Raw genomic sequence first — 42,291 nt, forward strand, 5'->3', positions numbered from 1 at the left:
TTCGGCTTGCTCTTGGAATCGATGAGGGAAGCTGTTTGCGTGGCGGATAACGGGTTGATTGTCATGTTATAACACTCCATTTAGAATTAATTTGTGGATGGGGCTATGGTTCCCGAACCGACCATTTGTGTCCGACCGTTTTCATATTGAATGTATCCGGATAAGGAACTGGAATCGGTGGGCGTATAATATGTAATCGTCTCAGAATATCCATTCCCGACATAAATAGGATATGTCGGCCAGTTCTCTCCATTTAATATAAATTATCGTATATACTATCATCATAGCTGATGGTTGTGGCTGTGGCTGTGGCTGGATACACCACGATTGAAGAAACATAAACTTCATTTCGGCTGCTGGATGATATATTGGGCTGAATGGCTTTATTCCCGGAATCTTTTACTTCCGTGCTTATGCTTTTGGATTGAATGCTTGACGTACCGATTTGTAATGCATGTGCCTGAATTCCTGTAAAAGAAAATACCATACCGATGGAGACGACAAGAGCCAACCACGCTTTAAAAACTTGCTTTTTTATTACGATCTCCTTTCAAAATAACAGATTGGAATTATTTATAATTTCATACTATCACAATGACACTTTTTGTCAATCTGTTTTTGCAAAAATAATCGGTTGTTTTTTGGGGGGCCATTTTTCCGCAAACCCTTATAAAAACCTGTATACGTTCAATTAAGATTTCTCCTTATTTTCCTTTTCCGATACAAAGAGGGACTCCGGAAATCCGGAGTCCCTCTTATCTAAATTATAATTAACGGGGATTACCCGTTCCCCAACTCCTTCATCCCCGCGAAATGCGCCGCGACGACGCGGTCGCACCACGCGTCGAATTCCGGGTCCGGCGTTTGCAGCTCCGGGTGGGAACGAAGATACTCCACGCTGCGCCGCACGCCGTCGGCAAACCGGATTTCAGCCTGAAATCCCGGGACCAGGCGCTTGAGCTTTGTGTTGTCGAACACGCCGCAGCACGCCTTGTCGCCCAGCAGCTTGCCGAGCAGCTCCGGGTCGAACGCCGCGAGGAAGTCGGACGGAATGTGAACCAGGTTCGGCTTAACGCCGAGAGCCGCGCCGATCGCCTCGTAGGCGTCGTTCCAGGTGATCGCTTCGTCGCTTGTAATGTGAACCGCTTCGCCGATCGCGTGCGGGTTGCCGAGCAGTCCGCAGAAGCCTTTCGCAAAATCGTCCGCGTGCGTAAACGTCCACAGCGTCAGCCCGTCGCCGTGGACGATGACGGGCTTCCCCGAAAGGATTCTTTGAAGAACCTGCCAGGAACCGTTTTCCCCGTGAACGGCAAGCGGAACGTTTCGCTTACTATAAGTGTGACTGGGGCGTATGATGGTAACAGGGAAGCCCTCGGAGCGGTACGCCGCCGTAAACAGCTCCTCGCAGGCGATTTTGTTTCTGGAATAGCTCCAGAAGGGGTTGCGGAGCGGCGTGCTTTCCGTAATCGGATAACGGACGGGAGGCTTTTGATAAGCGGACGCGGAGCTGATAAAAATGAACTGGCCGGTTTTGCCGGTAAACAGTGAAATGTCCCTTGCTGCCTGCTCCGGCGTCATGACGGTGAAGTCCGCCACCGCGTCGAATGCTGTGCCGGAAAGAAGCTGCCGGACCTTTTCCTCGTCGGCAATATCCGCGCGGATACATTCGGCGCCTTCCGGAACAAACTCCGGGTGCGTGCCGCGCGTCAGCAGGGTGACCGACGCCCCGCGGGAAAGAGCCAGCTTTACCGCGGCGGAGCTGATGGTGCCCGTTCCGCCGATCAATAATACTTTCATCTTGCACACTCCATTCTTCTGTATTATAATAAGATTATCGTATCTTTTGTCGGTTTGTCGCATAATGATTACAATACTCAAAAGTTCGTGGAAAGGAAGTGACCGCAATGCTGAAGAATTTGTCCTTTCTGAACATGCTGGTCTGGAACCTTGTGATCGTCGGATTGTGGCATGTCGTTGTTTTTTTGATCTGCATCAAGTTGCCGAAATCTTCCTTCGATCCAACCAAAGAGCGTTACGCGCCCAAGGAATGGGAGCATGGCGGCCGCTGGTACCGGGATACTTTAAAAATTCAGGTCTGGAAAGACAGAGTTCCGCAGCATATTGGGAAAAACGGTTTTTCCAAAAGGCATCTGACGGAAATGTCGGTAGAATATCTGGATGAATTTATTCTGGAAACCTGCCGCGGCGAGTGGATGCATCTGAAAAACTGCATCTGTGCCGTCGTCGCGCTGATTATAAACCCGCTGCTCGTTGGAATCATCATGTCTTTCCTGATTATGCTGGCCAACGCGCCCTTTGCGGCGGTTCAGAGGTATAATCGGTTCCGCTTGCTGATTTTGCGCAAAAGGCGTTTAAGGGAGAGCCGTGCTTCCGGAGTGGAGCAGAACACCGTCACCGCTTAACCAGAGCACAGTTGATCAGACAGCCTGCCGTTTGCGGTACGGCTGTTTTTGATTGCGGGAAGGGTAATGGGATGGGCAAAAAACTGTATCTTGCAGCCTTCTTTACCTGCTTTTTTTTAATTCGGCTGCTGCCGGCGTCCGCCGTTGCCGCCTCGCCAACTTATTTTTCCTATTCGCTGGACCCCGCTTCCGCTTCCGGGGAAGAACTGGTGCGCCTGAATGTGACGGCGTACAAAACCGAAGAGACCGCCGCCGGCTTTCGGCTCAAAATTCATTATGACGAGGACAAGCTCGACTTTATCAGTACGGAAACCGCGGGGGCCGTCAAAAGCGGAACCATGCAAACCAGCGCGGACTCCGGCCTGATCAGCAGCGTGTATGTCTGCAATACGGAAAACGGCAGCGCGCCCCGGCTTTCCGACACAATTGCCTCTTTCCTGTTTCAGATTGCGGCGGACGCGCCGGCGGGGAACACCGCTCTGACGGTTTCCGCGGACCAGATCTGCGATTATGACGGGGATTCTCTGGATGCGGACAACACGGAAGCAAAGCTGAATCTGAAGATTCAGCGGTCTCAGTCTTCGGAAGCCCGCCTGACCGAACTGATTCCGTCGGCCGGCTTGCTGGAACCGGAATTTTCGCCTTCCGTGCGCAATTATATTTTAAAAGTCGGCAGCGATGTCGGCAGCGTGGATTTCCAGACCGGCGCGGCAGGCGGCGGCAGTATCCGTGTCAGCCGAAAAACACTCAACGGCGCGGGAAAGGAAACACAGATTGCCGTAACCGTTACTTCGGAGGACCGGACGCAAACCGCGCAGTACCTGGTTACGGTTGAGCGTGCGGCGAAAGCTGCGGCGGGGTCTTCCATCACCGAGGGCAAAGCGGCGGGCGGCGGCCCGGACCCTTCGCGGAAAACGGAAAGCGCCGCGCCGAAGGCCTCCGGCGGGAATCGGAGCGGAAGCGGCTCCGGTTCGAAAAGTTCCCCGGGCTTTGCGGCGGGCGGCGCGGGGGAGAGCGATTCCGGTCCCGGAGGAGACTCGCGGCAATCGGAAGCGCCGCAGACGGCCGGCGACAGGACCTTGATTCTGGTCGGCGACCGGATGCCCACCTTTTTAGCCGGAATGCTGTTTGCGATTCTCTGCGCTTTGGTTGGGATTCTTCTCAGCCAGTGGCTGCCCATTCACCGCAAACAGGGTTAAGGCTCATGTCTTTTTTACAAATTCCGTGTGGCAGACCGGACAGGTGATGACGATTTTTCCTTTACCTTTCGGCACGCGGAGCGTATTGTTGCATTTGGGGCACCGGTAGTACCGGTGCGTTTTTTTATCGTTCATGCGGTTCAGGGTTTTGCTTCGCCAGCTTTCAAATCGGGAGGAGCTGGTCCGGAACCACTGAAGAAACCGGTTCCAGAACCGCAGGAACACGGCGTTTTCCTGGTACCGCTTCGAGATGTTTCGGGAAAAAATCCGGTAGAGCCCCCACACCAGAAGCGCGAGCGCCAGATAGGAAAGAAGCGGCAGCCGGAGAAGATTGGCGATAAAGATCAGCAGAAGATAAGCGGCCATCAGGCCGATGCTCAGCTGGTCGGAGCCGTACCGTCCCGCCATCATGCGGTTGTACCAGTAGGTAAAGCGCATCAACCAGTTCAAATTTTCACATCCTTTTGCCTTGCGGCGATTCTGTTGTCATCATAGCATAGAATTTCCCAAAAGAATTGAATAAACTGTAAAAACAAAAATCCCCGCCGTGCGGCGGGGAAAAAATCGGGAATTATTGAACGACTACCGTGGTTCCTTCCGGAATATTGTCGTAAATCCATTTGGCGTTTGCCGTTTCCAGCCGGATGCAGCCGTGGGAGGCCGGAGTACCCAGCTTTGCCGCTTCCTGCGGTTCCATTTTCTGGTTCTCGTCGAACGGCACGCTGTGAAACAGGAAGGTTTTATAAAAACGGGTCCAGTAATAGGCTCCCTCTTTGACCGCGGGGTTATAAAAAGACTCTCCGCGGTCCGTGACGGTAAAGGTACCGGTCGGCGTATCGTTGCCGGCCTCCCCGGAGGAACACACATATTCCTGCACCAGGCGGTCCTTCGCGTCCAGGACAAAAACTTTCTGATCCTTGAGCGAAACATTGATTTTCAGCGGCTTGGCCGCTTCATTCAGCGAAATTTTTTCCGCTTCGGAGGAAGAGGGCTCCTCAGACGTTTGACTTTGCGGGGGTGCGGAAGACGCCGGCGCGGAAGAATCCGGCGCGGACGACACGGCCGCGCCCGACGGCGGCGCGGAGGAGGATTCCTTTTTGGCCGCTTCGGCAATCATGTCAAATTTCATCCAGTCCACGACGGCGGTCACCCCCGCGCGGAACTGTACCGGCCTGAGCGAAGCGTACGTCGCGCCCGCGCCGACAAACAGAATCAGGGCTACGAGCAATATGCGGTTTAACGGTCTTTTTCCGAACTCCTTCATCGGGAATCGGCACGTCCTTTCTATTTTTAACGGACCCCTGTCGCTTCGTGAGGAAAAGGGTCGTTTTCCTTTTTTATTTATTATAAATCAAAGAACGTGTTTTGCAAACCTCTGGGAAAGAATTCACAATAAATTTATAGAATAAGGAAATATTGGATTTCCGTCAGGCGGCGGGGTCCGCGACCACGCCGAGGAACAGGGGCAGATTCGTCGAGGTGTCGACGACGGCGATGACGAACGGCCGGTCGAATACGACCGAACGGGGCCGCTGAGAGGATGAGGATCCCGCGTCCAGGATGACGGCGGTTGCCGCGCCGGCTTTTAAACCTGCCTCGTCAACCTGAAGAAAGGTTTTTTGCAGCACGTTGCCGATATAAAGATTTCCCGCGGGGGAAGAGCCCATTGCGGAAAAATCGGCTTTGCCGCTGTTGAACGCGTCGGTAAGACCGAGCGATTGCAGCGCGTCGTTCAGGCTCAGCGCGCAGCTGAATTTGAATTTCGGCAGAGTCCCAATCGCCGTTCCGTCTCCCCCGGAACGCAGCAGGCTTAAAAACTTCCGTCCGGTCAGCGATTGAACATAGTCGTTGACGGAGGTTCCGCTTTTCGGCAGAATCGCCGCGAATGCGTAACGCGGATCCTTGAGCGGCTTGAGGATTCCCTCCGCTTCGCCGTCGTGCAGGTACGTTTCCGTCGACTCCATCATTTTCACGGTTTTGTCGCCTTCCGGCGCGTGAAACGTGCCGTCCCGGCTGTTGATGTAGGGGGATCTCCATTCCTGTTCCAGATACAGCGCGTTGATCAGGATCATCATTTCTTCCGGTTCGATCCGCCCGACCATCTTTTTGATGGTTCCGCCGGTGTTTTTGTCGACCCAGCTGTTGATTTTTCCCACGGCCGCGGGGTCGCCGAAGTCGAGCCTGTATGCGTCCGCGCCGAAGAAATCGGCGTTGCTTTGCAGAAACGGTTTTTTGACCGAAAGGCCCTGATCCCGGTACCAGATTGAGTTGGCGAGCAGAGTTTTCCCGCTAGTGACGGCTTTCAGTGCGCTCTGCTCGGCGGCAAAGCTTTTGTTCAGCGCGGAAAGATCCATCCCGCCACCCAGCAGGGCTTCAAACTGGGAAAGCGTGCTGCCCTTCGCTCCGTTTGCCGTCATGCCGAGCGCCAGGGCGGCGGAAGTCGGGGAGACAAGCGAGTTTTTGCCCGCGTCGGTTGTTTTTTGAAACAGTTTTACCGCGAAATCCGCCTGTGCAGAAATAAAGTCCTGACTGGGTGCGGCGGGAAGCTGCTGCTTTTGCGCACGGATGTTTTCCATCAGGTTTTCCTTTGCTTCCACGGTGACGGTCGCCGGTTTCAAAAGCGGCGAAAAAACCAGCGCGCAGACCAGAGCGGCGGCAAGCGCGCCGGTAAAGACCCATTTTGCGGCGCGCGGGCGCCGCGGCGGCTGTTCCATTCGGGAAGCGGCCGCATGTTTCCATGTTTCCGAAGCCCGAATCCGTTCGCATTCCTCACGGTATTGATCTTTATGATTCATCGTCAAAACCTCCTGTCAAAGAGTTTTTCAGCGCGGCGCGCGCCCGGAACAGCCAGGAGGACACCGTGTTTTCCCTCCGGCGCAGGATGCGTGAAATCTCCCTGACGCTGTACCCTTCGTAATAATAAAGGTAAATCACGTTCCGGTATAAAACGGGAAGGCACAGCACTGCGTCCAGAACTTCCGTGCTGTGCGGGGAATCGGGGACCGACTCCTCCAGCGCGACGGTTGGTCGGTTCCGCGCCGATTTCAGAAAATCCCGGCACTGATTGACGGTGACGCGGATCATCCAGGCTTTTTCGTGTTCCGGGGAAGCAAACGAACGGCGTGCGGTGACCCGTTTCAGGAAAACCTCCTGCGCAATATCCTCGGCATCCGCTCTGGCCTTCACATTGTGAAGGGCAATTCGAAGCACCATGTCGGAATAGCAGTTTAAAAGCTCTTCCGCTTCTCCGCTGACTTCTGCTGCTTTCATCCATTTCTCCCCTTTCAAATAGAATACGATTGGGACGCTGATTTCCTTGCAGCCGGGTAAAAAAATTTCCGTCGTTTTCCACTCCGGCCAGCATACCGCTTAAATTCTAAAATAATTTTCAGTTCGTTCATATTTGGGCTTGCAACGAGGTATCTCTATGGTATAAAATAAGGGTGTAAAACAGTATGCTACGATTACAATGAATGGGCAACGGAGTCCGACACGCTGTGCCGGGTTTTTTTTGACTTTATTTAAAATCTTACCGCAGGGAGGTTTGCGAAATGGGCCATTACAGCAAAGAGGATATCTACAAACTGATGGATGAAAACGACGTCACGTTCATTCGCCTGCAGTTTACGGATATTACGGGTATGATGAAGAACGTCGCGATCACCAAAAACCAGCTGAAAAAGGCGCTGAACAACCAGTGTGTGTTCGACGGCTCGTCTCTTGACGGTTTCGCGCGCGACGCGGAATCGGACATGTGTTTGCACCCGGACCGGGACACGTTTACCATGCTTCCCTGGCGGCCGACTCACGACGGGGTCGCGCGCTTTATCTGCGATGTCTATTCCCCGGAAGGCGAGCCCTATGACGGCGACCCCCGGCGAATTCTGAAAAAGGAAATGAAAAAGGCCGAGGAACTCGGGATCGAATTCAATGTTGGCCCGGAATGCGAATTTTTTCTGTTCGAAATGGACGATTACGGCAGGCCGACCACGCAGACGCGCGACACCGCGGGCTATTTCGACCTCGGCTCCATTGATATCGGCGGCGATATCCGCCGCGAAATCTGCCTGACGCTGGAAAGCATGGGCTTTGAGGTGGAGGCCTCTCACCACGAAGCGGCGGTCGGGCAGCATGAAATTGACTTTAAATACGATACGGCGCTCAAGACGGCCGATAATATTATGACTTTTAAAATGGCGGTTAAATCAATGGCGAAGGCTTCCGGCGGTTACGCGACCTTTATGCCGAAACCCCGTTCGGACGTGAGCGGCTCCGGAATGCATCTTCACATGTCGCTGATGCGCGACGGAAAAAATCTGTTCGACGGCCCGGACGATCCGTCCGGCAACGGCCTGAGCGAGACGGCCTACCGGTTTATGGCCGGGCTTCTCGCGCATGCCAGGGCGCTGACCGCGGTCTGTAATCCGACCGTCAATTCCTACAAGCGCCTTGCTTCCGGTTACGAGGCGCCCGTTCACATCACGTGGTCCTGCCGCAACCGCAGCCCGCTCATACGCATCCCCTCTTCCCGGGGGAAAGGGGCCCGCATTGAATTCCGTTCTCCGGACCCGTCCGCTAATCCGTACCTGATGCTTGCATGCTGCCTGGCAGCCGGACTGGACGGCGTTGAGAAGAAGATGACGCCGTCGCCCGCGACGGACTGCGACCTGTTCGACCTGCCGGATGAAAAAATCAGTGAAATGGGGATCGAAACGCTTCCGCTCAGCCTGATTGACGCCATGGAAGCGCTGAAAAGCGATCCGGTCATTGCGAATGTGCTGGGCGAGCACGCCCTTCATAATTTCCTGCTGGAAAAAGAGCGGGAATGGGCTCGTTACACCCGCGCGGTGACCGACTGGGAAATTGAAAATTACTTGCAGAAATATTAAGCCGGGCCTGAACGGCCATACCCCGCCGCTGCGGCAGCAACGGCGGGACTTTTTTCGCCCGGCCTTGAATTCGCTTCTGCGGAGAGCTAGAATAGGAACATCATTTAAATACGGAAGGGAATGAAAATGCCGGTGCAAAAAAACATTCTGGCCGTTCACGATATTTCCTGCGTTGGGAAATGCTCGCTGACGGTGGCACTGCCGATTCTCTCCGCGGCGGGCTGCACCGTCAGCGTTCTGCCGACGGCGGTGCTGTCAACGCATACGGGAGGGTTCACGGGGTTTACGTTCCGGGACCTGACCGAGGATATTCCCAAAATCACGGACCACTGGAAATCACTGGGACTGCGGTTCGATGCGTTTTACACCGGATACCTTGGCTCGTTTGATCAGCTCCGGCTGGTTTCCGGGCTGATTGACGAACTGGCCGCGCCGGGGGCGATGGTGTGCGTTGATCCGGTCATGGCGGACAACGGCAGTCTGTACGCTTCTTTTGGCCCTGAATTCCCGCAGGGGATGGCGGCTCTCTGCCGGAAGGCGGACCTGATTTTGCCGAACCGGACGGAGGCTGCGCTGCTGCTGGGGGAGCCGTACCGGGAGGGCTGGCAGGACCGCAGGACTGCGGAGGAAATGCTTCGGCGGCTGTCGGAGCTTGGCCCCCGCCGCGTGGTCTTGACGGGCGTTTCTTTCAGCGCGGAACAAACCGGATGCGCCGCGTACGACCGCGAGACGGGTGAATTCAGCTTCGCGTTCGCTCCGAAAATCGAAGGGAATTACCACGGCACGGGCGACGTGTTTGCCAGTGCCCTGATCGGCGCGCTGATGAACGGCTTCTCCCTCGGCGAGGCCGCTCGCGAAGCCGTCGATTTTACGCAGCGTGCCATTGCCCGGACTCATCTGGCGGGGACGGACGTACGCTACGGCGTGAATTTTGAAGAGGGCATCCCTTCCTTTGCGCAAAGACTGGCTTCGGACCCGGAGACTCTGTAACGGAGCCGCTAAAAGGGGTAAATCATGTCTGCCGGAAATTTTCCGGCTCGTATTCAATAGAGAAAGGCGACTGGAATGAAACATAAAATCCGTACGGAAGCATTTGACCTGATGCAGTATTTTTATACTTCGGCGCACAATCCGCTGATCCGCGCGATAATCCGCTTTTCGGGGCGTCTGGACCCGGATGTGCTCAAACGCGCGGTTGAGCTTTCGGTTTCCGCGGTTCCCGTTTTCCGGTGCGTCTTTTCACCGGAAACGCACGGCTGGGAAGACAAGGGATTCGGGGCGGACCGGATCGTGAGCGTGTCGGAAAACACGGAGGGCGCCGCGGCGGAAGAGCGCTTGCTGCTGGATACAATCAAGCTGGATTCGGAGCCGCAGCTGAAAATCCATTTGGTGCGCGGGCCGGAATCCGACACCCTCTGCGTGATTATCAGCCATCTTGTGGCGGACGGGGCCGGGTTTAAGGAGTACCTTTACCTGCTGGCGTCCCTTTATCGCCGCTGCTCGGAAAATTCCGGCTATATTGTACCACCTGAGCCGCTGGACCGAGACGTCGGGCAGGTTTTCCGGGGGATGGGCGCAGCGGAGCGAATCAGGGTTCTGCGTTCCCCTGTTAAAATTGAACAACAGGAGCCGGAAATGTTCCTGCCGATGGAGAAAGAGGAGGGGGAGCCGGTTACCGTTCTGCGCCGCGTCGAAAGCGAGCTTCTCACGGAGCTGAAGCGGTACGCAAAAAAGAGGGGAGCAACCTTCAATGACCTCCTGCTGACGGCATACGGGCGCGCGCACCATGCGATCACGGGGTGCGCGGAGTTCGCGATTCCCTGTCCGGTTGACCTGCGCAAGTACCTTTCCGAGAGCGAAAAGTGCGGAATTTGCAACCTGACGAGCAATTACATTTGCCGCTTTTCGATGAAAAAAAACGAGCCGTTCGGAGAGACCCTTGGGAAAACTGCCGCCCAGATGTCCTCACAGAAGGAAAACCGGAACTGCCTGAAAGGTCCGCTTGTTCTGGATTTCCTGTTTGCTGTTCTGCCCTATGCCGCTGCGAAAAAGCTTTTTGACAAAAACTTTAAAATCCCCGTTGTTTCCTTTACGAATCTTGGGGTTCTGGATTGGCGCAGGCTCGATTTCGGCAACGGAAAAGTCAACGACGCCTATCTTGCGACGGCGGTCAAGCACCCGCCCAGCTTTCAGGTCTCGGTTTCCACGTTCGGCGGCCGCTGCGCGCTTTGCAGCAGCCTGTATGCAACGGAGAAAAACCGGCGCGTCGCCGAACGGTTCCTGGACGGAATGATACTGGAACTGGAACGCGCGGTTTCGCCTTCTTCGCATAAAGCTCCGGCGAAAAGCCAAAATAATGCCGGAGGTGGTTCCAATGCCCAAAGACAGCCAGCCGGACAACAAAAAGGACCGGATTCGAAAGGCGAACGGGCAGACGCCCGTGACAAGGGAAAATCAAAATCAAAACCGAAACGCAAAAAAACAGTCCATCAAAAATAACGATGTATAAAAGGGGGTGCCTCAATGGCGAAAGCGGGAATGCGGCGCCCCGATTCCGGAGAGCCGACGCAAAGCAGTAAAAAAGCGCATATGCCGAGGAACACGCGCCCGGTGCCGGAGCTGCAGGGCAAGGCAAAACACGGGGAAAAACGCGCGCGGCCGACGTAACGGGCAAGGGAAAAAGCGGTTTCTCGCTTTTTCCCTTGCACCTTTTCCCCGCCGTGCGGCGGGGCGTGCGCGCGGGCGTAGCCTGCTCAGGGGCGGATATAGGAGTATCCCTCGTCCTGCCGCAGCGCCAGTTCCACGACTCCGGAGGGAACGGTTGTGACAAACGGCAGCAAATCGCCCGGCGTGAGATTCAGGTTTCCCATCGCGACGCGGCATCCCGCAAAGCAGACGCCCTCCCGACTCAACTCTTCCATTTGGCGGTCTAAGCCGGAGGAGTCTTTTTCTGTAAGCTGCCGGACTGCCTGCGAGTTTGCCAGAATTTCCACCTCGAACGAAACGTGTTCCTCCCGGCCGTACCGAACCATGTTCCTGGCGTTTGCCAGAACCAACGGCCAGCGGGCGGACTCGTCCACATGAAAAACCACCTTTGGCATTTTACTTCATCCTTTCCTGTCCTAAACAAATCCATATCATCACTATAATACCAAATTCCGGACTTTGTAAGACCTTTTTGCAAAATTCGGGTCGAAGGCATCGCAGGGGCAAAGACAGATTTGCGCGGGCATGCTATACTATTACAAAATGACTGATCGGGGGAGCTGCCGTAATGGGCGAAATCATCACCATCTATAAAATCAACTGCTATTCCGCGCCGGAACCGGAACAGGAGGGGGAAAGCTGCTCCCTGCTTCCGTGGAGGAATCAGCCGGGCATAACCGGCCGTGACGACGGCGGAAGGGACTATGTTCTGCCGGAGGAGTACGGCGCGGGCATCGCGCCGGGCGGCGACCCCGCCGTGTTCAGCGCGGAGGGCGGCCTTTGCGGGCTGATGCTGCACAACGGCAGCCCGCTTTTGATCGACGAAAAAAAGCGGCGGGCTTATCTTTTGGAGCCGGTCAAAAAAATCGCGTCATACCGGCAGGCAACCGGCATGACACTCGCGGAGCTTGCCGAACGGCTTTCCGTTACGCCTCAGCTGCTGTATCAGTGGGAAAACCTCGAGCGTGAGCCGGATGAGGAAATTCTGTTTCAAATCGCGTCGATTCTGGGCTGTAAACCGTCGGATTTGCGATAAAAAATTTCTTCCGCGGCTTGCAAAGTAGACTGTTTCCGTCTATAATATAAATGCACATCAATTTGGTATACATTAAGGGCAAATGCCCGTTTCATTGTAAAAAGTCGGAGAGGTGGAAAAGTCAGTGCAACTTTTGGAAATCAGGGATCTTGCGGTCAGCGTGGAGGGCAATCAGATTCTCCGCGGGCTGAACCTTACCGTGGGAAAAGGAGAAGTCCATGTTCTGATGGGCCCGAACGGCGCGGGAAAATCCACGCTGGTCAACACCGTGATGGGACATCCTCAGTACCATGTGGACGGCGGCTCGATCCTGTTTGAAGGACAAGACATTACAAACGCGCCGGCGAATGAACGAGCGAAAGCCGGGCTGTTTCTTTCATTCCAGAATCCGGAGGAAGTGCCGGGAATTTCGCTGGAAAATTTCATGCGCACGTCGCGCTATGCCGTAACGGGGAAGCCGGTAAAGCTGTTTGCCTATAAAAAAGAGCTGGCGCAGAAGATGGAGGAGCTCCACATGGATGAGGAGTATGCCTCCCGCTATTTAAACGTCGGGTTTTCCGGCGGGGAAAAGAAAAAGTCGGAAATTTTGCAGATGCTGATGCTGAACCCGAAGCTCGCGATTCTGGATGAAACGGATTCCGGCCTGGACGTGGACGCGGTCAAAATCGTCTCGCAGGGCGTCGAAAAATTCAGAAACGGAGAGAATTCCCTGCTGATTATTACGCACAATACGAAGATACTTGATTTCCTGCCGGTGGACGCCGTGCATATCCTGATGGACGGCAGAATCCAACAAACGGGCGACAGAACTTTGATCGACAGGATCAACGAATCGGGATTTCAGGGGCTTGAGGCCGTCTGAGAACGCGGAGGGAAATAAGAGTTGAACGCTTTGCATAAAAGAAAAACACAGGTGGAGGACATCGACCGCACGGTTTACGACATACGAGACCGTGTTAACGCCTCCTATCAGGTCGGACAGGGCCTGACGGCGAAAATTGTCAATGAGATTTCCGCCGCGAAAAACGATCCGGAGTGGATGCGCCTGTTTCGGCTTAAATCGCTTCAGGTTTACAACCGCCTGCAGCTGCCGGGCTGGGGGCCGCCGCTCGACGAACTGAATATGGATGAGATCGTCACCTACATCCGTCCGAACACCCAAATGAAGGCCAAATGGAACGAGGTGCCGGACGACATTAAGAATACGTTTGAGCGCCTGGGAATTCCGGAAGCGGAACGCAAGTCCCTCGCGGGCGTCGGGGCGCAGTACGACTCCGAGGTCGTTTACCACAACGTGCGCGAGGAAGTCCGCCGCCAGGGCGTTGTCTATACCGACATGGAAAGCGCGGTCCGGGACCCGGAATACGGCCCGATGGTCAAAGAGCATTTCATGAAGCTGGTCCCGCCGGAGGACCATAAATTCGTCGCCCTGCACGGGGCGGTCTGGTCGGGCGGTTCGTTTGTTTATGTTCCGCCGGGCGTCAATGTGGAAATTCCGCTTCAGTCCTATTTCCGGCTGAACGCGCCGGGCGCGGGCCAGTTCGAGCACACGCTGATTATCGTCGGCGAGGGCGCGAATCTTCACTTTATCGAGGGCTGCTCCGCGCCGAAATACAATGTTGCGAACCTGCACGCCGGGTGCGTTGAGCTGTATGTGGGCAAAAACGCGCGCCTGCGTTACTCCACCATTGAAAACTGGTCGAAGAACATGTTCAACCTGAACACCAAGCGCGCAGTGGTGGAAGAGGGCGGGACCATCGAATGGGTGTCCGGCTCGTTCGGCTCCCATATTTCGAATTTGTACCCGATGAGCATTTTAAAGGGCGAAGGCTCCCGCATGGAGTTTACCGGCATCACCTTTGCCGGCCACGGCCAGTCGCTCGACACGGGCGCGAAGGTGGTTCACGCGGCGCCGCATACCTATTCAAGCATCAACACCAAGTCGATTTCGAAAGACGGCGGCTGGTGCACCTACCGCAGCTCAGTCAGCATCCTGCCGCAGGCATACGGCTGCAAATCGTCCGTTTCGTGCGAATCCCTGATGCTGGACGACCGTTCCCGCTCCGACACGATTCCGGTTATGGATATCCGCAACGACGACGTGGATGTCGGACACGAAGCAAAGATCGGCCGCATCAGCGACGACGCGATTTTTTATCTGATGAGCCGCGGCATTTCCGAAGAGGACGCCAAGGCGATGATCGTGACCGGCTTTGCGGAGCCGATTGCCAAGGAACTCCCGGTGGAATACGCCGTGGAGATGAACAACCTGATTAAGCTGGAAATGGAGGGCTCCATCGGTTAAAGACCGGTGAAAGGGATTAAAATGAATCTGGAACTGGAACATGTCAATTCCCTGCCGGCGCCCACCTGGTTCCGGCTGGGAATCAACGAAATCAAAATCGGGGAAACAATTCCCGAAATTCATCCGTACGACGGGCGATATCTTTCCACAGAATTGCCGCGGAATGTTGAAATCTCTGCGGAGCCGCTTCCCGCGCCGGAGCTTTCGACCGGCATGGGGGACGCGGTCAGGGATTTTACGGAGGACAACCGGACCTGCGGCGTCACGGTTCACGTGCCGGACGGCGTGAAGGCGGAGCAGCCGGTGTATCTGACGTACCGCGTGGACGAAAAGAATCCGTCCGTGCTGGACGTCACAACGGTTGTCGCCGGGGAAAACAGCGAAGTGACCGTCGTCATGAGCTACACGTCGGCGGCGGATTTTCCCGGCTTCCACGGGGGGCTGACAAAGCTTTACGCGGGCAAAAACGCGGTGATCCGGCTGATTCAGGTGCAGATGCTCGGCGACAAATGCCTGCATTACGACGATGTGGGCGCGCAGTGCGCCGAAAATGGGGAAGTCAGCGTGATTCAGGCGGAGCTTGGCGGGAAAAGCGCGGCGGCCGGCCTGAAAGCCGCCCTGAAGGGCCGGAAAAGCCTGCTGAATCTGGATACCATCTATTTCGGCGACCGCAGCCGTTCCATCGATATTAACTATTTGGCGGAGCATACCGGCCGCGCCACACACAGTGAAATTCACGCGAGCGGCGCGCTGATGGATGAAAGCCGCAAAACGTTCCGCGGAACCATCGATTTTGTTCGCGGCTCCAAACGCGCGGTCGGGCATGAAAGCGAGTACAGCCTGCTGTTCAGCCCGAAAGTCGTGAACCGCTCTGCACCGTTGATTCTGTGCGCGGAGGAGGATGTGGAGGGCCAGCACGCGGCCTCCGCCGGCAAGATAGACAGCAACCGCCTGTTTTACCTCATGTCCCGCGGATTAAGCGAGCTGGAAGCGAGAAAACTGCTGATTGAGGCGCAGTTCCGTCCGGTGACCGACCGAATCCCGGATCCGGCGCTGCGGGACGCGGTTTCCGAGTATGTGAAAGAGAGGCTGGAAGGCATTGAATCCGTATCTTAACGATTTTCCGATTCTGAAAGAAGAACGCAACGGCAAACGCCTTGTTTATCTGGACAACGCTGCCACAACGCAGAAGCCGCTTTCCGTCATCCGGGCCGTGGACGAATACTACCGCAGCTCCAACGCGAATCCGCACCGCGGTCTTTATGAGCTGAGCATTCGCGCCACACAGATGTACGAGGACTCCCGCGCCGCGGTTCGTGAATTCATTCACGCGGAGAAGGACTGCGAAGTCCTGTTTACCCGCAACGCGTCCGAATCCCTGAACCTTGTGGCGTACAGTTACGGGATGAACTTCATGAAAGAAGGGGACGAAATCGCCCTGCCGGTTTCCGAACACCACAGCAATGTTCTGCCGTGGCAGATGGTGGCAAGGGCGAAGGGCGCAAAGCTGGTCTTCCTGTATCCGGACAAAAGCGGACGCCTGCCGCAGGCGGAGCTGGACAAAATCGGCCCTAAAACGAAGCTGGTCGCGGTCGCCCACGTTTCCAATGTTTTGGGCACGGTGTACCCGGTGGAGGAAATCGTCCGCAGGGCGCACAAAGCCGGCGCGGTGGTCGTGCTGGACTGCGCGCAGAGCATTCCGCATTACCCGGTCGATGTCAAAAAGCTGGATGTGGATTTCGCCGCGTTTTCCGGTCATAAGATGCTGGCGCCGATGGGCATCGGCGTGTTGTACGGAAAAGAAGAGCTGCTGAATCAGATGCCGCCGTTTTTAACCGGCGGCGAGATGATTGAATCTGTCAGCGAGCAGGACGCAACGTTCGCGCCGCTGCCGCAGAAGTTTGAAGCCGGGACGCAGAACGTCGGGGGAGCGGTTGGTTTGGCCGCCGCAATCGACTACCTGAAAAAGGTCGGCTACGACACAATCATTAAAACGGAAGAGGAACTGCTTTCCTATGCGCTGGACGGCATCGCGAAGATTCCGCATGTGACGGTGTACGGCGATACCAGAGTGGGCGAGCAGCGCTGCGGCGTGATCTCGTTTAACGTGGACGGAGTCCATCCGCACGACGTTTCCTCCATCCTGGATTCCGACGGGGTGGCGATCCGCGCCGGGCATCACTGCGCGCAGCCGCTCATGCAGTACCTCGGCGTGAACGCAACCTGCCGGGCAAGCCTGTATTTTTACAATACGAAGGAAGATATTGATATTTTTCTTGCAAGCCTAGGAAAAGTCAGGGGGTGGCTCGGCCTTGGGGATTGAAAACATCTACACGCAGATTCTGACGGAGCACAACAATTCCAGCCGCAATAAGCACCATATTGAGAATCCTACCGCGGTCCTCAAGGGCGTCAACCCGAGCTGCGGCGATGAAATTGAGCTGGAGCTGCGCGAAAAGGACGGCGTGATTGAGGACGCCGGCTTTACCGGCATTGGCTGCGCGATTTCACAGGCTTCGGCCTCTATTATGATCGACCTGATCAAGGGGCAGACCAAAGAGGAAGCGCTTCGTTTGGCGAATCTGTTTTTCGGCATGATCAAGAACGAAGTAACGGATGAATCGCAGCTGGAAGACCTTGACGAAGCGATTGCGCTCAAGGACATTTCTCACATGCCCGCTCGCGTCAAATGCGCCGTGCTGGGGTGGCACACGCTGGAAAACGCGATTCACGGGGAGCAGAACCCCGAAAAATCGTAAGGAAGCGGTTTTGATGAAAACGGTTACCTTTTCTCCAGACCCGAACAGCGCTGCCCGCGCGGCAGGCTTTTTGCACGAACCGAACGGTGAAATGCCCAACCGCGCGAAGCGGCCCTGCGTCGTAATCTGCCCGGGCGGCGGCTACGCCATGTTGTCGGAGCGGGAAACTGCCCCGCCTGCGGCTGCTTTTTTCGCAAAGGGATATCAGGTTTTTGTTCTGTATTACTCCATTCGGGAAAACGCGAAAAATTTGCAGCCTCTCATAGAACTGTCAAATACCGTTCTGACGATTCGGGAAAACAGCGCCGAATGGGGAATCGTTCCCAACAAAATCGCGGTTTGCGGTTTTTCCGCCGGCGGGCATGTGGCGGCTTGCCTCGGCACCTTATGGGACAGCCCGGAGTTGAAGGCGAAAACAGACACAAAAGAAGGCGGCAACAGGCCGGATGCCATGATTTTGTGCTATCCGGTTCTCACCGCAGGGGAATTTACTCACAGCGAGTCCGCGGCCTTTGTGTGCGGCGGGGAACCGACGGCGGAGCAGGTCGGGCTTTTCTCTCTGGAAAATCAGGTGAGCATGAAAACGCCGCCTGCTTTTTTGTGGCATACGTTTGAGGACGACTGTGTTCCGCTGGAAAATACGCTGTTTTTCGCCGCGGCTCTTCGGCGATGCCGGATTCCGTTTGAATACCACGTTTTTCAAAAAGGCGGGCACGGCCTTTCCATGTGCAGCGAAGAGGTCGGAACGCCAAATCCGCACTGCGCGGAATGGTTCCCGCTCTGCACGCAATGGCTGGGCGACCTGTTTGAGTTTAAGGAATAAAGCAAAACAGAAGCGGGAGGAATCCTGCTTCTGTTTTTCAGCTCTATTTGATTTTGTATCGCTCCGGCAAAACGGAGAGAAGAATCCCAATCAGCCGCCAGCGCTTTGAAATGTAGATTTTCTTTTTGTGCTTTTCAATCGCGTCGTAGATTTGCTCAGCTGCTTTTTCAGCGGTTGTGGCCCAAAATACTTTGGAGAGGTCGGCATGCTGAGTCATTTCGGTTTTGACCCATCCCGGAAGGACTTCTGTAACATGATATTCGCCTTTTGATTTGCGAAAGAGCTGCCGCAGGCCTTTTAGATAGGAAGAAACAAACGCTTTGGAAGCGCAGTATGCGTTGGTCCGGTCGCTGTACACCAGAGCCGACAAGGATGAGATTCCAACCAGATGCCCGTGCCCCTGAGAGCGGAAGCAGCTTACCGCCGCGTCGGCAATCGCCGCAAACCCGACTACGTCGGTTTGAATGGTATCTCGATCTTTTTCCCAATCGGCTTCCAAATTCGGCCGGACGATTCCCGCACAGATCACGATGATGTCGGCACCGTCCATTTCACAGATCATTTGCTGAAAAAGGGATACGGCGGAATCCGGGGAGGAAACATCAATCTGTTTCAGAAACGATTTTGAAGAAAGCTCCTTTTGAAGAGCTTCAAGCCGTTCCATACGTCTACCGGCAATTCCAACCGCATAGCCTTTGGCGGAAAGGAGCTTTGCGGTTTCTCGGCCCATTCCGGAAGTTGCGCCAATGATGATAGCTTTTTTCATACGAATTACCTCTTTACAATGTGAGTTGATACTCATATTATAAGAGGGAAGAACCCTGAAATCAATATTAATATGAGCAAAAACTCATATTTGTAAAAAGCAAATTGAATTTATGCTTCGGGAGAGTGGATTTTGTGGAAAATGAGAAGCAAGTAAGAAAGCCCAAGCAGTCACGAAGCCGGGAGACAAAAGAAAAGATACTTTCCGCTGCCTTTTGCCTATTTCGGGAAAAAGGCTATTATGAAGTGACTACAAACGAAATTGCTAAGGAGGCCGGCGTCTCCATCGGCAGTCTGTACTCTTATTATAAAGACAAAGATTCCGTCTTTTTGGATGTTCTGGAAGAGTATCACCGGGCGTTTTCTGAAACTTATCGCAGCATAGAACGCGAAATCGAAGAATATTTAGACAGACCGAAGGAATGGGTTTCACGGTTTCTGAAAGCGATGGTTCGGGTACACCGAGAGTTCCGGCAGCTGAATCTGGAGCTTAAGGCACTGCGGGATGTGAATCCGCAAATCGCCGCCCGGGTGGAAAAGGAGGAAACGACCGCGCAGGCGGAGATGCTGTTCTATTTTAAGAAATATCCGATGACGGTCAAAACGGAGGATCCGGAGGCCGCCGTTGCCGTTACCTTCCATATGATCGACGCGATTGTTGATTTGGTGGTGTTTGATTCCAGTATGGATGAAGAACGTATTTTGCGTGCGGGTACAGAGGCGGTTTATAAATTTTTAATGACCTGAAAAGGAAACAGGGTTAAATGAGTGCAAACTCATTTAACCCTGTTTTTTTAAGATTTTAATCGAACGGTATGGCTCCGAAAGATACGATTCGTCTAAATTTCCATCGTGCCGACTAAACTCTTCATCGCATCGATGGTGCGGCTCATCAGGTCGTCGAGGCTCCAGCCGAGCATGTCCGCGCCCTTCTGAATGACGTCCCGGGAACAGCCTGCGGCAAAGGCCGGAGTCTTGAATTTCTTTTTCACGGATTTTAACTGCATGTCCGAAACGCTTTTGGAGGGATGCATCAGCGCGACGGCGCCGATCAGCCCGGTTAATTCGTCGGTGGCAAACAGGATTTTTTCCATGATGTGTTCCGGCTTGACGTCGACCGTCAGGCCGTAGCCGTGGCTGACTACTGCGTGGATCAGCTTTTCGTCGATCCCGCGTTCCCGCATGATTTCCTGTTCTTTGATGCAATGCTGTTCCGGAAACTGCTCAAAGTCCAGGTCGTGCAGCAGGCCGACCGCTTTCCAGAATTCCACGTTTTCCGGGTCGTATTCCTGCGCGAAATACCCCATCACGCCGGAGACTACTTTTCCGTGATGCAGGTGGAACGGATCTTTGTTGTATTCCTCCAGCAGCTTCTGCGCCTCTTCCAGACTCGGTATTTTTTCCATTTGAACCCCCCGATTTCCATTTTGTTATTCCAGCAATTTCTGCATATCCTTAACCCATATCCTAGCCGATTCGGTTTCATTTGTCAAGAATTGCCGGGCCTTTCGCCGCGGGCTTGTACGCGGCGCTTCGGGGGGATATAATAGACATAACGGATCAGATACAGCGGGGAGGAGGGCCTGTTTGATGCGGATTTCACATCAGGACGCGATGCGGATTGTCACGGAAATGAGCGGGATCATCGATTATCCCGTCAATATGATGAACGACAGGGGCACAATCATCGCAAGCACGGACCCGAAGCGGATCGGGCAGTTCCACGAGGGCGCAAGCCAGATCGTGGAACGGAATCTCGACCGGATGAACGTGGAGAACGACAATGAATACGCGGGCGCACGGGAGGGCGTGAATTTCCCGATTTTGTTTCAAAATACGATCGTCGGGGTTGTCGGGATTACCGGAAAACGGGCGGAAGTGGCAAAGTACGGTGAAATCATTAAGAAGATGACGGAGATTCTGTTGCTGGACAGTTACCTGAAGGAACAGAAGCTACGGGACGAGACCATCCGGAACCGTTTTCTGGAGGAATGGATCTTTACGGAGAACGCGGAGCAGGACCCCTCTTTTCCGGAACGCGGAAAATTCATAGGGATTGACATTGAAAAGGCGCGCCGGGTGTTCATTTTGTCGCCGGAGGGAATGACGGACTGTGATGAAACCGCAGAGGGGCGGCGTCTGGCGGAGCAGATGGAAAAGTCCGTCAGGGGGCGGCTGAAAAGGGAGCAGGGCTGTTTGGTGCTGCGCAGCGGCGACAAACTGTTCTGCATCGCGGCGCGCAGGACGGACGAACAAATGAAACGGCTTGCCGCGGCCGTTCAAAGAGAGGCGGAGGCGGAATTCGGAATTCGGTTTTTCGCGGGGATCGACGGCAGCCAAGCCGGCTTTTCTTCTGTTTATACCGCTTGCCGGCAAGCCGAGAAAGCGCTTCGCGCGGCACGGTCCCGCCGGGGCCCGGGACTGCGGCTGTACGACGAAGTAACGGTTGATATTTTTTTGAACGAGATTTCCGACGCGCGCAAGGAAGAGTATATCCGCAGAATCTTCCGCGGCTGCGGGAATGAGGAAATCGGAGAATGGGCGCGTCTTCTGGAGGTTTTCTTCCGCGCGAACGATTCCATCTCAAAGTCTGCCGAGGAGCTTTTTATGCACAAAAACACGCTTCAGTACCGGCTGAAAAAGCTCGGCGAAGAAACGGGGCTGGACGCGCGAACCATGCCGGACGCCGCGCTCTTCTACCTTGCGGTACTGTTTTACCGCGAGCTGCATCCGGAGGAGAGCACGCCGCCGAACTGACAAAGCGTCTGTTTTTGAGAACAGAAAACCGGGCCGGATTCTGTCGCCCGTAACATATACGGTTCCGCCTCGTCAGGATAAAATGGAAACATACTTCGCTCTACAGCGTTTCCGATTTAGATTGCAAATATGGATATGTCCCTCCCCCGCCGAAGGCGGGGGAGGGACATAAGTAAATTCGACAATTCAACTGGAATTGCTGTAAGGCGGGGATCCTGATTGAAAAGGTGTGGATTGCAATGAAAAAGTTTGTTTTGATTCCGGATTCCTTTAAAGGCACGATGAGTTCCGCGGAGGTTTGCCGAATCATGGCGGAGCAGATCGGTCGATTTTATTCCGACGCCGAAATCGTCTCCATTCCCGTTGCGGACGGCGGAGAAGGCAGCGTGGATGCTTTTCTGGCTGCGGCGGGCGGAGAAAAGGTTTTCTGCAGGGTCAGCGGGCCTTTCGGAGAAGAAATGGAAAGCTTTTACGGCCTTCTGCCCGGCGGCACGGCGGTGATCGAGATGGCGGCCTGCGCGGGCTTTGCCCTTTCGGAGGGACGGCGCAGGCCGGACCTGGCGACCACCTTCGGGGTGGGTCAGCTGATGAGAAACGCGGCCTCGCGCGGGTGCAGAAAAATTATTGTCGGTCTGGGCGGAAGCTGTACAAACGACGCGGGGGCGGGCGTCGCCGCGGGGGCGGGCGTTAAATTTTTCAACGCGGACGGAAAAGAGTTCGTCCCGACGGGCGGAACGCTGTCGCAGGTCAGCCGGATCGACGTTTCAGGACTTGACCCCAGATTAAAAGAGGCTGAAATCACAGCGATGTGCGACATCGACAATCCGCTTTACGGGGAAACGGGCGCGGCCTATGTGTTTGCTCCGCAGAAGGGTGCGGACCCTGAAATGGTGCGCAGGCTCGACGGGGAATTGCGGTGCTTTGCCGAAACGGTTCAGCGCGAGCTGCGGCTCGACATTGCTGATGTTCCGGGCGCGGGCGCGGCCGGAGGCATGGGCGCGGGAATGGCGGCGTTTTTTGGGGCGGAGCTGAAAATGGGGATTGAAACGGTGCTGGATACCGTTGGATTCGACCGTATCGCAAAGGACGCCGACCTGGTTTTCAGCGGAGAGGGAAGGCTGGATTCCCAAAGCCTGCGCGGAAAAGTGGTTGCCGGTGTGGCCGCGCGGACCAAAAAGCTCGGCGTCAGGCTGATCGCGGTTGTCGGGGACATCGGCGACGACATTCAGCCGATCTATGACAGGGGGGTGTCGGCGGTGTTCAGCATTAACCGTGTGGCGGTAGACTTCAGCAAGGCGAAAAAGAGGAGCAGAAACGACCTTGCTCTGACCATGGAAAACCTGATGCGCCTGTTCAGTCAAATGCAACTTTAATGCGCTGCACGCAGTCTGCGCAAAAGGGTGCCGCCCCTCGAAACCGGGGGGCGGCGGAAGAAAGAGAAGTATTATGAAAAAAGTAATATCGTAAAGCCTTTTCGCAAGGCGCTTGCTGTTTGTCTGCGGGCCTGTGGTCCGGTATTCCGTCCTTCACCGCCGGCCTGTTGCAGTATTTTTTCTTCTTTTCACATTTCGATTGGAACACTTATAGTATGGATGGAAATTATGTCCTGTCGGTGAACCGCGTTTGAAGTTTTTTAGAAGATTTTGTGAAAAAATAATCGGCTGCTTTTATCACAGGGAAACGGGTGCGTGATGAGGACGGAGGCTGCGGGCCGTCGGACGCGCAGTGGAATACCAGCACGCGGATTCAGTCTTCCGTCGGTGATGCTGAAATCGATATCAGCCTTTCTCCGAAATGCTGATGGAATAAAGAAGAAAAAGACCGGGTCGAAGCCGGATGAACCGGATCGCCGCGGTCTTTTCTTTGGGTCGGATCGCCTAGGGGAAAATATGGAAATGGATCAAAATCCTTTGCCGTTTCAGTGAAGACGGTTATTCAAGGTCGGTGTCTAAAATGCACCCTGAGGGGAATTCCGGAGAGCACCAGCCCTGCGGCTCGTCAAATGAAACGATTTCTTCCGATTCGGTTTCCGGATTTCTCATATCTTTTTCCTTCATAATTTGTGCCTCCTTTTTTTATTTCTGTATTTATTATAGTCTGGGAACGTCAAAAGATCAATACTAAAAATAGTAATTGTTATTATTATTTTTTTGATTTTTTTTGTGCAGTTTTCTTCTTATTCTCGTTTTTCGCCTGCAAATGAACCGAAGAAAGCTCGGCACTCCTGAGAACCATCGTATTTTCTTGAATAAAATAATATGGTATAATAGTACCATCGTTCATAGTGGTGTCTACACGTTGATGATTTACAGAGGGGGATACTGTATGGAAAAGCAGGAACGAGTCAAGGCGATACTAGGGATAAGCTTGCTTTATATAATCGTTACAAGCATATTTTCACTTATCAATAAAATTTGCTCAATTTTAATTTCTCAGAACGTCGCTGGTGTAAAAATTCGCTCTTTCTTGTATGGCAATTTGCTTTGGGTGATGACTGCCGCGATAATAATAATTGCTTTGATCCTGTACCTAAAAAAGTTGAACGAAGGACTGCATAGCTTATTAGAAAATTCACTGATTCGGATTACTGCGGGACTATTAGTAGCACTAGAGGGAATCATTCGTCTGTCAATCGCAATTCCTCTGTATGTAGCGAGTATACAATCGGCAATACAAACATCGCACATGATGCAGCAAAGTATGCAAAGAATGCTTACGGAAGTAATAAGTTTGGATGTGGTTTCTGTTCTTATTTTTATTTGTCAAATATTTGCCGGGTTCTATCTAATAAAGTTCCACAAGAACAAAACAGATTAAGCGGCGGTATCCATGGTATCCAAGGATCCTGCTGCGTCCGCCGCCGATGTAGCCGTGTGGCAAGCGTTTTCCGCCGACGAGGTGCCGATCTTGCAGCAACCGCTTCCGACCGCTCTCACTTTTTCTGTCTCCCCATTTTCCGCGTCGTAAAGCCTTTTTTCAAAAAGTATTGACATTCTGTCGCGAAAATGTTATTATACTTAAGCGCTGTAAAAACGCTGGCGTAGCTCAGTTGGTAGAGCAGCTGATTTGTAATCAGCAGGTCGGGGGTTCAAGTCCGTCTGCCAGCTCCAGTTTCAATGAAAAAGGAGCTTTGCTTTTTCCAACAAGGCTCCACATACGGAGGAGTTCCAGAGCGGTCAAATGGGGCAGACTGTAAATCTGTTGCCTTACGGCTTCGATGGTCCGAATCCATCCTCCTCCACCAAATGAAAACCCGCATGCTTCTTAGGAATCATGCGGATTTTGCTATACCCGGAAACTCACGCGAAAAGGCGATGCCCCGAAGCAGGATGGATGTTTTTGGGAGTCGCTTTTCACTACATATAAATACATTCGTCCACATTGAGCTACCCCAATGGTTTGTGCTGAGAGTGGTTCATGGTATCGACGATCTGCTTGTATCTTTATCGAAATGCTTTATAATATGCTTGTCGGGGTAAGTTGCGGCGGCCGTGTTTGCGCGGAGCAAACGCGACCGATGAAAGTAGGGTAACTGTTCTCACGGCGGCTGCACAGAATATCAGCTTCAGCGGAGGAAAAATATGAAAGAAAATGAAGTGATCCGGCAATTAACGGCGCGAAAATCGGTCCGCGCTTTTGAGGACAGGGAGATTCCTCAGGCTGTCAAGGATGAAATCATCGGCGCGGCGTTTGAAGCCCCAACGGCCGGCAATATGATGCTTTACACGATCATTGACGTAACAGACAGGAACATCAAGCAGCAGCTGTCAGTTCTCTGCGATCATCAGCCCTTTATTGCAAAGGCCCCGGTCGTGCTGGTCTTTCTGGCGGATTATGAAAGATGGTTCAACACCTTCGTTGCCGCGGGGATGACGCCCCGCAAACCCGGCGCGGGCGATTTGCTTTTGTCTTGCTCGGACGCGCTGATCGCCGCACAGAACACCGTAACGGCGGCACAGTCGCTGGGGGTGGGTTCCTGCTATATTGGGGACATTCTGGAGAACTGTGAAAAAGTCAGAACCCTTCTGTCATTGCCCCGGTATACCCTTCCGGCCGCGATGGTCGTGTATGGATATCCCACCAAACAGCAGCTTGAAAGGGAAAAACCCCGGCGGTTTGACAGGAGCCATATTGTGCATGCGAATTCCTACAGAAGCATGCAGCCGGAAGAGCTTTTAGCAATGTACCATGAGCAGAACACAAATGAGAGCATTGAGGACTTTTGTAAGCGCAAGTACTTATCCGGCTTTGCGCTGGAAATGAACCGGTCGGCTTCGGAATATCTGAAAAACTTTCGCTGATGGGGACAAAGGGCTGTCAATAGCCTAAAAACAAGAAATGCGTCTTAAAACGGCTTCAAAGCCGGATTAAGACGCATTTTGTATGCATAATTTTGAGGCTGTTTTGAAACAAGCCCCTTTGTCCTAATAGGTGACGCAGATTTCCAGACCGTGATTGGCGGAATCCACCACATAAGAAACACTTTCGGGGCTTTTTCCGGACTGCTTGCACGCCTGCTGCAAATAGGTTTTCATCTTATACGGGGAAGCGGTGACCAGCCCGTTCACGACAGAAGTATAATTCGAGCCGGCGTCAATATAGAATGCAACCGTTGGGTCGGATTCGGCAAGGTCGGCGGAAAGCTGCTGAACCACGGTGCTGTCACCGGCATTGCCCAAATCTTTGATCTTAATCCCCTTTACCACATAGTAATTTTCCGCGATCGACTGGCAGGCGGGAAGGAACAGATTGACCTGTGAGTTCGCCGCGGCGAGCTGCTGTTCCGTCAGAGAGGAAAAAACGGGAGAGATTGTGTGGGTTTGCCGGATGACCTGGTCGGTAACGTTGAAATAATTGTAGATCGGCTGATTCCCATCGCACCACGTCAGGTCAAGATGGTACCAGTTTCCCCCAATGCTGACGGCGTTCCACATGTGTCCGACTCCGCTGCTGGAGCCTCGGATCAGTGTGCAGTGCAGTCCCAGATAACTAGAAAGCAGTTCCATTGCGCGGGAGTACCCTTCGCAGACCACCTGGCCGTCTGTCAAAGCCCCGTAGGCCGTAAACGCCTGCCAGATGCTTGTGTCTTTTACGGCAGCGTCGCTGTAGCTGCAGTTTTTGGTCAGATAGTCGTACAGGGCCTCTTCCCGGTCAAATTCGCTCAGCCCGGCCGGGACGGATTGAATCACCTGCTGCAGCTTGCCGTTCAGCGCGTTGACTGCATCGCGGCAGCCATCGGCGGAGAGAACGGAAAAAAGCTGTAAAATTGATGAATCGCCGTCATATCCGTAGGAGAATACGTTTGTAAGCCAGAACACCTCCGGATGATCGTTTGTGTATGCCAGAAATACTTTCTGCAGCTGCGACTGGTCCAGTTTTGTCGTCAGCATGATCTGGCCGACCGGGTAGTATCCGCTGACGGACTGGTTGGACACCTGATAGGCCGCGTCGTCGATATACTCGTAAAGGGTTCGTTCCGAATCCGACGACAGGGCCCGGTAGCCGTAGTCCTGATTTACAAAAGCGTAGGACGACCGGGCGTCCGCTGATTCCAGGCCTTTGTTCAGGGTGATCCGCAGACCTCCCGGGACGTCCGCGCTGGAGGTGATTTTCCGGATTGCCTGAAATGCCTTGTCGTCTTGTCCGGACCCGTTCGCGCCGCCGCCTTCCGTTCTGGCGACCGAGCCTGTGGAAAAAGGTATCGCCGCCTGTACGGAAGCCGACGCCGTCAAAGAGCCGCCGGCTCCTGCAAGGAATCCCGGTAAGCCCGGGATGGAAGAGATGAGAAGGAAGGCCGACAGACAGCCGGCAGCCGCAGCTCTGTATTTTTGAAAGCGCATTTTAGAGTTCCCCCAATTTTCAATTAACGCCATAGATTATACCATATCATTCCAGCGTTTCAAATGAGTATTCCGTGAAAAATATGTAAATGTTTTGAATTGCTCAAATGCCTCGGCATTGTAACAGTGCGATTTTAAAAATACATCCTGCAAAAAGAACAAGGTGTCATACGGAGGAATTTGTAGTATAATATCGTATCAATATCCATTTGAGAAGGACTGATACAAAATTGCCGGAAATAGAGATAAAAGCTGAAGATCCGTTTTCACCGGACACTTCCACTCTGATGGACGAATTATCCGAAAGCCTGAAAACCATCACGGGCTCCAGCGGAAGAGGCTCTTTCCATCTGGAGGAGATGAACGACACAAAGTCCGTGTTCGCCGTTGCAAGGAACCCGGGACACGCGGCGATCGGGTGCGGCGCGCTGCGGCCCGTTGATGAAAAAACCGCTGAGGTGAAAAGAGTATATGCCAAAATCGAGGGGCGGGGCATCGGCAGAAAAATACTTGCTTTTCTGGAACGCGAAGCATATGGCATGGGCTATTCCCGGCTGATCCTGGAAATACGGCGTATCAACCGGCGAGCCGTTTCGTTTTATGAACGAAACGGTTATACAAGCATCCCGAATTACGGCAAATATGCGCAAAATGATCAAGCAATTTGTTTTGAAAAGCGGATTCGGGGCGGCGGGCCGGATCAGAATCTGCTGGAAACGGTCTGCATGCTCAGGCATGCTCTGCACCGCCTGCCCGAACCGTCCGGTGAGGAACAGAAAACCAAAGAGTACTTAATGGCGTTCCTTCGCAAACATACTTCCCTGCGGCTCGAAGATGGTGGACAGTGGTTCTGCGCGGTTCATAAAGAGCCGGAGGCCGCGGAAACGATCGCATTCCGGGCGGAGATGGACGCGCTCCCGTGCGGGGACGGATACGCGCATCTGTGCGGGCATGACGGGCACTGCGCGGCTCTCGCCGGGCTGGGACTTGCTCTTGAGGGCAGAAAGCTGGGCCGGAATATCGTGCTCATCTTCCAGCATGCCGAAGAAACCGGCGCGGGCGGTCGGGTCTGCTGCGGGGCAATTCAAAAATTCGGCGTGCGGCGTGTTTATGCCTTTCACAACATTCCGGGGTGGGAAGAAGGCACCGTTTTGCTGCGCAGCGGAACGTTTGCCTGCGCGTCCCGCGGGATGACGCTGTCCTTTACCGGGACACCGTCCCATGCCGCCTATCCTCAGAACGGGCGCAATCCCGGTTTTGCCGCGGCCCGTCTGATTGCCGCTTTGCCGGAGATTGTGAAACCGGACCGTTATAAAGGGCTGACCATGGCGACGCTCGTCGGGTGTAAAACGGGCGTGAAAGCGTTCGGGTCGGCGGCAGGAAGCGCCGAGGTGTGGCTTACGTTAAGAGCGTGGCGGGAGGAAGACCTGAGCGCGCTGACGGCATCCCTAGAACAGGTTGCCCGGTCGGAGGCTGCCCGCGATGAAGTCGGGTTTTTCGACTCTTTCTGCGATGTTTTCCCCGTGACAGTGAACGATCAGTCCGCGCTGGAACAGTTGGAAAAAATCAGCCGGTCTGCCGGGCTGAGCTGTGCCGATGTGCCGGAGCCGTTTCGCTGGTCGGAGGACTTCGGGTATTACGGGTCGGCCGGAGCGCAGGGAGTTATGGTGGGCATCGGCGCGGGGAAGGACTGGCCCCAGCTTCACACGGAGCATTTTGAGTTCAATGACCGGATTTTCCCGTCCGTGCTCACACTGTTTTTATCGCTCGCTCAGTTCGGCTGATTCAAAACGAATGACCGGATCGGCATCGGCGCGTCCGCATTGCGGACGCGTTTTCTATCAGGTAAAATTTGCCGGACTGCTTTCATCGGGTCCTCATAATAAATTCATTTTCCCGTCACAAACATAGGGTACCCTACAGAAAAGCGAGAGCGGGGCGGATTTTGATGCCGAGAAAAAAATACCGTAAAAATGTCACTCAGTTTATCAGCTATCTTGTGGTCGGCGGCGGAGCGACCGTTGTGGAATGGGCGCTGTTCTTTCTGTTTGTGTACCCAATGAAGTGGGATCAGAACGCGGGCTTTACCGTTGCCTATCTTATTTCGACCTTTGTCAACATGATTCTGGGCAGACTGCTGACTTTTCGAAATGCCAGCGTAGTCAATCAAAGTAACAGCGCGGTCCGGAATTTTCTAAAGGAAGCCTCGCTGATTTATTTGGTGGCGGCAGTTGGATGTGTCCTGAATCTTCTGTTTCTGAACCTGTTTACGGACTTTTTCGGGATGGATTCCATGGCTGCCAAAATATTGACGACGGGAATAATGCTGATTGGGAACTATATTGCCAGAAAGCTTGGCATCTACCGTGAAAATACCCAAACTGCGGCCGCACCCACTCATATTGAATGCAAACCTGAAATCGACCGGAAAGGGTAGAAAATATGAAAACTGTTCGAAAATACCGCGAGGCGGTTCTGCTGTCGCTGATTCTGCTTCTGGCGGCTTTTCTGTCCGTCTATAACATCTGGGACCTTGGCTATGGCAATGAATTTTACGCGGCCAGCGTAAAGAGTATGCTGACCGGCTGGAAAAACTTCTTCTTCGCCTCTCTGGACCCGGGGGGGTGGATCACGGTGGACAAGCCTCCTGTTTCCCTGTGGGTTCAGACTGCTTTTGCCAAAGTGTTCGGGTTTTACGGCTGGAGCATCATTTTGCCGCAGTGCCTTGCCGCGGTTGCCACGACGGCGATCATTTATCATGCCGTCAAACGTCATTTCGGGAGTGCGGCGGGGCTGATTTCGGCTTTGGTGCTGGCCCTTTCACCGATCTTTATCGTTGTCAGCAAAACGAACAACACCGATTCGGTGCTGATTTTCTTTATGGCGCTTTCCGCGTGGGCCATGATGGTGGCTTCCGACCGGGGACAGCTTCGCTACCTGATTCTTTCCATGACTTTTCTGGGAATCGCCTACAACGCAAAAACACTGGAGGCGTTTCTGATTCTCCCCGCGCTTTATGCCGTTTACTTTTTCGGGACCGGGATCAGGTGGAGAAAGAGAATCTGGCATCTCGCGGTTGCAACGCTTGTTCTGCTTGTGGTTTCGCTGTCCTGGTCGGTGGCGGTGGACCTGACCCCGGCAAGCGAGCGGCCGTATGTCGACAACAGCACGAACAATTCCGAACTGGAGCTCGCCTTGGGCTATAACGGAATTCAGCGGATTACGGGGCAGAACCGGGGAAGCTTCGGCTCCGGCCGAACGGATGGGGAGATGAGAAGCCCTCGGGGGATGACGGAGGACGGCGGCAGATCCGGCGGGCAGATATCGATGTCTTCGTCGGACCACGCATCCGGCACGGAGGAATCGGCCGATGCTTTCTCCCGCGCGGACGGGCGCGGCAGCACGGATGACGGAGGCTTTGGAGGGGGCGCGAACGGCTTTGCGGGCGGACCCGGCGGCAACGGGGGCGGCGGAGGCATGTTCAACGGCGGCGGAAGCGCCGGAATTCTGCGTATGTTCAACATGACTCTCGGCGGTCAGGACAGCTGGCTGCTTCCGTTCGGAGTGTTTTCCGTTCTGGCGATGCTGCTGGGAATGCGGAACGCCGAGGAAGAGCGCCGCAGGAAGCTGCTGCGCGGAGTCCTGATGTGGGGCGGCTCCGTCGTCACCATGGTCGGCTACTTCAGTGTGTCCGAATTCTTTCATCCTTATTATATCTCCGCAATGGCGCCTTTCCTCGCGGCGCTGACCGGCATCGGTGCAGTGGAATTGTGGAAGCTGTACCGCCGCGGCGGTGCGTCCGGCTGGCTGCTTCCTGCGGCTTTTGCCTCGACGCTTGCCGTACAGGCCGCAATGCTCGCGTCCTATCAGGGCTACTCCAAAATTCTGATTCCGCTGATCTGTGCCGTTACCGGAATACCGGCAGTTGTTCTGGCGGCTCTGCGGGCTTTCAGAAAAAACACGGGCGGCACTCTGGCGGCTGCCTGTGTCACGCTCGGCTTTGCCGGGCTGCTGGTCGCGCCGGCCGTATGGACCAGATATTCGGTTTTCAGCAATCATATGAACACCTCAATTCCGTCTGCGGGTCCGTCCGCGGAAAGCACTTCAATGTTCGGGCAGGGCGGCGGCAGCCGCAGCCAGCAGTGGACAGACGGAAATACGTCTGAAAACGACCGGCGCGACGGCCGGACGGACCCGGAAAACCAAGACGGCACTCGTATTGGAGGAAGCTTCGGGAACCAGGAAAGCAGTTCCTCCGACTCGGCGCTGATCAGCTTTTTGGAGCAGAACAATACCGGCGAAAAATATCTGGTCGCGGTTCAAAGCGCCAGTGAGACGGAACCGATCATTCTGGCAACCGGCAAGCCGGTCATGGCGGTCGGGGGATTCAGCGGGACCAACCGGTCGCTGACGGTGGAAAAGCTGGAGCAAATGGTAAAGTCCGGCGAATTGAAGTATTATCTGGTGGGAGGAAGAGGCGGCATGGGCGGCGGTTCCTCCGATGAAGTGACCAAGTGGGTCGAAGAGCATGGCACGGCGGTGGATTCCACCGTGTGGAGTTCCTCCTCCGGCTCGGGTATGAAGGGCGGCGGTTCCCAGACGCTTTATGACCTGTCAAACGCTCAAAAGGGATAAATTAAAGGCGGCTTAATAAAAAAGGAGCTGTTTAGAACGGTTTTGTAAAAAGCATTGCATAAAAACGCGCCTTGATTCAGCTGAATCAAGGCGCGTTTTCTAGGGGACTTTATTCCTTTCTGTGGGTTGCCGCGGTAAAAGCCCCTTGTCCCGGTTGGCTATTTGTCGCTGTTCAGCGCGCTTAAATACCGGTAGATGGTCGGTTCAGAGCATTTAAGCTGTTTCGCGGCCTGACTGACGGCGCCCTTTAATAAAAAAAATCCACGCTTGTTCAAAATGTCCACGATGTGCATTTTTTCCGCCTGGGTTAAACGATCCGTGTACAAGATGCCGCTGCCCGGAAGGCAGCTTTCCAATACGGTTTCAATCATTTCGGCAACCGTTTCGGGAAAGCTTTCAACCGTGCCGGACAACGCGTCCGGCACGTCGGGCAGAATGCCTTCCGGCTCTTTGAGCGTTTCCTGCCGGATATTGCACAGTTCCAGTATTTTTTTACTGACGTCGGTATAGCGGGAAGCGTCGAAATTGATGCACAGCATGCCGACCAGACTGTCGTTTTCATCCTTGATGAAAACGGTGGAAGACCGCAGCACTTTGCCGGACTTCGAAATTCCTTTATAATTCAGGACGTAATCGTTGGTTTCGTAAACCTTATCTTTAATCATCTTCAGCGCAAAATCGGTTATGGGCGCGCCGACCTTTCTGCCGCTGATATGACCGTTTGCAATCGCGATGATGGACTGGCTGTCGGAGCTGATTTCATGGAGCGCGATTTCGTAGTCGGGGCCGAGAACATTCCCCAAAAATTCGACAAGAATGCCATAATTTTTTAAAAGCTTTGAACCGGTCGATTTCATGGTTTCCTCCCGATTTAAAAAATAGGGAACAACACCGCGGGATGTGTTATTCTCTAATAGAAAGGATAGCACGATGAGACAGCGGATGCAATAAAATTATTAGAAATTGGCGATAATTATTTATTAAATGCACGCTTTTTCCGTAACAAACCGTAAATTTCAATAAAAATCAACTTTTTAAGTGAAAAGTATTGACATTTTATTATTATAATGATAAATTTTTATTACAATAAAAAAGAAGGAGAGCGGTTACAACGCAGAAAATCATTCAAACGGAAGACGCTCCAAAGGCAATCGGCCCTTATTCCCAGGCAACAGGATTTGAAAAACTGATCTTCACTTCAGGGCAGCTTCCCCTGAATCCGCGCACGGGAAAATTTGTCAATGGAGGAATCGAAGAGCAGACGCGCCAGTCCCTGATGAATCTGAAGGCGGTTCTCGCCGCGGGCGGTTCCGATTTCAGCCATGTTTTAAAAACAAATGTCTTTCTGAACAGCATGGACGACTTTGCGGCGATGAACAGGGTCTATGCGGAGTTTTTCATAGGCGAATTCCCGGCAAGATCGGCGGTTCAGGTTGCGAAGCTGCCCATGGGAGCGCTGGTTGAGATTGAAGCGGTAGCGTGCCGCTCCGGTGCGGATTAACGGATTGAGAAAGAAATACGAAAGAAAGGATGTGCTGCTGAAATGGAAAAACAAAAGATCATTGACATTTTGAACAGTGAGATGGAACTGGCAACAGGGTGTACAGAGCCTGCGGCAATTGCTTTCACCGCTGCCGTAGCCGCCGAACACCTGAGCGGGAAACAGGTGGAAAGCGTCTGCGTTCGGGCAAGCGGAAACATGATTAAAAACGCGATGGCCGCGGGCATCCCCGGAACCAACTATACGGGAATGGAGTACGCCGCCGGAATCGGCGCTTTGGGCGGTGACCCGAGCAAAAAGCTACAGGTCATTTCGGGGGTGGACCCGGCGGTGTATTCCGCGGCGCAAAAATTGGTGGAATCCGGGAAAATAACCGTTGAAATCGCGGACACGCCTGAAAAGCTGTATGTCGATGTTACGGTCGAAAGCGGGGAAGACTCTGCCCGGGCGGTAATTTCCGGCGCGCACACCAACCTTGTTCTGGCGCAGGAAAATGGAAAGACGGTCTTTGAAAACAAGGACGGAACCGGGCCGACCGGAGGAATCAGCCCGGAGGAAATCAAAAACACTCTGTCTGTTCAAAAAATCTATGAGTTTGTGCAGCAGATCGACCCGGAAAACAATCCGCTGGACATCATCCGGCAAAGCATTTCCGTGAACACGGCCATTTCGGAAGAGGGGCTTAAAAATGACTATGGCCTGAAAATCGGAAGAACCGTCCGGGAGGAATTGGAAAACGGAATGATCGGCAACGACATGGTTTCAAACGCCGTCTGCGTCACCACGGCCGCCGCCGACGCCAGAATGGCGGGCGCCCCGTTCGCGGTGGTCTCCAACTCCGGGAGCGGGAACCAGGGAATTACAACTACCATGCCGGTCGTCGCCACCGCAAAATGGCTGAAAGCCGGGGAAGACCGGATGCTCCGCGCAGTCACCTTGAGCAACCTGATCGCCATTTACATTAAATCCAAATTTGGCAGACTCTCCGCACTGTGTGGAGCAACGGTAGCCGCGACCGGAGCGGCGTGTGGAATCACCTATTTGATGGGAGGGGATTTAAAGGCCATTGGATTTGCCATACAGAACATGATCGGCAATGTGACCGGTATGCTGTGTGACGGTGCAAAAGCGGACTGCGCGCTGAAAATCAGCACATGTACCAACGCCGCGATGCAAGCCGCTTTTATGGCGATGAAAGGGCTGTGCGTACAGAAGACCGACGGTATCGTTGAAAATGATGTTGAAAAATCCATCGATAATTTTGCGACACTTGGAAACAAGGGCTCGTCGGGGATGGATCCGCTGGTGCTCGACATGATGCTGCATAAGGATCGGAAATAGGACCGATCGGCAGGAATATAGGAAGATTGTAACGTTCGGAGGAGTAAAATATGCAGGCTATAGTGGCGTTTTTCATTCTGGCTGCCTTATATGCGGCCGGCGATTTTGTCGGAACAAGAACAAAAGCATGGGTGCCGTCGGTTTTTGTGGTGGCTTGTTTGTTCTTGGCCGGGTATTGGACCTTTTTCCCCAAGGATATTGTTTCTCTCGCCGGAATGGGGGCCCCGCTGGGTGGTACGCTGGCGATTCTGTTCTGTATCACCCATATGGGCACCATTATCAGCGTCAGGGAGCTCATTTCTCAGTGGAAAATTATTGTGATCACTTTAATCGGACTTACCGGCATGGTTTTGTTCTGCTGGTTCATCTGCGTCCCTCTTGTCGGCAGGAGCTATGTCGTTGCCGGCTTGCCGCCTCTTTCGGGGGGAATTGTGGCCGCGGTTATGGTACAGCAGGCGGCCGCGCAGAAAGGTCTGGAAACAGCGTCTGTTCTGGCCATTTGTATGTATGTCATCCAGGGGTTCGCCGGTTATCCGCTGACTGCGCTTCTTTTGAAAAAAGAGGGGAAGAAACTGCTGAAGGAATACCGCAGCGGATCGGCAGCGGCCGTGCAGAACGTTAAGGTGGAAGGAAGCAACGGCAAACTGGCCGCACAGGAACCGGAGCGGAAAAAGCTGATTCCTCCCGTGCCGGAAAAGTATAATTCCACTGCATTGATTCTGGCAAAACTCTCATCGGTTGGCGTGCTGTCCTATCTGATTCAGGTCTGGTCCGGCGGAGTACTGAACATGGCGGTTGTCGCGCTTGTCCTCAGTATCCTTGCAACGGAACTTGGATACCTCGACAAGGACTCGTTGCATAAGGCCGGTTCATTTGGCTTTTTGATGTTTGTCCTGATGATTTTTGTGTTTTCGGGGCTGGCGAAAGCGACGCCCGCAATGCTTGGCAGCATTGTGCTCCCGCTCGTGACAATTATCGTGATTGGTGTGATCGGCATGTCTGTTTTCGCACTGATTGCAGGCAAACTCTTGCATATCAGCCCTTATATGGCCGTAGCGACATCTTTGACTTCACTGTACGGTTTTCCGCCGAACTATGTGCTGACGGATGAAGCGGCCAAAGCCCTGGCGGAAACACCGGAGGAAAAGGAATATCTGATGAACGCCATGCTGCCGCAGATGATTGTCGGGGGGTTTGTAACCGTTACGATCACGTCCGTCGTCATCGCAGGGGTTTTCGTCAATCTTTTATAAAGCACGCCGTTTCAGACGCGTTCGGGGAACAGGAAAGGAGCAACCGCAATGTCAATTAAAGAACTGGCGGAACAGTACGACGCCTTTATTATTGAAAAAAGAAGAGCCTATCATCAGCATCCGGAACTAAGCTGGAAAGAAGAAAATACAACCCAATCGATTCAGGCGGATCTTGAAGCAATGGGAATCGAGACGAAGAGATTCGATGGGAAAACAGGTGTTGTCGGCTTGATCCGGGGAGGCGCTCCGGGGAAGACAGTCATGCTGCGGGCGGATATCGACGCGCTGCCGATCGAGGAACATGCGGATGTGCCGTTTCGTTCCCAAAATCAGGGTGTCATGCATGCATGCGGTCACGACTGTCATATCGCAATGCTGCTCGGCGCGGCAAAAATCCTGTCGACCGTTCGGCAGGAACTTCACGGCAATGTGAAATTGATTTTTCAGGCGGCGGAAGAAACCTGCCACGGTGCGGAATACTATGTGCAGCAGGGGCTGCTGGACGGTGTCGACGCGATTATGGGAATGCACATCTGGGGAACGCTGGACGCGCCGAAAATTAATGTTCAGCAGGGCGGCAGGATGGCTTCCTGTGACAACTTTAAAATTGTAGTCCGGGGCAAAGCGTGCCACGGATCCGCGCCGCATATGGGCACGGATGCGATCGTAGCTGCGGCTTCCGTTATCATGAATTTGCAGACCTTTGCCAGCCGAAGAAACGATCCGCTCAACCCGCTTGTCATCAGCATCGGCACGGTTCACGGCGGAAACGCGTTCAACATCATTGCCGACCGGGTTGAAATGGAAGGAACCATCCGGACTTATTCGCGTGAACTCAGGAAAAACATTGAAACAATGATGAGAGAAATCATCGTTAATACCGCGAAGGCATGCGGTGCGGAGGCGAGTCTTGAATACTGGCAGTTCCCCGGTCCGATTATCAACGAGCAGGAGAACCTGAACCGCATTGCGAAAAATGCCGCGGTCAAGCTGTACGGAGAAAGTGGAACGGCGCCGCTGGAAAAGATGACAGGCTCTGAGGATTTCGCGTATTTTATGGAAAAAATACCGGGAATTTACGCCTTTATCGGCTGCCGCAATCCTGAAATCGGCGCGACGTACGGGAACCACAGCGATAAATTTAAAGTTGATGAAACCGCTTTGCACCGCGGCGCGGCTTTTTACGCTCAATTTGCGAAAGATTATTTGGATGAAAACTGAAAGACGGCAAGCCTCAGCGCAGCGTTTGGTTTAAGTGATTACGCCCCGGATGATTCGGATCCGGGGCTGTTTTTTTATCGCACGGCCGGCAGCGGCGGACGCCGGTGCGTTTGTTTAGGCGAAGGCAAGGTTTCACTATCTGGAGCTAAATTCCTTCATAAAGAAGACACCTTTTCTTCACAGAATTAACATAATTACCGGGTATATTAAAACCAGCATCAATGGAGGTGGTTTTCAATGTACTGCAATGGATTTGGTTTGGGCGGATACGGTTACGGCGGGTTTGGATTTGGAGGAATTGCCATGATGATCGGTTTTTTACTCATCCTTGGACTGGTGATTTATTTTATATATCAATCTGGACGGCGCACGGTTCCCTCAAAAGCGGCGGCTTATGAGGAAATTTCCCCCAGAGCTATTGAAATTTTGAACGAACGCTTTGCAAGAGGCGAAATCAGTGAGGAAGAGTACCGGTCCAGAAAAAACCAGATTTTGAACCATTAAAAAAACAGGGATTCGCCATTCGGTGAATCCCTGTTTTTGTGAGCACTTTTATATTTTGATCAGCTCGTAATCGCGGCTTCCAAGGCCCATTTTCACCGCGTGGTCAATCATGACGTTCCAGTCGGTTGTGGGATGAATATCCTTGAAATGATCATGATGCGAGTTTCCGCTTTTCTCCAAAAGGCTGCCGGGAATGACCGGCTGGCTGTTGACGGCCTGCGTGCAGGCCAGGTCGAGCGCGACGGGGTCAAACGAGGCGAACATGCCGACGTTCGGCACAATCGGAATGTCGTTTTCCGCGTGGCAGTCACAGTAAGGAGATATGTCGACGACCAGACTGATATGGAACTGGGGGCGGTCGTGCAGCACCGCGTAGGAGTATTCCGCGATTTTCTTATTCAGGATGTCGTTGGATTCGTCGGAAGCGGGCAGGACCGCGTCCGTCGGGCAGGCGCCGATGCATCTCCCGCAGCCGACGCACAGATCGTGGTTGATGGACGCTTTTCGGTTTTCAATGGAGATGGCGCCGTGCGCGCAGTTTTTTTTGCAGGAACCGCAGCCGACGCAGGACTCCTGATTCACATGGGGCTTGCCGCTGCTGTGCATTTCCATTTTTCCCGCGCGGGAGCCGCAGCCCATGCCGATGTTTTTCAGGGCTCCGCCGATGCCGGTGGATTCATGGACTTTAAAGTGGGTGAGAGAAATGAATACGTCGGCATCCATAATCGCCCGTCCGATTTTTGCTTCCGTCACATATTCCCCACCCTGCACAGGGACAAGCGCCTCGTCGGTCCCCTTGAGTCCGTCCGCGATCAGGATGTGGCATCCGGTGGAAAAAGGAGAGAATCCGTTGCCGTAGGCGGAATCCAGATGGTCCAGGGCGTTTTTGCGCCCCCCCACATAAAGCGTGTTGCAGTCGGTTAAAAACGGCTTGCCGCCGAGCTCCCGCACCACGTCCGCGACCACCTTGGCGTAATTCGGGCGAAGAAAAGCGAGGTTGCCCGGTTCGCCGAAATGTATTTTGATCGCGGCATATTTCCTGTCGAAATCAATCTGTCCGATTCCAGCCGACTTGATCAGCCTTTTCAGCTTTTGAAGAAGGTTTTCGGTCAATGTCGCGTGCATATCGGTGAAATACACCTTTGATTTTTCCATTCTCAATCCTCCGTGCATTATTTTATTAAAAATCATTTTCACTGCCATTGCGAGGCCGCATATTGCTGGCCCCTTTTCTATAATTGACATTATAACATTGATGATTTATTATGAAAAGTAGTTACATAAAAGTTACTATTGAACTTGGGAGGCCGGATTTTGAAAATCGAGCAGGTTTTAGAAGAAAATATCTGTGAATGCCCGGCGGGGCTGGAGTGCTCCATTGAGAAAACGCTGGAGGTCCTTGACGGGAAATGGACGTTTCTGATTATCCGGGACTTATTTGACGGGGTAAAGCGGTTCGGGGAACTGAAAAAATCTCTTGAGGGGATCAGCCCGAAGACGCTTTCGGTGCGTTTAAAGGAACTGGAAGCGAAGGGAGTCGTCCTGAGGACCGCATACCCGACGGTTCCGCCGACGGTGGAGTATACTCTGACGGAAAAGGGCAACAGCCTGAAACCGATTATCGTCGCCATGAAGCTGTGGGGCGCGAAATGGGGCTGAGGCGCGCAAAAAAAACAGCCGCGGTTGCCGAAACCGCGCTGCCTCTTCATTGATCCGTTTATTTTACAAGACTTTTGGTGTAATAATGCCTCGTTCCGGAAATGGGATATTCTTTCAGAACAAATTTCTCCACGTAGCCCAGTTTTTCATAAAATCGAGGAGCCTGGAATCCAAACGTATTCAGAAAAACATATTTGCAGCCGCGTTCCATTGCGAAAGATTCCGCTTTCTGAACCAATTCCGTTCCAATCTTCCGGCCGCGCATTTTTTCACTGACCCATAAATATTCAACTTCCAGCCAGTTCCCGTGTGTATCGCCGATTAAACCGGCGGTTTTGTTTCCGCTCTCGTCTTCCAGAAAAATTGCCAGGTCCCTTGCGTCTTTATTTTCAAGATGCGCTAGGTTATAGCGGAGCAATTCGCGGAATATTTCGTCTTTCTCCTGTGGGGAGGGAGATTCCGTCAATCTGTAATTCATAATAACCTCTTTCCGGAACTTCAGTGATGATTTATTATATCACGTAGCCCGGTAGAAAGAAAGAACAGCCTGCGCCGGCGGGTTCTCGCCGGCTGCCCCCAACGAAAACGGCAGCCCGACCGCAGGGGTCGGACTGCCATTTTGGTCGAGGTGACAGGACTTGAACCTGCGACATCCTGCTCCCAAAGCAGGCGCGCTACCAACTGCGCTACACCTCGAAAATAATACAGCTTTCCTATTATAAGAGAAATAGTATACAATGTCAAGAAAACTGCACCGGAATAGAATCAAGAATTTATAATTTTTTAATGGTATTTGTGCTATAATGAATCATAAAAGGATTTGAAAGGACGGGAGAGAAAATTGAAACTCGGAAGATTTGATCGAAAATTAACTGCGGCTCTGCTTGCCTTTGCTTTGTCGATTCAACTTAGCGGGTGCGCGGGTTCGAATCTATTATCGGCCGCCGATTCTTCGTCGTCCCCGGCACCGCTGTCATCCGCCGCATCCGCCGACTCCCAGCAGGAGAAGCCGAGATTGCCCGCGGCTTCTTCCTCCGACTCCAAACCTTCTTCTTCCGCTCCTTCTACGGTAACGTCTTCAGCCCCGCCGCGAAAGGCAAAATCGGAATCGGAGGTTCAGACTCCCCAAAAAATTCCGGAAACAAAAGATTCGCAGACGGTGAAACGGCTGAGTATACAAAATGCCGCGTCAAACGGTTTTACCGCGGTATCTCAAAGCGGCGGGTATCAGGCGCTGAAGACGGAATCGGAAAGAACCCTATACAAATTGATCGAAAACAGCGTATATCAGGTTGCGGTCTCAAAAACCTATCAAAATTATGCCCCAACCGGTCAGATTTCAATTCCCGGGAAGCTGACGGAAGCGGAAATTCGCCTGACAACCACAGCCTATCTGGATGACCATCCTCAGGTTTTCTGGATCGCAAACGCTTATTCTTACGGATACCGGAACGACCAGACGATTTTGCAGCTCTATTCAGAGCTGACACAGAGCGAGTGCAGCGCGGCTGTTTTGGCTTTTAACGGAAAGGTGCAGTCCATCCTCCAGTCTATGCCGTCCGGGCTTGGCGAGTTCGACCGCGAGGAATATTTATTTGATTACATAACGAAGGCCTGTTCTTACGATGATTCCGCCGTTACAAATAAGAATTGGAAATCCTATACGGCATACGGGGCGTTGATCGACGGAAAAGCGGTGTGCGAAGGATACTCCAGAGCAATGCTGCTGCTAGGCGGATACGCAGGCCTTTCCGGCGTGCTGATCCGCGGAACAGGCGAGGGAGTCGCCCACATGTGGAACGGTTTTAAGATTGACGGTAATTGGTATCACGTTGACCTAACCTGGTGCGACAATACAAATACGGTATATAACTATTTTAATATAGATGATAAGACGCTGAAGCTGACGCATGTCATCGCGCCGGTCGCTTCGTCGCTGACGGAAGCGCAAATTTGCAGCGCCAACGCGGTCTACAATATGACGCTCCCGGTCTGCGGTTCCACGCAGGACAACTATTTCAGGAAAAAAGGTATCGTCATTTCCACTCTGGACGGGTCCAAAGACGACGCGGTCGTATCATCCGTTGCGGCGCAGATGAAGCAGAAGAAAACAACGATTGCTTTTTTGATTACCGCCGCCGACTATGATGCGACGATCAAGGGCCTTACCACGGCGACACCGTATAAAATGGCAGCCTATTTGCAGAAAGCAGCTTCCGCGGCGGGTGTGACTTTGAGCCTGAAGAATGTATCTTATGTAACGGATCAGGCTGACTTGGGACTGAATGTCTTTGTTTCCTATCAGTAATGATGTGATTTGAGGCAAAAACAGAAAACCCAAAAAAAATGAAAAAAAGGGTTGACAATAGGGGTGGGTTTTGGTATTATAGTGAAGCGCCTTACGGAAAGGGCGCTGCGGAAGAGGGTCTGAAAGGGCCGGAAAACCGCATGGGACCTTGAAAATTAAACAACGAGACGATAAAGAAGGAACCCGTAAAGATTTCGAGAGTGAAAGTACTTTCGGACGAAAAGAGACGGAAACTCTTTTAAAAAAAACCAAAAGATACGTTAGTGTATCGACTGAAGAGCCGAAACGACTCTAAGATAGATATAAACGCCTTCGGGTGATTATATACCATATTTTAGAGAGTTTGATCCTGGCTCAGGACGAACGC

The 42,291-nt window shown here is 53.3% G+C and carries 42 protein-coding genes and 3 tRNA genes; 30 read left to right on the forward strand and 15 right to left on the reverse strand.

What is annotated here, in order from left to right; all coding sequences use genetic code 11:
• Positions 1-780 precede the first annotated feature (780 nt).
• A complete protein-coding gene (locus tag ACLQ3M_RS02745; protein ID WP_411676181.1) occupies positions 781-1,797 on the reverse strand; it encodes an SDR family oxidoreductase in 1,017 nt (338 codons plus the stop codon).
• Between the two features lie 107 nt (positions 1,798-1,904).
• On the opposite strand from ACLQ3M_RS02745, the gene ACLQ3M_RS02750 reads away from it, so the two are divergent.
• Both ACLQ3M_RS02750 and ACLQ3M_RS02755 read left to right on the forward strand, forming a co-directional pair.
• Positions 1,905-2,423, forward strand: a complete 519-nt coding sequence (locus ACLQ3M_RS02750) for a hypothetical protein (RefSeq protein WP_411676182.1) — start codon at positions 1,905-1,907, stop codon at positions 2,421-2,423.
• Between the two features lie 71 nt (positions 2,424-2,494).
• Positions 2,495-3,622 carry a cadherin-like beta sandwich domain-containing protein gene (locus ACLQ3M_RS02755; protein ID WP_411676183.1) on the forward strand — a complete coding sequence of 376 codons (1,128 nt, stop codon included), beginning with the start codon at positions 2,495-2,497 and terminating at the stop codon, positions 3,620-3,622.
• 3 nt (positions 3,623-3,625) lie between these two features.
• On the opposite strand, the gene ACLQ3M_RS02760 is transcribed toward ACLQ3M_RS02755, so the two are convergent.
• The 4 genes from ACLQ3M_RS02760 to ACLQ3M_RS02775 all read right to left on the reverse strand — a co-directional run bounded on the left by ACLQ3M_RS02760 (position 3,626) and on the right by ACLQ3M_RS02775 (position 6,892).
• Positions 3,626-4,072: a hypothetical protein gene (locus tag ACLQ3M_RS02760; RefSeq protein ID WP_411676184.1), complete on the reverse strand. Its 447-nt coding sequence runs from the start codon at positions 4,070-4,072 to the stop codon at positions 3,626-3,628.
• A 121-nt stretch (positions 4,073-4,193) separates the two neighbouring features.
• Positions 4,194-4,886, reverse strand: coding sequence for a L,D-transpeptidase (locus ACLQ3M_RS02765; RefSeq protein ID WP_411676185.1), 693 nt, complete (start codon positions 4,884-4,886; stop codon positions 4,194-4,196).
• Between the two features lie 163 nt (positions 4,887-5,049).
• Positions 5,050-6,417: a serpin family protein gene (locus ACLQ3M_RS02770; protein WP_411676186.1), complete on the reverse strand. Its 1,368-nt coding sequence runs from the start codon at positions 6,415-6,417 to the stop codon at positions 5,050-5,052.
• Complete coding sequence (locus tag ACLQ3M_RS02775) at positions 6,407-6,892, reverse strand: sigma-70 family RNA polymerase sigma factor (RefSeq protein ID WP_411676187.1); 486 nt, start codon at positions 6,890-6,892, stop codon at positions 6,407-6,409. Before ACLQ3M_RS02775 ends, ACLQ3M_RS02770 begins: the two co-directional genes overlap by 11 nt.
• Before the next feature lie 281 nt (positions 6,893-7,173).
• On the opposite strand from ACLQ3M_RS02775, the gene glnA reads away from it, so the two are divergent.
• The 4 genes from glnA to ACLQ3M_RS02795 all read left to right on the forward strand — a co-directional run bounded on the left by glnA (position 7,174) and on the right by ACLQ3M_RS02795 (position 11,178).
• Positions 7,174-8,511 (forward strand): type I glutamate--ammonia ligase, encoded by a 1,338-nt coding sequence (gene glnA, locus ACLQ3M_RS02780; protein ID WP_411676188.1) that lies wholly within the window; start codon positions 7,174-7,176, stop codon positions 8,509-8,511.
• 126 nt (positions 8,512-8,637) lie between these two features.
• Positions 8,638-9,501 (forward strand): pyridoxamine kinase, encoded by an 864-nt coding sequence (locus ACLQ3M_RS02785; RefSeq protein ID WP_411676189.1) that lies wholly within the window; start codon positions 8,638-8,640, stop codon positions 9,499-9,501.
• A 75-nt stretch (positions 9,502-9,576) separates the two neighbouring features.
• Complete coding sequence (locus ACLQ3M_RS02790; protein WP_411676190.1) at positions 9,577-11,010, forward strand: hypothetical protein; 1,434 nt, start codon at positions 9,577-9,579, stop codon at positions 11,008-11,010.
• 24 nt (positions 11,011-11,034) lie between these two features.
• Positions 11,035-11,178, forward strand: a complete 144-nt coding sequence (locus tag ACLQ3M_RS02795; RefSeq protein WP_166525041.1) for a hypothetical protein — start codon at positions 11,035-11,037, stop codon at positions 11,176-11,178.
• 86 nt (positions 11,179-11,264) lie between these two features.
• Here ACLQ3M_RS02795 and ACLQ3M_RS02800 read toward each other — a convergent pair whose 3' ends face one another.
• Positions 11,265-11,612: a DsrE family protein gene (locus ACLQ3M_RS02800; protein WP_411676191.1), complete on the reverse strand. Its 348-nt coding sequence runs from the start codon at positions 11,610-11,612 to the stop codon at positions 11,265-11,267.
• A gap of 173 nt (positions 11,613-11,785) precedes the next feature.
• Between ACLQ3M_RS02800 and ACLQ3M_RS02805 the strand changes: the two genes are divergently transcribed.
• From ACLQ3M_RS02805 to ACLQ3M_RS02835, 7 genes are all read left to right on the forward strand, one after another.
• Positions 11,786-12,253, forward strand: a complete 468-nt coding sequence (locus ACLQ3M_RS02805) for a helix-turn-helix domain-containing protein (RefSeq protein WP_411676192.1) — start codon at positions 11,786-11,788, stop codon at positions 12,251-12,253.
• Between the two features lie 124 nt (positions 12,254-12,377).
• The gene (gene sufC, locus ACLQ3M_RS02810; protein ID WP_411676193.1) at positions 12,378-13,115 is read left to right on the forward strand and encodes a Fe-S cluster assembly ATPase SufC; all 738 of its coding nucleotides are present in this window, start codon (positions 12,378-12,380) and stop codon (positions 13,113-13,115) included.
• Positions 13,116-13,145: 30 nt separating this feature from the next.
• On the forward strand, positions 13,146-14,558 hold the full coding sequence (gene sufB / locus ACLQ3M_RS02815; protein ID WP_411676221.1) for a Fe-S cluster assembly protein SufB: 1,413 nt from the start codon (positions 13,146-13,148) through the stop codon (positions 14,556-14,558).
• A gap of 21 nt (positions 14,559-14,579) precedes the next feature.
• On the forward strand, positions 14,580-15,674 hold the full coding sequence (locus tag ACLQ3M_RS02820; protein ID WP_411676194.1) for a SufD family Fe-S cluster assembly protein: 1,095 nt from the start codon (positions 14,580-14,582) through the stop codon (positions 15,672-15,674).
• On the forward strand, positions 15,658-16,881 hold the full coding sequence (locus tag ACLQ3M_RS02825) for a cysteine desulfurase (RefSeq protein ID WP_411676196.1): 1,224 nt from the start codon (positions 15,658-15,660) through the stop codon (positions 16,879-16,881). The genes ACLQ3M_RS02820 and ACLQ3M_RS02825 overlap by 17 nt, the downstream gene beginning before the upstream one ends.
• Complete coding sequence (gene sufU, locus ACLQ3M_RS02830) at positions 16,871-17,317, forward strand: Fe-S cluster assembly sulfur transfer protein SufU (RefSeq protein ID WP_411676197.1); 447 nt, start codon at positions 16,871-16,873, stop codon at positions 17,315-17,317. The genes ACLQ3M_RS02825 and sufU overlap by 11 nt, the downstream gene beginning before the upstream one ends.
• 13 nt (positions 17,318-17,330) lie before the next feature.
• Positions 17,331-18,140 carry an alpha/beta hydrolase gene (locus ACLQ3M_RS02835; RefSeq protein ID WP_411676198.1) on the forward strand — a complete coding sequence of 270 codons (810 nt, stop codon included), beginning with the start codon at positions 17,331-17,333 and terminating at the stop codon, positions 18,138-18,140.
• Between the two features lie 43 nt (positions 18,141-18,183).
• Here ACLQ3M_RS02835 and ACLQ3M_RS02840 read toward each other — a convergent pair whose 3' ends face one another.
• Complete coding sequence (locus tag ACLQ3M_RS02840) at positions 18,184-18,906, reverse strand: SDR family NAD(P)-dependent oxidoreductase (protein WP_411676199.1); 723 nt, start codon at positions 18,904-18,906, stop codon at positions 18,184-18,186.
• 134 nt (positions 18,907-19,040) lie between these two features.
• Here ACLQ3M_RS02840 and ACLQ3M_RS02845 point away from each other — a divergent pair, with 134 nt between their 5' ends.
• On the forward strand, positions 19,041-19,652 hold the full coding sequence (locus ACLQ3M_RS02845; protein ID WP_411676200.1) for a TetR/AcrR family transcriptional regulator: 612 nt from the start codon (positions 19,041-19,043) through the stop codon (positions 19,650-19,652).
• A 92-nt stretch (positions 19,653-19,744) separates the two neighbouring features.
• Here the strand turns inward: ACLQ3M_RS02845 and ACLQ3M_RS02850 are convergent, their stop codons facing one another.
• A complete protein-coding gene (locus ACLQ3M_RS02850) occupies positions 19,745-20,311 on the reverse strand; it encodes a hydrolase (protein ID WP_411676201.1) in 567 nt (188 codons plus the stop codon).
• Between the two features lie 184 nt (positions 20,312-20,495).
• Here ACLQ3M_RS02850 and ACLQ3M_RS02855 point away from each other — a divergent pair, with 184 nt between their 5' ends.
• Together ACLQ3M_RS02855 and ACLQ3M_RS02860 are read left to right on the forward strand one after the other, a co-directional pair.
• Positions 20,496-21,662, forward strand: a complete 1,167-nt coding sequence (locus ACLQ3M_RS02855; RefSeq protein ID WP_411676202.1) for a CdaR family transcriptional regulator — start codon at positions 20,496-20,498, stop codon at positions 21,660-21,662.
• A gap of 239 nt (positions 21,663-21,901) precedes the next feature.
• On the forward strand, positions 21,902-23,035 hold the full coding sequence (locus ACLQ3M_RS02860) for a glycerate kinase (RefSeq protein WP_411676203.1): 1,134 nt from the start codon (positions 21,902-21,904) through the stop codon (positions 23,033-23,035).
• Positions 23,036-23,593: 558 nt separating this feature from the next.
• Here the strand turns inward: ACLQ3M_RS02860 and ACLQ3M_RS02865 are convergent.
• Positions 23,594-23,719, reverse strand: a complete 126-nt coding sequence (locus ACLQ3M_RS02865) for a hypothetical protein (protein ID WP_411676204.1) — start codon at positions 23,717-23,719, stop codon at positions 23,594-23,596.
• A 268-nt stretch (positions 23,720-23,987) separates the two neighbouring features.
• Between ACLQ3M_RS02865 and ACLQ3M_RS02870 the strand changes: the two genes are divergently transcribed.
• The gene (locus tag ACLQ3M_RS02870; RefSeq protein WP_411676205.1) at positions 23,988-24,479 is read left to right on the forward strand and encodes a hypothetical protein; all 492 of its coding nucleotides are present in this window, start codon (positions 23,988-23,990) and stop codon (positions 24,477-24,479) included.
• Here the strand turns inward: ACLQ3M_RS02870 and ACLQ3M_RS02875 are convergent.
• Positions 24,476-24,598, reverse strand: a complete 123-nt coding sequence (locus ACLQ3M_RS02875; protein ID WP_411676206.1) for a hypothetical protein — start codon at positions 24,596-24,598, stop codon at positions 24,476-24,478. The genes ACLQ3M_RS02870 and ACLQ3M_RS02875 overlap by 4 nt on opposite strands.
• A 98-nt stretch (positions 24,599-24,696) precedes the next feature.
• Between ACLQ3M_RS02875 and ACLQ3M_RS02880 the strand changes: the two genes are divergently transcribed.
• The 3 genes from ACLQ3M_RS02880 (at position 24,697) to ACLQ3M_RS02890 (ending at position 25,963) form a co-directional block, all read left to right on the forward strand.
• A tRNA-Thr gene (locus ACLQ3M_RS02880) sits at positions 24,697-24,772 on the forward strand.
• A gap of 48 nt (positions 24,773-24,820) precedes the next feature.
• A tRNA-Tyr gene (locus ACLQ3M_RS02885) sits at positions 24,821-24,906 on the forward strand.
• A 337-nt stretch (positions 24,907-25,243) separates the two neighbouring features.
• On the forward strand, positions 25,244-25,963 hold the full coding sequence (locus tag ACLQ3M_RS02890) for a nitroreductase family protein (RefSeq protein ID WP_411676207.1): 720 nt from the start codon (positions 25,244-25,246) through the stop codon (positions 25,961-25,963).
• A gap of 123 nt (positions 25,964-26,086) precedes the next feature.
• On the opposite strand, the gene ACLQ3M_RS02895 is transcribed toward ACLQ3M_RS02890, so the two are convergent.
• Positions 26,087-27,502: a transglutaminase domain-containing protein gene (locus tag ACLQ3M_RS02895; protein ID WP_411676208.1), complete on the reverse strand. Its 1,416-nt coding sequence runs from the start codon at positions 27,500-27,502 to the stop codon at positions 26,087-26,089.
• Positions 27,503-27,732: 230 nt separating this feature from the next.
• Between ACLQ3M_RS02895 and ACLQ3M_RS02900 the strand changes: the two genes are divergently transcribed.
• The 3 genes from ACLQ3M_RS02900 to ACLQ3M_RS02910 all read left to right on the forward strand — a co-directional run bounded on the left by ACLQ3M_RS02900 (position 27,733) and on the right by ACLQ3M_RS02910 (position 32,137).
• A complete protein-coding gene (locus ACLQ3M_RS02900; RefSeq protein ID WP_411676209.1) occupies positions 27,733-29,286 on the forward strand; it encodes a M20/M25/M40 family metallo-hydrolase in 1,554 nt (517 codons plus the stop codon).
• Positions 29,287-29,450: 164 nt separating this feature from the next.
• Positions 29,451-29,939 carry a GtrA family protein gene (locus ACLQ3M_RS02905; protein WP_411676210.1) on the forward strand — a complete coding sequence of 163 codons (489 nt, stop codon included), beginning with the start codon at positions 29,451-29,453 and terminating at the stop codon, positions 29,937-29,939.
• Between the two features lie 5 nt (positions 29,940-29,944).
• Positions 29,945-32,137 carry a glycosyltransferase family 39 protein gene (locus ACLQ3M_RS02910; protein WP_411676211.1) on the forward strand — a complete coding sequence of 731 codons (2,193 nt, stop codon included), beginning with the start codon at positions 29,945-29,947 and terminating at the stop codon, positions 32,135-32,137.
• A gap of 158 nt (positions 32,138-32,295) precedes the next feature.
• Here ACLQ3M_RS02910 and ACLQ3M_RS02915 read toward each other — a convergent pair whose 3' ends face one another.
• Entirely contained in the window at positions 32,296-32,994 is a 699-nt protein-coding gene (locus ACLQ3M_RS02915) for a transcriptional regulator (protein ID WP_411676212.1), read from the reverse strand.
• Positions 32,995-33,260: 266 nt separating this feature from the next.
• Between ACLQ3M_RS02915 and ACLQ3M_RS02920 the strand changes: the two genes are divergently transcribed.
• The 5 genes from ACLQ3M_RS02920 (at position 33,261) to ACLQ3M_RS02940 (ending at position 37,957) form a co-directional block, all read left to right on the forward strand.
• Positions 33,261-33,638 (forward strand): RidA family protein, encoded by a 378-nt coding sequence (locus ACLQ3M_RS02920; RefSeq protein WP_411676222.1) that lies wholly within the window; start codon positions 33,261-33,263, stop codon positions 33,636-33,638.
• A gap of 42 nt (positions 33,639-33,680) precedes the next feature.
• On the forward strand, positions 33,681-34,979 hold the full coding sequence (locus ACLQ3M_RS02925; protein WP_411676213.1) for a serine dehydratase subunit alpha family protein: 1,299 nt from the start codon (positions 33,681-33,683) through the stop codon (positions 34,977-34,979).
• 50 nt (positions 34,980-35,029) lie between these two features.
• Positions 35,030-36,232, forward strand: a complete 1,203-nt coding sequence (locus ACLQ3M_RS02930; protein ID WP_411676214.1) for a hypothetical protein — start codon at positions 35,030-35,032, stop codon at positions 36,230-36,232.
• Between the two features lie 48 nt (positions 36,233-36,280).
• Positions 36,281-37,453 (forward strand): amidohydrolase, encoded by a 1,173-nt coding sequence (locus ACLQ3M_RS02935; protein ID WP_411676215.1) that lies wholly within the window; start codon positions 36,281-36,283, stop codon positions 37,451-37,453.
• 237 nt (positions 37,454-37,690) lie between these two features.
• A complete protein-coding gene (locus tag ACLQ3M_RS02940) occupies positions 37,691-37,957 on the forward strand; it encodes an SHOCT domain-containing protein (protein ID WP_411676216.1) in 267 nt (88 codons plus the stop codon).
• A 48-nt stretch (positions 37,958-38,005) separates the two neighbouring features.
• Here ACLQ3M_RS02940 and ACLQ3M_RS02945 read toward each other — a convergent pair whose 3' ends face one another.
• Complete coding sequence (locus ACLQ3M_RS02945) at positions 38,006-39,112, reverse strand: DUF362 domain-containing protein (RefSeq protein WP_411676217.1); 1,107 nt, start codon at positions 39,110-39,112, stop codon at positions 38,006-38,008.
• A 159-nt stretch (positions 39,113-39,271) separates the two neighbouring features.
• Here ACLQ3M_RS02945 and ACLQ3M_RS02950 point away from each other — a divergent pair, with 159 nt between their 5' ends.
• The gene (locus ACLQ3M_RS02950) at positions 39,272-39,616 is read left to right on the forward strand and encodes a winged helix-turn-helix transcriptional regulator (RefSeq protein WP_411676218.1); all 345 of its coding nucleotides are present in this window, start codon (positions 39,272-39,274) and stop codon (positions 39,614-39,616) included.
• Positions 39,617-39,674: 58 nt separating this feature from the next.
• Here the strand turns inward: ACLQ3M_RS02950 and ACLQ3M_RS02955 are convergent, their stop codons facing one another.
• Positions 39,675-40,094: a GNAT family N-acetyltransferase gene (locus ACLQ3M_RS02955; protein WP_411676219.1), complete on the reverse strand. Its 420-nt coding sequence runs from the start codon at positions 40,092-40,094 to the stop codon at positions 39,675-39,677.
• A 142-nt stretch (positions 40,095-40,236) separates the two neighbouring features.
• Positions 40,237-40,312 (reverse strand) — tRNA-Pro (locus ACLQ3M_RS02960).
• Positions 40,313-40,457: 145 nt separating this feature from the next.
• Between ACLQ3M_RS02960 and ACLQ3M_RS02965 the strand changes: the two genes are divergently transcribed.
• Positions 40,458-41,924: a transglutaminase domain-containing protein gene (locus ACLQ3M_RS02965; RefSeq protein WP_411676220.1), complete on the forward strand. Its 1,467-nt coding sequence runs from the start codon at positions 40,458-40,460 to the stop codon at positions 41,922-41,924.
• The last annotated feature ends 367 nt before the right edge of the window (positions 41,925-42,291 follow it).

It is taken from the genome of Caproicibacter sp., assembly GCF_046707225.1.
Taxonomy (GTDB): domain Bacteria; phylum Bacillota; class Clostridia; order Oscillospirales; family Acutalibacteraceae; genus Caproicibacter.

Coding starts and splice junctions, on each gene's coding strand:
- ACLQ3M_RS02860 (WP_411676203.1), top strand. CDS start 21,902: ATGAAAAAGTTTGTTTTGATTCCGGATTCCTTTAAAGGCACGATGAGT.
- ACLQ3M_RS02840 (WP_411676199.1), bottom strand. CDS start 18,906: ATGAAAAAAGCTATCATCATTGGCGCAACTTCCGGAATGGGCCGAGAA.
- ACLQ3M_RS02955 (WP_411676219.1), bottom strand. CDS start 40,094: ATGAATTACAGATTGACGGAATCTCCCTCCCCACAGGAGAAAGACGAA.
- ACLQ3M_RS02800 (WP_411676191.1), bottom strand. CDS start 11,612: ATGCCAAAGGTGGTTTTTCATGTGGACGAGTCCGCCCGCTGGCCGTTG.
- ACLQ3M_RS02770 (WP_411676186.1), bottom strand. CDS start 6,417: ATGAATCATAAAGATCAATACCGTGAGGAATGCGAACGGATTCGGGCT.
- ACLQ3M_RS02915 (WP_411676212.1), bottom strand. CDS start 32,994: ATGAAATCGACCGGTTCAAAGCTTTTAAAAAATTATGGCATTCTTGTC.
- glnA (WP_411676188.1), top strand. CDS start 7,174: ATGGGCCATTACAGCAAAGAGGATATCTACAAACTGATGGATGAAAAC.
- ACLQ3M_RS02930 (WP_411676214.1), top strand. CDS start 35,030: ATGCAGGCTATAGTGGCGTTTTTCATTCTGGCTGCCTTATATGCGGCC.
- ACLQ3M_RS02935 (WP_411676215.1), top strand. CDS start 36,281: ATGTCAATTAAAGAACTGGCGGAACAGTACGACGCCTTTATTATTGAA.
- ACLQ3M_RS02850 (WP_411676201.1), bottom strand. CDS start 20,311: ATGGAAAAAATACCGAGTCTGGAAGAGGCGCAGAAGCTGCTGGAGGAA.
- ACLQ3M_RS02805 (WP_411676192.1), top strand. CDS start 11,786: ATGGGCGAAATCATCACCATCTATAAAATCAACTGCTATTCCGCGCCG.
- ACLQ3M_RS02755 (WP_411676183.1), top strand. CDS start 2,495: ATGGGCAAAAAACTGTATCTTGCAGCCTTCTTTACCTGCTTTTTTTTA.
- ACLQ3M_RS02765 (WP_411676185.1), bottom strand. CDS start 4,886: ATGAAGGAGTTCGGAAAAAGACCGTTAAACCGCATATTGCTCGTAGCC.
- ACLQ3M_RS02745 (WP_411676181.1), bottom strand. CDS start 1,797: ATGAAAGTATTATTGATCGGCGGAACGGGCACCATCAGCTCCGCCGCG.
- ACLQ3M_RS02910 (WP_411676211.1), top strand. CDS start 29,945: ATGAAAACTGTTCGAAAATACCGCGAGGCGGTTCTGCTGTCGCTGATT.
- ACLQ3M_RS02925 (WP_411676213.1), top strand. CDS start 33,681: ATGGAAAAACAAAAGATCATTGACATTTTGAACAGTGAGATGGAACTG.
- ACLQ3M_RS02940 (WP_411676216.1), top strand. CDS start 37,691: ATGTACTGCAATGGATTTGGTTTGGGCGGATACGGTTACGGCGGGTTT.
- ACLQ3M_RS02945 (WP_411676217.1), bottom strand. CDS start 39,112: ATGGAAAAATCAAAGGTGTATTTCACCGATATGCACGCGACATTGACC.
- ACLQ3M_RS02785 (WP_411676189.1), top strand. CDS start 8,638: ATGCCGGTGCAAAAAAACATTCTGGCCGTTCACGATATTTCCTGCGTT.
- ACLQ3M_RS02775 (WP_411676187.1), bottom strand. CDS start 6,892: ATGAAAGCAGCAGAAGTCAGCGGAGAAGCGGAAGAGCTTTTAAACTGC.
- ACLQ3M_RS02905 (WP_411676210.1), top strand. CDS start 29,451: ATGCCGAGAAAAAAATACCGTAAAAATGTCACTCAGTTTATCAGCTAT.
- ACLQ3M_RS02835 (WP_411676198.1), top strand. CDS start 17,331: ATGAAAACGGTTACCTTTTCTCCAGACCCGAACAGCGCTGCCCGCGCG.
- ACLQ3M_RS02795 (WP_166525041.1), top strand. CDS start 11,035: ATGGCGAAAGCGGGAATGCGGCGCCCCGATTCCGGAGAGCCGACGCAA.
- ACLQ3M_RS02865 (WP_411676204.1), bottom strand. CDS start 23,719: ATGAAGGAAAAAGATATGAGAAATCCGGAAACCGAATCGGAAGAAATC.
- ACLQ3M_RS02750 (WP_411676182.1), top strand. CDS start 1,905: ATGCTGAAGAATTTGTCCTTTCTGAACATGCTGGTCTGGAACCTTGTG.
- ACLQ3M_RS02895 (WP_411676208.1), bottom strand. CDS start 27,502: ATGCGCTTTCAAAAATACAGAGCTGCGGCTGCCGGCTGTCTGTCGGCC.
- ACLQ3M_RS02890 (WP_411676207.1), top strand. CDS start 25,244: ATGAAAGAAAATGAAGTGATCCGGCAATTAACGGCGCGAAAATCGGTC.
- ACLQ3M_RS02855 (WP_411676202.1), top strand. CDS start 20,496: ATGCGGATTTCACATCAGGACGCGATGCGGATTGTCACGGAAATGAGC.
- ACLQ3M_RS02790 (WP_411676190.1), top strand. CDS start 9,577: ATGAAACATAAAATCCGTACGGAAGCATTTGACCTGATGCAGTATTTT.
- ACLQ3M_RS02870 (WP_411676205.1), top strand. CDS start 23,988: ATGGAAAAGCAGGAACGAGTCAAGGCGATACTAGGGATAAGCTTGCTT.
- ACLQ3M_RS02820 (WP_411676194.1), top strand. CDS start 14,580: ATGAATCTGGAACTGGAACATGTCAATTCCCTGCCGGCGCCCACCTGG.